General features: G+C 60.1%; 65 protein-coding genes, 1 tRNA gene and 1 pseudogene (2 of these 67 cut by a window edge). 51 read left to right on the top strand and 16 right to left on the bottom strand.

The window, feature by feature from the left end; genetic code table 11:
- The 8 genes from rplD to rplP all read left to right on the top strand — a co-directional run.
- A protein-coding gene (rplD, locus tag VWZ81_RS13045; protein ID WP_340546591.1) for a 50S ribosomal protein L4 crosses the window boundary here: on the top strand, positions 1–262 show its 3' end. Its footprint begins 356 nt before the window's first position; the window shows 262 of its 618 coding nt (coding positions 357–618); its start codon lies off the left edge, out of view; the stop codon is at positions 260–262.
- Entirely contained in the window at positions 259–555 is a 297-nt protein-coding gene (locus tag VWZ81_RS13040) for a 50S ribosomal protein L23 (protein WP_102849743.1), read from the top strand. Before rplD ends, VWZ81_RS13040 begins: the two co-directional genes overlap by 4 nt.
- A gap of 403 nt (positions 556–958) precedes the next feature.
- Positions 959–2161: a hypothetical protein gene (locus VWZ81_RS13035; RefSeq protein WP_416542822.1), complete on the top strand. Its 1203-nt coding sequence runs from the start codon at positions 959–961 to the stop codon at positions 2159–2161.
- Positions 2162–2406: 245 nt separating this feature from the next.
- Positions 2407–3249: a 50S ribosomal protein L2 gene (rplB, locus tag VWZ81_RS13030; protein WP_008561157.1), complete on the top strand. Its 843-nt coding sequence runs from the start codon at positions 2407–2409 to the stop codon at positions 3247–3249.
- Positions 3250–3252: 3 nt separating this feature from the next.
- Entirely contained in the window at positions 3253–3531 is a 279-nt protein-coding gene (gene rpsS / locus VWZ81_RS13025) for a 30S ribosomal protein S19 (protein ID WP_005980699.1), read from the top strand.
- 3 nt (positions 3532–3534) lie between these two features.
- Complete coding sequence (rplV, locus tag VWZ81_RS13020) at positions 3535–3915, top strand: 50S ribosomal protein L22 (protein WP_340546592.1); 381 nt, start codon at positions 3535–3537, stop codon at positions 3913–3915.
- A complete protein-coding gene (gene rpsC / locus VWZ81_RS13015; RefSeq protein WP_024095828.1) occupies positions 3915–4622 on the top strand; it encodes a 30S ribosomal protein S3 in 708 nt (235 codons plus the stop codon). Before rplV ends, rpsC begins: the two co-directional genes overlap by 1 nt.
- A 12-nt stretch (positions 4623–4634) precedes the next feature.
- Positions 4635–5048, top strand: a complete 414-nt coding sequence (gene rplP / locus VWZ81_RS13010) for a 50S ribosomal protein L16 (RefSeq protein ID WP_008559969.1) — start codon at positions 4635–4637, stop codon at positions 5046–5048.
- Positions 5049–5169: 121 nt separating this feature from the next.
- Here rplP and VWZ81_RS13005 read toward each other — a convergent pair whose 3' ends face one another.
- Positions 5170–5637, bottom strand: coding sequence for a DM13 domain-containing protein (locus tag VWZ81_RS13005; RefSeq protein ID WP_416542821.1), 468 nt, complete (start codon positions 5635–5637; stop codon positions 5170–5172).
- A 124-nt stretch (positions 5638–5761) separates the two neighbouring features.
- On the opposite strand from VWZ81_RS13005, the gene VWZ81_RS13000 reads away from it, so the two are divergent.
- The 13 genes from VWZ81_RS13000 (at position 5762) to rpmD (ending at position 11607) form a co-directional block, all read left to right on the top strand.
- A complete protein-coding gene (locus VWZ81_RS13000; protein ID WP_416535606.1) occupies positions 5762–6382 on the top strand; it encodes a TIGR02466 family protein in 621 nt (206 codons plus the stop codon).
- 287 nt (positions 6383–6669) lie between these two features.
- A complete protein-coding gene (locus VWZ81_RS12995) occupies positions 6670–7029 on the top strand; it encodes a type II toxin-antitoxin system death-on-curing family toxin (protein ID WP_416535605.1) in 360 nt (119 codons plus the stop codon).
- A gap of 209 nt (positions 7030–7238) precedes the next feature.
- Entirely contained in the window at positions 7239–7439 is a 201-nt protein-coding gene (rpmC, locus tag VWZ81_RS12990; RefSeq protein WP_014876000.1) for a 50S ribosomal protein L29, read from the top strand.
- A 12-nt stretch (positions 7440–7451) separates the two neighbouring features.
- A complete protein-coding gene (rpsQ, locus tag VWZ81_RS12985; protein ID WP_005621877.1) occupies positions 7452–7682 on the top strand; it encodes a 30S ribosomal protein S17 in 231 nt (76 codons plus the stop codon).
- A 100-nt stretch (positions 7683–7782) separates the two neighbouring features.
- Complete coding sequence (gene rplN / locus VWZ81_RS12980) at positions 7783–8151, top strand: 50S ribosomal protein L14 (RefSeq protein WP_005621870.1); 369 nt, start codon at positions 7783–7785, stop codon at positions 8149–8151.
- A 2-nt stretch (positions 8152–8153) separates the two neighbouring features.
- On the top strand, positions 8154–8465 hold the full coding sequence (gene rplX, locus VWZ81_RS12975) for a 50S ribosomal protein L24 (protein ID WP_014875998.1): 312 nt from the start codon (positions 8154–8156) through the stop codon (positions 8463–8465).
- Positions 8458–9021 carry a 50S ribosomal protein L5 gene (gene rplE, locus VWZ81_RS12970; RefSeq protein WP_340546596.1) on the top strand — a complete coding sequence of 188 codons (564 nt, stop codon included), beginning with the start codon at positions 8458–8460 and terminating at the stop codon, positions 9019–9021. Before rplX ends, rplE begins: the two co-directional genes overlap by 8 nt.
- Before the next feature lie 18 nt (positions 9022–9039).
- Positions 9040–9345 carry a 30S ribosomal protein S14 gene (rpsN, locus tag VWZ81_RS12965; RefSeq protein ID WP_008561382.1) on the top strand — a complete coding sequence of 102 codons (306 nt, stop codon included), beginning with the start codon at positions 9040–9042 and terminating at the stop codon, positions 9343–9345.
- Positions 9346–9358: 13 nt separating this feature from the next.
- Positions 9359–9751, top strand: coding sequence for a 30S ribosomal protein S8 (rpsH, locus tag VWZ81_RS12960; protein ID WP_014875996.1), 393 nt, complete (start codon positions 9359–9361; stop codon positions 9749–9751).
- 12 nt (positions 9752–9763) lie between these two features.
- Positions 9764–10297: a 50S ribosomal protein L6 gene (gene rplF, locus VWZ81_RS12955; protein ID WP_340546597.1), complete on the top strand. Its 534-nt coding sequence runs from the start codon at positions 9764–9766 to the stop codon at positions 10295–10297.
- Positions 10298–10308: 11 nt separating this feature from the next.
- Entirely contained in the window at positions 10309–10668 is a 360-nt protein-coding gene (gene rplR, locus VWZ81_RS12950) for a 50S ribosomal protein L18 (RefSeq protein ID WP_340546598.1), read from the top strand.
- A 171-nt stretch (positions 10669–10839) separates the two neighbouring features.
- Positions 10840–11406 (top strand): 30S ribosomal protein S5, encoded by a 567-nt coding sequence (rpsE, locus tag VWZ81_RS12945; RefSeq protein WP_340546599.1) that lies wholly within the window; start codon positions 10840–10842, stop codon positions 11404–11406.
- Positions 11407–11418: 12 nt separating this feature from the next.
- Complete coding sequence (gene rpmD / locus VWZ81_RS12940; RefSeq protein ID WP_008559881.1) at positions 11419–11607, top strand: 50S ribosomal protein L30; 189 nt, start codon at positions 11419–11421, stop codon at positions 11605–11607.
- A 207-nt stretch (positions 11608–11814) separates the two neighbouring features.
- Here the strand turns inward: rpmD and VWZ81_RS12935 are convergent, their stop codons facing one another.
- A complete protein-coding gene (locus VWZ81_RS12935) occupies positions 11815–12033 on the bottom strand; it encodes a hypothetical protein (protein ID WP_061049066.1) in 219 nt (72 codons plus the stop codon).
- Positions 12034–12481: 448 nt separating this feature from the next.
- Between VWZ81_RS12935 and VWZ81_RS12930 the strand changes: the two genes are divergently transcribed.
- The 18 genes from VWZ81_RS12930 (at position 12482) to VWZ81_RS12845 (ending at position 29348) form a co-directional block, all read left to right on the top strand.
- Positions 12482–12697 (top strand): DUF1127 domain-containing protein, encoded by a 216-nt coding sequence (locus tag VWZ81_RS12930; protein ID WP_340546600.1) that lies wholly within the window; start codon positions 12482–12484, stop codon positions 12695–12697.
- Positions 12698–13359: 662 nt separating this feature from the next.
- Entirely contained in the window at positions 13360–13830 is a 471-nt protein-coding gene (gene rplO / locus VWZ81_RS12925; protein WP_260089702.1) for a 50S ribosomal protein L15, read from the top strand.
- A 110-nt stretch (positions 13831–13940) separates the two neighbouring features.
- A complete protein-coding gene (secY, locus tag VWZ81_RS12920) occupies positions 13941–15305 on the top strand; it encodes a preprotein translocase subunit SecY (protein ID WP_340546601.1) in 1365 nt (454 codons plus the stop codon).
- On the top strand, positions 15302–15949 hold the full coding sequence (locus VWZ81_RS12915) for an adenylate kinase (protein WP_416542820.1): 648 nt from the start codon (positions 15302–15304) through the stop codon (positions 15947–15949). The genes secY and VWZ81_RS12915 overlap by 4 nt, the downstream gene beginning before the upstream one ends.
- A gap of 339 nt (positions 15950–16288) precedes the next feature.
- Positions 16289–16657 carry a 30S ribosomal protein S13 gene (rpsM, locus tag VWZ81_RS12910; RefSeq protein ID WP_340546603.1) on the top strand — a complete coding sequence of 123 codons (369 nt, stop codon included), beginning with the start codon at positions 16289–16291 and terminating at the stop codon, positions 16655–16657.
- 15 nt (positions 16658–16672) lie between these two features.
- The gene (rpsK, locus tag VWZ81_RS12905; protein ID WP_014875982.1) at positions 16673–17062 is read left to right on the top strand and encodes a 30S ribosomal protein S11; all 390 of its coding nucleotides are present in this window, start codon (positions 16673–16675) and stop codon (positions 17060–17062) included.
- Positions 17063–17179: 117 nt separating this feature from the next.
- A complete protein-coding gene (locus tag VWZ81_RS12900) occupies positions 17180–18196 on the top strand; it encodes a DNA-directed RNA polymerase subunit alpha (protein WP_014875981.1) in 1017 nt (338 codons plus the stop codon).
- Between the two features lie 133 nt (positions 18197–18329).
- The gene (rplQ, locus tag VWZ81_RS12895; RefSeq protein ID WP_340546604.1) at positions 18330–18752 is read left to right on the top strand and encodes a 50S ribosomal protein L17; all 423 of its coding nucleotides are present in this window, start codon (positions 18330–18332) and stop codon (positions 18750–18752) included.
- 194 nt (positions 18753–18946) lie between these two features.
- A complete protein-coding gene (locus VWZ81_RS12890) occupies positions 18947–20344 on the top strand; it encodes a trypsin-like peptidase domain-containing protein (RefSeq protein WP_416542819.1) in 1398 nt (465 codons plus the stop codon).
- Between the two features lie 2 nt (positions 20345–20346).
- A complete protein-coding gene (locus tag VWZ81_RS12885) occupies positions 20347–21669 on the top strand; it encodes a replication-associated recombination protein A (RefSeq protein ID WP_416538159.1) in 1323 nt (440 codons plus the stop codon).
- 135 nt (positions 21670–21804) lie between these two features.
- Positions 21805–22185, top strand: a complete 381-nt coding sequence (gene crcB / locus VWZ81_RS12880; RefSeq protein ID WP_416542818.1) for a fluoride efflux transporter CrcB — start codon at positions 21805–21807, stop codon at positions 22183–22185.
- A complete protein-coding gene (locus tag VWZ81_RS12875; RefSeq protein WP_416542817.1) occupies positions 22182–23228 on the top strand; it encodes an RluA family pseudouridine synthase in 1047 nt (348 codons plus the stop codon). Before crcB ends, VWZ81_RS12875 begins: the two co-directional genes overlap by 4 nt.
- Before the next feature lie 14 nt (positions 23229–23242).
- Positions 23243–23908, top strand: a complete 666-nt coding sequence (locus VWZ81_RS12870; RefSeq protein WP_416542816.1) for an HAD-IA family hydrolase — start codon at positions 23243–23245, stop codon at positions 23906–23908.
- 4 nt (positions 23909–23912) lie between these two features.
- Positions 23913–24620, top strand: a complete 708-nt coding sequence (locus VWZ81_RS12865; RefSeq protein WP_416542815.1) for an ATP12 family chaperone protein — start codon at positions 23913–23915, stop codon at positions 24618–24620.
- Positions 24621–24849: 229 nt separating this feature from the next.
- Complete coding sequence (locus tag VWZ81_RS12860; RefSeq protein WP_340546609.1) at positions 24850–25866, top strand: amino acid ABC transporter substrate-binding protein; 1017 nt, start codon at positions 24850–24852, stop codon at positions 25864–25866.
- Positions 25867–26009: 143 nt separating this feature from the next.
- Positions 26010–27242 (top strand): amino acid ABC transporter permease, encoded by a 1233-nt coding sequence (locus tag VWZ81_RS12855; protein WP_340546610.1) that lies wholly within the window; start codon positions 26010–26012, stop codon positions 27240–27242.
- Between the two features lie 3 nt (positions 27243–27245).
- Positions 27246–28544, top strand: a complete 1299-nt coding sequence (locus VWZ81_RS12850) for an amino acid ABC transporter permease (RefSeq protein WP_416535598.1) — start codon at positions 27246–27248, stop codon at positions 28542–28544.
- A 12-nt stretch (positions 28545–28556) separates the two neighbouring features.
- Positions 28557–29348, top strand: coding sequence for an amino acid ABC transporter ATP-binding protein (locus VWZ81_RS12845; protein ID WP_340546612.1), 792 nt, complete (start codon positions 28557–28559; stop codon positions 29346–29348).
- A 149-nt stretch (positions 29349–29497) separates the two neighbouring features.
- Here VWZ81_RS12845 and VWZ81_RS12840 read toward each other — a convergent pair whose 3' ends face one another.
- The 4 genes from VWZ81_RS12840 to argB all read right to left on the bottom strand — a co-directional run bounded on the left by VWZ81_RS12840 (position 29498) and on the right by argB (position 32502).
- Positions 29498–29959: a DUF411 domain-containing protein gene (locus VWZ81_RS12840; protein WP_416542814.1), complete on the bottom strand. Its 462-nt coding sequence runs from the start codon at positions 29957–29959 to the stop codon at positions 29498–29500.
- A gap of 272 nt (positions 29960–30231) precedes the next feature.
- Entirely contained in the window at positions 30232–30729 is a 498-nt protein-coding gene (locus VWZ81_RS12835) for a SixA phosphatase family protein (RefSeq protein ID WP_416535596.1), read from the bottom strand.
- Positions 30726–31517: a ferredoxin gene (locus tag VWZ81_RS12830; protein ID WP_416542813.1), complete on the bottom strand. Its 792-nt coding sequence runs from the start codon at positions 31515–31517 to the stop codon at positions 30726–30728. Before VWZ81_RS12830 ends, VWZ81_RS12835 begins: the two co-directional genes overlap by 4 nt.
- A gap of 124 nt (positions 31518–31641) precedes the next feature.
- The gene (argB, locus tag VWZ81_RS12825) at positions 31642–32502 is read right to left on the bottom strand and encodes an acetylglutamate kinase (protein ID WP_416542812.1); all 861 of its coding nucleotides are present in this window, start codon (positions 32500–32502) and stop codon (positions 31642–31644) included.
- A gap of 229 nt (positions 32503–32731) precedes the next feature.
- Between argB and VWZ81_RS12820 the strand changes: the two genes are divergently transcribed.
- Positions 32732–33460 (top strand): SDR family NAD(P)-dependent oxidoreductase, encoded by a 729-nt coding sequence (locus tag VWZ81_RS12820; RefSeq protein WP_340546617.1) that lies wholly within the window; start codon positions 32732–32734, stop codon positions 33458–33460.
- A 94-nt stretch (positions 33461–33554) separates the two neighbouring features.
- Here VWZ81_RS12820 and yihA read toward each other — a convergent pair whose 3' ends face one another.
- The 9 genes from yihA to rpmH form a co-directional block, all read right to left on the bottom strand.
- Positions 33555–34205, bottom strand: a complete 651-nt coding sequence (gene yihA / locus VWZ81_RS12815; RefSeq protein ID WP_340546618.1) for a ribosome biogenesis GTP-binding protein YihA/YsxC — start codon at positions 34203–34205, stop codon at positions 33555–33557.
- The gene (locus VWZ81_RS12810; RefSeq protein ID WP_416538168.1) at positions 34205–34957 is read right to left on the bottom strand and encodes an MOSC domain-containing protein; all 753 of its coding nucleotides are present in this window, start codon (positions 34955–34957) and stop codon (positions 34205–34207) included. Before VWZ81_RS12810 ends, yihA begins: the two co-directional genes overlap by 1 nt.
- Positions 34954–36771 (bottom strand): membrane protein insertase YidC, encoded by a 1818-nt coding sequence (gene yidC / locus VWZ81_RS12805; protein WP_416542811.1) that lies wholly within the window; start codon positions 36769–36771, stop codon positions 34954–34956. Before yidC ends, VWZ81_RS12810 begins: the two co-directional genes overlap by 4 nt.
- Before the next feature lie 646 nt (positions 36772–37417).
- Entirely contained in the window at positions 37418–38962 is a 1545-nt protein-coding gene (locus VWZ81_RS12800; RefSeq protein WP_416542810.1) for a putative bifunctional diguanylate cyclase/phosphodiesterase, read from the bottom strand.
- A gap of 66 nt (positions 38963–39028) precedes the next feature.
- Complete coding sequence (ttcA, locus tag VWZ81_RS12795; protein ID WP_340546622.1) at positions 39029–39916, bottom strand: tRNA 2-thiocytidine(32) synthetase TtcA; 888 nt, start codon at positions 39914–39916, stop codon at positions 39029–39031.
- Positions 39917–40023: 107 nt separating this feature from the next.
- Positions 40024–40257 (bottom strand): hypothetical protein, encoded by a 234-nt coding sequence (locus VWZ81_RS12790; RefSeq protein ID WP_340546623.1) that lies wholly within the window; start codon positions 40255–40257, stop codon positions 40024–40026.
- A 387-nt stretch (positions 40258–40644) separates the two neighbouring features.
- A complete protein-coding gene (gene yidD, locus VWZ81_RS12785; protein WP_340546624.1) occupies positions 40645–40902 on the bottom strand; it encodes a membrane protein insertion efficiency factor YidD in 258 nt (85 codons plus the stop codon).
- 141 nt (positions 40903–41043) lie between these two features.
- Positions 41044–41493 carry a ribonuclease P protein component gene (gene rnpA / locus VWZ81_RS12780; protein WP_416538171.1) on the bottom strand — a complete coding sequence of 150 codons (450 nt, stop codon included), beginning with the start codon at positions 41491–41493 and terminating at the stop codon, positions 41044–41046.
- A gap of 26 nt (positions 41494–41519) precedes the next feature.
- On the bottom strand, positions 41520–41654 hold the full coding sequence (gene rpmH, locus VWZ81_RS12775; protein WP_005980833.1) for a 50S ribosomal protein L34: 135 nt from the start codon (positions 41652–41654) through the stop codon (positions 41520–41522).
- Positions 41655–42028: 374 nt separating this feature from the next.
- Between rpmH and VWZ81_RS12770 the strand changes: the two genes are divergently transcribed.
- From VWZ81_RS12770 to VWZ81_RS12750, 5 genes are all read left to right on the top strand, one after another.
- A complete protein-coding gene (locus VWZ81_RS12770; RefSeq protein ID WP_416542809.1) occupies positions 42029–42832 on the top strand; it encodes a TVP38/TMEM64 family protein in 804 nt (267 codons plus the stop codon).
- Positions 42833–42834: 2 nt separating this feature from the next.
- A complete protein-coding gene (locus VWZ81_RS12765) occupies positions 42835–44256 on the top strand; it encodes a dihydrolipoyl dehydrogenase family protein (protein ID WP_416535589.1) in 1422 nt (473 codons plus the stop codon).
- A gap of 16 nt (positions 44257–44272) precedes the next feature.
- Positions 44273–45661, top strand: coding sequence for a sensor histidine kinase (locus VWZ81_RS12760; RefSeq protein ID WP_416542808.1), 1389 nt, complete (start codon positions 44273–44275; stop codon positions 45659–45661).
- Between the two features lie 120 nt (positions 45662–45781).
- Positions 45782–45858, top strand: a tRNA-Arg gene (locus tag VWZ81_RS12755).
- A gap of 629 nt (positions 45859–46487) precedes the next feature.
- Complete coding sequence (locus VWZ81_RS12750; protein WP_416542807.1) at positions 46488–47675, top strand: multidrug effflux MFS transporter; 1188 nt, start codon at positions 46488–46490, stop codon at positions 47673–47675.
- Between the two features lie 230 nt (positions 47676–47905).
- Here VWZ81_RS12750 and VWZ81_RS12745 read toward each other — a convergent pair.
- A pseudogene (locus VWZ81_RS12745) lies at positions 47906–48308 on the bottom strand (IS5/IS1182 family transposase); the annotation flags it as partial.
- Positions 48309–48640: 332 nt separating this feature from the next.
- On the opposite strand from VWZ81_RS12745, the gene VWZ81_RS12740 reads away from it, so the two are divergent.
- The 6 genes from VWZ81_RS12740 to VWZ81_RS12715 form a co-directional block, all read left to right on the top strand.
- A complete protein-coding gene (locus VWZ81_RS12740) occupies positions 48641–49456 on the top strand; it encodes a class I fructose-bisphosphate aldolase (protein WP_416549231.1) in 816 nt (271 codons plus the stop codon).
- Positions 49453–50604, top strand: a complete 1152-nt coding sequence (locus tag VWZ81_RS12735; protein WP_416542805.1) for a Gfo/Idh/MocA family protein — start codon at positions 49453–49455, stop codon at positions 50602–50604. Before VWZ81_RS12740 ends, VWZ81_RS12735 begins: the two co-directional genes overlap by 4 nt.
- A 44-nt stretch (positions 50605–50648) precedes the next feature.
- Complete coding sequence (locus VWZ81_RS12730) at positions 50649–51266, top strand: D-lyxose/D-mannose family sugar isomerase (protein ID WP_416542804.1); 618 nt, start codon at positions 50649–50651, stop codon at positions 51264–51266.
- Entirely contained in the window at positions 51263–52291 is a 1029-nt protein-coding gene (locus VWZ81_RS12725) for a carbohydrate kinase family protein (RefSeq protein WP_416542803.1), read from the top strand. The genes VWZ81_RS12730 and VWZ81_RS12725 overlap by 4 nt, the downstream gene beginning before the upstream one ends.
- A gap of 47 nt (positions 52292–52338) precedes the next feature.
- Complete coding sequence (locus VWZ81_RS12720) at positions 52339–53304, top strand: substrate-binding domain-containing protein (RefSeq protein WP_340546634.1); 966 nt, start codon at positions 52339–52341, stop codon at positions 53302–53304.
- 67 nt (positions 53305–53371) lie between these two features.
- On the top strand, positions 53372–54107 hold the beginning of the coding sequence (locus VWZ81_RS12715; protein ID WP_416542802.1) for a sugar ABC transporter ATP-binding protein. The gene runs 776 nt beyond the window's last position; the window shows 736 of its 1512 coding nt (coding positions 1–736); it begins with the start codon at positions 53372–53374; its stop codon lies beyond the right edge, outside the window.

The following is a 54107-nucleotide window of genomic DNA, read 5'->3' as shown; positions in this document are numbered from 1 at the left end:
GGGTGAACTGGTCGTTATCGAAAACGCCGATTCCGAAGGCAAGACCGCCGCTCTGGCCAAACAGGTCAAGGACCTGGGCTGGAAGCGCGCGCTGGTCATCGATGGTGCATCCGTGAACGAGGGCTTCGCCCGCGCCGCGCGCAACATCGAAGGTCTGGATATCCTGCCGACAATGGGCGCAAACGTCTATGACATCCTGAAGCGTGACACCCTGGTGCTCACCAAAGCAGGTGTCGAAGCACTGGAGGCTCGCCTGAAATGAGCGCGAAGGCAGAACACTACGACGTGATCCGCAAGCCGATCATCACCGAAAAAGCAACCATGGCATCCGAAACCGGTGCGGTGGTCTTCGAAGTGGCGATCGACTCCAACAAACCCCAGATCAAAGAAGCCGTTGAGGCGCTCTTTGGTGTGAAGGTCAAAGCGGTCAACACCACCATCACCAAGGGTAAGGTCAAGCGTTTCCGCGGCCAGCTGGGCAAGCGTAAAGACGTGAAAAAAGCCTACGTCACCCTGGAAGAAGGCAACACCATCGACGTGTCCACCGGACTCTGAGATCTGCCTTTTTACAAGATTGAGAGGCCCTCGCGGAAGCGGGGGCCTTTTTCGTTGGGGAATACTACGAAGGTCTGGGCCTGACCCAGGTTGGGCGTGATGCGCCCTCCCGTTTCGCCGAAGTCAAGTCCGTGCTGTGCCGGGGAGGGGCGGGCCACCGCGCCAGCGTCATGCCGAAGGCATGCCTCCGGCATGACCCGCCCCCATGGGGCGGCGCTTTGACTGGTGGTGTGCCTGTCGGTGAGCTTCTACGGATTTGGCGGGATAAACTGCCGAACGCGGGTGTTGAGAGCGCCACCCCGCGGGACGGCGCTGGCGGAGGGAAGTATAGTATCTGTTTGGCTTTGTGAGCTACTGTGAAGTTTCGGCGCAGTACGCGTCGAGTAGTTATTTTGAGGCGAAGATGATTTTTGAAACAGAAAATTGGAAGGCTGCCACGCCGAGCGACTTGGTGGGCTTTTTAGACCGCAAGAGCAAATCGGAAAGCTCAAAATTTGGAGCGCTACTGGCCTTTCGGAGCAAACTGTCTCCCTTGACAGTTTACAAGTACTTAGTGGCGAGATTTGGAGAGCCTAATGGGTTTATGACGCTTTCCAAAAGGAGCAATGATAGCGACAATCTAGTTCACTGGGATTTCCTCTTGTTGGCTGGCGAGCATCGTATTTGGATCCAGGGAGGAAGTCGCGATGTTCAGGTAGGGATTAGCGGGCGTAAAATGAGCCCCTTGGACTGGGTCAAGTTTGTTAATGCACTCAAGAGGGATTTCGGCAACCAAGGCAAGAAGATGAGTGCGATCGGTCATAGGCTGCAGAAATGGAAGCTAGTCTCTAACAGGTATGCTTTGATCGCAGAAGTATGTGCCGGGTATCACGAAGTGCTGAACGAAAATAGTGCTTCACCTGATTTTTCTGTTCCTCGTCGAACATCCAGCAAAGGCATCAAACAATACCAGCGCAAGATACGCGGAATGGGAGCAAGATCTAGCAAGCTTTTCGGCGCTGCGATTTCTTTGGAACTTCTGACGCCAATCTTAGCCGAAAGTTTCATCAACCTTTTAATTTTTGCTCTGCGTCGAGAGGAGCTGCGCCAGAATGTACGTCAGTACGAGACATTTGTTCGCCAGCCAATTGACACCAGAGTTTTCGATTTACACCTGAAGTGTGTGGGTTTTATCGGTGGCGTAGATGCTACGCGTAGCGAGTACGAAAACTTCAAGAAGGTAATGGATCGTAGAAATCTACGTGTTCACGGGAATGTAGATGTCTCGGTGGACGAGATTGAGGAAGTTTTCTTTGACGACTACATTCCGCTCTATAGGGAAGGCGGGGATCCAATCTTGACGTTCTTTGAGAACCAAGAAAAGGTCTTTGACATTGACGGTGTTCTTGAGAGGTACCATCACGCACATGAGTTCATGGCCTATGTTCGTAGTCTCGTTAAACCGAAATATATGGAAGGCCTCAACCTCATGATGGAGGACACTTCGTTTGGATTCGATGAAAGCCGCAAGATCATGGGACGCCTATTTCCGTCCCACGAAGCTACGATGGTAGTGCCAGTGCAATACGATGATGAACTGAAGGTGGATTGGGGTAAGTGGGATTGATTAGTTTGATCCACACTAGACTCCCCGAAACACCTCTGCTAAGCCGCACCAATCCTGACGACCCCGGATTCGCTCCGGGGTTATTACGTTTGTCAGGATGTTCGAACCTGGGGACCTTCGGGGCCCTATAATCTGGCCACCCTAGTAGGGCGTCTCATTGTGGGACAACCGGGCGGGGGGCTTACACATAGCGGGCCCAAAGACAAAAACCTAAGGGTCTGCACGCTAAACGGAAGACAGAAAGCATGGCACTCAAGTCGTATAAGCCGACGACGCCGGGCCAGCGTGGGCTGGTTCTGATCGACCGTTCGGAGCTTTGGAAAGGGCGTCCGGTCAAATCTCTCACTGAGGGTCTGACCAAATCGGGCGGCCGGAACAACACCGGACGGATCACTTCACGTCGTCGTGGCGGCGGCGCAAAGCGTCTCTACCGGATCGTTGACTTCAAACGGAACAAATTTGATGTCGCGGCAACCGTTGAACGGATCGAATATGACCCGAACCGGACCGCATTCATCGCGCTGATCAAATACGAAGACGGCGAGCAGGCCTATATCCTCGCTCCGCAGCGTCTGGCAGTTGGTGACAAGGTGATCGCATCCGCGAAGGCCGACATCAAGCCGGGCAACGCAATGCCGTTCTCGGGTATGCCGATCGGTACCATCGTTCACAACATCGAAATGAAGCCCGGCAAAGGCGGCCAGATCGCCCGTGCAGCCGGTACTTACGCTCAGTTCGTTGGTCGTGATGGTGGCTACGCTCAGATCCGCCTGTCCTCGGGCGAACTGCGCCTGGTTCGTCAGGAATGCATGGCCACCGTTGGTGCCGTCAGCAACCCCGACAACTCGAACCAGAACTTTGGTAAAGCCGGCCGTATGCGCCACAAGGGCAAGCGTCCTTCTGTGCGTGGTGTGGTTATGAACCCGATCGACCACCCGCACGGTGGTGGTGAAGGTCGTACCTCCGGTGGCCGTCACCCCGTGACACCCTGGGGTAAGCCGACCAAAGGCAAGCGTACCCGCAACAAAAACAAAGCGTCGCAAAAGCTTATCATCCGCTCGCGCCACGCCAAGAAGAAGGGACGTTAACATATGTCTCGCTCTGTATGGAAAGGCCCCTTTGTCGATGCTTACGTGCTGAAAAAAGCCGAAGCAGCGCGCGAGTCGGGCCGCAATGAAGTCATCAAGATCTGGTCGCGCCGCTCGACGATCCTGCCCCAGTTCGTGGGCCTGACGTTTGGCGTTTACAACGGTCAGAAGCACATCCCCGTCAACGTCTCGGAAGACATGATCGGTCAGAAGTTCGGTGAATATTCGCCGACACGGACCTACTACGGTCATGCTGCGGACAAAAAAGCGAAGCGGAAGTAAGTCATGGGCAAGGCAAAAAATCCCCGCCGCGTGGCAGACAACGAAGCAATGGCAAAACTGCGCATGCTCCGTACCTCCCCGCAGAAACTGAACCTCGTCGCCGCTATGATCCGTGGCAAGAAAGTTGAGAAGGCTCTGACCGACCTGACTTTCTCCAACAAGCGGGTCGCACAGGACGTGAAGAAATGCCTTCAGTCCGCCATCGCGAACGCCGAGAACAACCATAACCTGGACGTCGATGAACTGATCGTTGCCGAGGCTTATGTGGGTAAGAACCTGACCATGAAACGCGGCCGTCCTCGTGCCCGTGGCCGGTTTGGCAAAATCCTCAAGCCGTTTTCGGAGATCACCATCAAGGTGCGTCAAGTTGAGGAGCAAGCCTAATGGGACATAAAGTCAATCCGGTCGGCATGCGCCTTCAGGTCAACCGCACCTGGGACAGCCGTTGGTACGCCGACACCAAAGACTATGGTGATCTGCTGCTGGAAGACCTGCGCATCCGTGATTTCATCAAGGAAGAGTGCAAGCAGGCAGGCATCGCCCGCGTGATCATCGAACGCCCCCACAAGAAGTGCCGTGTGACCATTCACACCGCACGTCCGGGCGTGATCATCGGTAAAAAAGGTGCTGACATCGAAGTGCTGCGCAAGAAGCTCGCCTCGATGACAGACTCGGAACTGCACCTCAACATCGTTGAAGTCCGCAAGCCCGAGCTCGACGCACAGCTGGTTGGCGAGTCCATCGCTCAGCAGCTGGAACGTCGTGTGTCCTTCCGTCGCGCGATGAAGCGTGCCGTGCAGAACGCCATGCGTATGGGCGCCCTGGGTATCCGGGTGAACGTTGCAGGTCGTCTGGGTGGTGCTGAAATCGCACGGACCGAATGGTACCGTGAAGGTCGTGTGCCGCTGCACACGCTGCGCGCCGACATCGATTACGCTCACTCCGAAGCCATGACCCCTTACGGGATCATCGGGATCAAAGTCTGGATCTTCAAAGGCGAGATCATGGAACACGATCCTCAGGCGCGTGACCGTAAAGCACAGGAACTCCAGGACGGTCCGGCACCTCGCGGTGCAGGCGGTCGTCGCTAAGGAGGAGATGACATGCTTCAACCAAAGCGTACTAAATTCCGCAAAATGCACAAAGGCCGGATTTCCGGCGAAGCAAAAGGCGGTTCGGACCTGAACTTCGGCACCTATGGCCTGAAGGCAACCACTCCTGAGCGTGTTACCGCGCGTCAGATCGAGGCTGCCCGTCGTGCCATGACCCGCCACATGAAGCGTCAGGGTCGTGTCTGGATCCGCATCTTCCCGGATACCCCGGTAACCTCCAAGCCCGTCGAAGTTCGTATGGGTAAAGGTAAGGGCTCCGTGGATTACTGGGCTTGCAAAGTGAAGCCCGGTCGCGTGATGTTCGAGATCGACGGCGTCAATGACGACATCGCACGCGAGGCCCTGCGCCTGGCCGCGATGAAGCTGCCGGTCAAGACCCGCGTCGTGGTTCGCGAAGACTGGTAAGCGGCGGCGCTCTTGCGCATCCGATGAGAAAACAAAAAGCCCCCGCCGAGCAATCGGTGGGGGTTTTCTTATGTGCCTTCGGCGTAGAATGATTTGTCCGCCCCGGCGGCGGGCGGTCAGGCTAGCGATATTTTGCGGCGGTGATGAACTCTCCGAAGGCCTCACACCAGATCACCACGGTGGTGTAATCCTCGATGTTGATCCCTTCGGGGATGGGCAGGATCAGCCCGTCGAACATCTTCACATCGCCAATCCGCGCCGACGCGGCCTTGATCGCCTCGAACCCGGCCTCATCCTCAACAAACTCTGGCGTCAGGTAGAGTTTGTAGTCCGGTCCCGGTGCCAGCTCGCCCATATGGGTGATCTGCTGCGGCGACAGGCTGATGCTGCCGGTGCCCCAATGCAGGAAATCGCTGCCGACCAGATCGCGGCTGAAACTGCCGGTAAAGCGTGCTCCTTTGGCGCTTTCGCTCAGGGTTGCGGCATCCGGGCTTTGCGGCGCGGTCAGGATTGGCAACATATAGATACCCAACGCAAATCCGAACGCCAGCGCGATCCCATGGCTCAGCAGTCTCAATATCCAGCGCATGTTCCGCTCCTCATCCTGGGTGAGGCCAGCTTATGGGCGGGCGCGGTGAAAAGGGAAGGGGGCAGACCTATCTTGTCCGGCAAAGCATCTCGTACTCACCCTGATGTTGCGCTAAAGGACAGATATGGCACAGATAGATTCCCTCTTTGTAACCCGTCTCTACCGCGCAGCCCTGTCCGAACACGGACCAAAGGTTGATGCCGGTGAACTTGAAAACTCCTGCTTCGTGATCGCTCAGGATGATGAAGCCGGTCAGGATTGGTGCGAGGAGAACGGCTATCCCGGCTATACCTCCTATGCCTCGCTGACCGATCTGCCGTGGCGCTTCCCGATTTTTGCCGATCTGGTGAAGTCGCTCGATCTTCATGTCGCGGCCTTTGCCAAGGATCTGGAGCTGGATCTGGACGGGCGTGCGTTGGTTCTGGAGGATCTCTGGATCAACATCCTGCCCGAGGGCGGCACCCACGCCAGTCACATCCACCCTCATTCGGTGATCTCCGGCACGACCTATGTGTCGATGCCCGAAGGCGCGAGCGCGCTGAAGCTGGAGGACCCGCGCCACGCCATGATGATGGCGCATCCCCCGCGCATGAAGGACTGCCGTCAGGAGCTGAAGACATTTGTCTACCAGTCGCCCGCCGTCGGGGATGTGCTGCTGTGGGAAAGCTTCATCCGCCACGAGGTGCCGATGAACATGGCCGAAGACGAGCGCGTTTCGGTGAGCTTTAATTACCGCTGGGAGTGAGGCTCCGCAGAGATTTCGGTCTCTGCTAGCAGAGCTATGATGGTTCTCGAACTTGCGGTGAGGCGCGGTTTTGTGAGAGTGTTTGGATATGGCGAAATCTACTAACTCTGAAACTGTAAAAGGTGGGAAGATTGCTCGAAGCGCGAATACAGGGCGCTTCGTCGAGGTTCGCACGGCTAAGGGTACCAGTAAGGCGACGGAGAAAACGTTGGCTGTGGTCAAGGAGGCTTCATCGAAACGTAAGGACGCGATGAAGAGGCTGGTCAATCGGTAGGCGTCATTATGTCGTGACGCTGGCGGATGCTATCACTGCGCACGACGAGGCGCTGACATATGGTGGTCGATCGGGAATAAGTAGCCTTGATCTGATCGAATCTGCCATAGGGCGGCCATACTCTGGATACCATCGTCCAATTTACCGCAAAGCGGCCGCGCTGCTCGAAAGCTTGGTCGGAAATCACGGCTTTATCGATGGCAACAAGCGAACGGCGTGGCTTGTGACTGAAATTTTGATTGAGCGGAGCGGGTATTTCCTGGCCATACCGGACGACGCGCGGGTAGATGATTTGGTTGTCGGTATCGCAGACGGCTCGCTTTCATTTGGTGACCTCTGTAAGTGGTTCAAAGACCACTTGCAGCCTGCGTAGGAGCGATGGCGGCTAAAGCCCTCCAACCTTTCCCTTGCCCCCACCCTCTATCTCCTCTATAGGGACCCATCGCCTGACCCCTGTCCCGCGTGGATCTGGGGCTGGTGATTCTTTTTGCCGCGTCTTTCGGTGCGGTGTGACATAACCCACCAGGTTCAAAGGTGACCCATCTCGGGGCCTTCTGGTGCTTAGGACAAGGAACAAAGGCGATGAACGCCAATGATCTGCGCGAGAAAACCGTGGATGAACTCCGCGATACCCTCGCATCCCTGAAAAAAGAGAGCTTCAACCTGCGTTTTCAGCAGGCAACCGGTCAGCTGGAATCGACCGCAGGCATCAAGGCGGCCCGCCGCAATGCTGCACGCGTCAAAACCATCCTGAACGAAAAAGCTGCTGCTGCAGCTGAATAAGGAGCTTCTCGAATGCCCAAACGTATCCTGCAAGGCGTTGTGACCTCCGACGCTAACGCACAGACCGTCACCGTTTCCGTTGAGCGCCGCTTTACGCATCCGGTTCTGAAGAAAACCATCCGTAAGTCCAAGAAGTACCGGGCTCACGATGAAAAGAACGCTTTCAAGGTCGGCGATTCCGTACGCATCATCGAGTGCGCGCCGAAATCGAAAACGAAACGCTGGGAAGTTCTGGAAGCCTAAGAGTCTCATCTCGAGACTCCTGGCGACTAGACTTAACAGTTAGTCGAAACCCTGGGGGATTACGCCACGCATCGGCGCCCCAAAGGTCGGGAGAAACCACATGATCCAGATGCAAACAAACCTGGATGTTGCTGACAACTCCGGCGCTCGCCGAGTTCAGTGCATCAAGGTTCTGGGTGGTTCCAAGCGTAAGTACGCATCCGTTGGCGACATCATTGTCGTCTCGGTCAAGGAAGCCATCCCGCGCGGCCGCGTGAAAAAAGGGGACGTCCGCAAGGCCGTCGTCGTACGCACCGCCAAAGAGGTCCGTCGTGAAGACGGTACCGCAATCCGTTTTGACCGCAATGCAGCTGTCATCCTGAACAACAACAACGAGCCCGTAGGTACCCGTATCTTTGGCCCGGTTGTTCGTGAGCTGCGCGCGAAAAACTTCATGAAGATCATCTCGCTCGCTCCGGAGGTGCTGTAATCATGGCTGCGAAACTCCGCAAAGGCGACAAGGTCGTCGTGCTGGCCGGCAAGGACAAGGGCAAAGAAGGCACCATCGCCTCCGTTGACCCCAAAGCCGGCAAAGCCATCGTTGACGGTGTGAACATGGCAATCCGCCACACACGTCAGACCCAGTCTGACCAGGGTGGCCGTCTGCCCAAGGCACTGCCCATCCAGCTGTCGAACCTGGCCCTGCTGGACGCAAACGGCAAAGCAACCCGCGTTGGCTTCCGTATGGAAGGTGACAAGAAAGTGCGCTTCGCCAAAACCACGGGGGACGTGATTGATGCTTGATAACGCAACCTATACCCCGCGTCTGAAGGCTCTCTACAAGGAAACCATCCGTGGCGCCCTGAAAGAAGAGTTCGGCTACAAGAACGACATGATGATCCCCAAGCTGGACAAAATCGTTCTGAACATCGGCTGCGGCCGTGCTGCCGTCAAAGACAGCAAGAAAGCCAAGTCTGCTCAGGCTGATCTGACCGCAATCGCGGGCCAGAAGGCACTGACCACAGTGGCAAAGAACTCCATCGCCGGCTTCCGCGTTCGCGAAGGCATGCCGATGGGCGCAAAGGTGACTCTGCGCGGCGACCGGATGTACGAATTCCTCGACCGTCTGACCACCATCGCGATGCCCCGTATCCGCGACTTCCGCGGCGTGTCGGGCACGTCTTTTGACGGCCGTGGCAACTATGCCATGGGTCTGAAAGAGCACATGGTCTTCCCTGAGATCGACTTCGACAAGATCGACGAAGCTTGGGGTATGGACATCGTGATTGCCACCACCGCGAATACCGACGCGGAAGCAAAGGCGCTGTTGAAAGCTTTCAACATGCCCTTCAATAGCTAAGCGCGGGAAGGAAGAGACATGGCTAAGAAAAGCATGATCGAACGCGAGAAGAAGCGCGAACGCCTGGTGGCAAAATACGCCGCAAAGCGTGCCGAGCTGAAAGAAATCGCAAACGACGAATCTCGCCCGATGGAAGAGCGCTTCAAGGCGCGCCTCGACCTGGCGAAACTGCCGCGTAACTCGTCGGCAACCCGTCTGCACAACCGCTGCCAGCTGACCGGCCGTCCTCACGCTTACTACCGTAAGCTGAAGATCAGCCGTATCGCACTGCGGGAACTGGGCTCGAATGGCCAGATCCCCGGCATGGTGAAATCGAGCTGGTAAGGGAGAGACTGATATGAACGATCCTATCGGCGATATGCTCACCCGTATCCGTAACTCGCAAATGCGCGGCAAATCCACTGTCATGACACCGGCTTCCAAGCTGCGTGCATGGGTTCTGGATGTGCTGAAGCAAGAGGGTTACATCCGCGGTTATGAGTCTGCGACTGATGCAAAGGGCCACCCGGCTCTGGAAATCAGCCTGAAATACTTCGATGGCGAACCTGTCATTCGTGAACTGAAGCGGGTCTCCAAACCCGGTCGTCGCGTTTACATGGGCGTCAATGACATCCCGTCGGTCCGTCAGGGCCTGGGTGTGTCGATTGTCTCCACCCCCAAGGGTGTGATGTCGGACGCAAGCGCACGCGCAGCCAACGTTGGCGGCGAAGTGCTCTGCACCGTCTTCTAAGGAGGCCCCACGATGTCCCGTATTGGTAAAAAACCGGTCGAACTTCCCAGCGGCGTAACTGCTTCTGTGTCCGGCCAGACCATCGAAGTCAAAGGCCCGAAAGGCGCCCGCAGCTTCACCGCGACCGACGACGTCACCCTGACTGTTGATGACAATGTCATCAAAGTGGATCCCCGCGGCAAATCCAAGCGCGCGCGCCAGCAGTGGGGCATGTCCCGCACCATGGTCGCGAACCTGGTTGCAGGCGTGACCACCGGCTTCAAAAAAGAGCTGGAGATCCAGGGTGTGGGTTACCGGGCTCAGATGCAGGGCAACACCCTGAAGCTGAACCTGGGCTACAGCCACGACGTTGATTTCACTGCCCCGGAAGGTGTCACCATCACCGCACCGAAGCAGACCGAAATCGTTGTCGAAGGTAATGATCAACAACTCGTTGGCGAAGTTGCGGCCAAAATCCGCGACTGGCGTCGTCCCGAGCCCTACAAGGGCAAAGGCATTCGCTACAAAGGCGAGTTTATCTTCCGCAAGGAAGGCAAGAAGAAGTAAGGACCAGCAAAATGGCAAACAGCAAACGTACCCTGTTTCTGAAGCGCCGGCTGCGCGTCCGGAACAAGCTTCGCAAGGTCAACGCAGGCCGTCCGCGCCTGTCCGTACACCGTTCGAACAAGAACATCTCTGTTCAGCTGATCGACGACGTACGCGGTGTGACCCTCGCTTCGGCATCGACCCTGGAAAAAGACCTGGGTCACGTTGGCAAGAACAACGTCGAAGCAGCTACCAAAGTGGGTTCGGTTATCGCCGAGCGCGCCAAGGCGGCTGGCGTCACCGAGGCCTATTTCGATCGTGGCGGCTTCCTGTTTCACGGCAAGGTGAAGGCTCTGGCCGACGCTGCGCGTGAAGGCGGCCTGAAGATCTAAGGATCTGTGCGCCTCGGTTCCGGCAGTCGTCGGGTCCGGGGCACACACCCAAAGTCAAAGTGGGTGGCGTTCGCGCCATCCCGATGATCCGGGGGCGGGCCGATCCGGTCCTAACCCACCTGGATTGAGTTCAAGTCAGGCGCTTGTCGTCAGAATGAAAAGGATTGCCTCATGGCAGAACGTGAAAATCGCCGTGGCCGTGGCCGCCGCGAAGAAGAAACCCCGGAATTCGCCGACCGTCTGGTCGCGATCAACCGGGTGTCGAAAACCGTAAAAGGTGGTAAGCGCTTCGGCTTCGCCGCTCTGGTGGTTGTTGGCGATCAGAAAGGCCGCGTCGGCTTTGGTAAAGGTAAAGCGAAAGAGGTCCCCGAGGCCATTCGTAAAGCCACCGAGCAGGCCAAGCGTCAGATGATCCGCGTGCAGCTGAAAGAAGGCCGCACCCTGCATCACGACATGCACGGCCGTCACGGCGCAGGCAAAGTTGTCATGCGCACCGCACCGGAAGGTACCGGTATCATCGCAGGTGGTCCGATGCGTGCCGTCTTCGAAATGCTCGGCGTCAAAGACGTTGTTTCGAAGTCGATCGGTTCGCAGAACCCCTACAACATGATCCGCGCCACCATCGACGGTCTGAAAAAAGAGCAGTCGCCCCGTTCGGTTGCTCAGCGTCGTGGCAAAAAAGTCGCCGACATCCTGCCCAAGCGGGATGAAGCCCCTGCTGCTGAAGCAGAAGCGTAAGGAGACGGACACATGGCAAAAACCATCGTCGTTAAGCAGATCGGTTCCCCGATCCGCCGCCCCGCAGACCAGCGCGCAACCCTCGTTGGCCTGGGCCTGAACAAGATGCACAAGACCCGCGAACTGGAAGATACCCCTTCCGTACGTGGTATGGTCAACAAGATCCCGCATCTGGTTGAGATCATCGAAGAGCGCGACTAAGCGCTCTCTCGTATGAGCCAAACAAAAGAAAGCGCCCCGGTTTCGGGGCGCTTTTTTGTTGCAGAGATCAATTTGGGAGGAGGGGGTATCTATCTGATCCGCCGGGAGAGAGGCCCCCGGCCATCTGGACTGTCGGTTTTCAACATCAGCGATGATCACCGGATCCGCGATGGCACAGACTAGGGGCGGCCAGCGGTGGTCGGTAGATCAGCCGAAGTAGGTGCGGGCGTCGTAGTAGGGCAGATCAGGGGCGGTTTCAGCCGCGTCCCGGCGGTCGATGATGGCCTGCAGCAGGCGGGTCGCCAGCTCGGCAGTCAGAGGGTAGAGAACCAGCAGCGCCACAACGGTGGTGGAGAGGCCGATAAAACCGGTTGCGATTGCGGTGACGGTTGCGCTTGCGCCGATGAGAGTGCTGAAGAGTGCCATGATCGTGTTCCTTGATGCTGATGATTTCCTTGTCCTCAATGTGCCATTTGCCTCAAATTGCATCAATCACACGAAAGGATAGTTCGCGGCTCCGGAGGCTAGCCCAGGCATCCCTAGGGTGACGGAAAACGCCGTTGGAGCGCGGAAATACCGGTATCTGCGGTGGTGGGGCGCAATCGCGCCAGCATCCGGCGTGCCGCGCCCCCTCCAGATCGGCCTTGCGCCGAACCTCCACGATTCCCACGGCCGCAAAGGCTGCGCGCCATCCGGCCCAGACCGGACGCCGGAGATTAATATCTCAGTCATCTCCTATGCTTGGCGTGCATAGCGGGCAGTCCGACCTGTCAGTTGTTTGCGCAAACATTTCCACCTATCTCTCGGGTGTCACTGAAACAGACATAACTGAGACCACCCGGAAATTCGTCCGGTCAGATAAAGGACCAACATTATGGCACATGTCATCAACACCACCGACACCGGCTTTAACCTCGCAGCGCGCCTGCGTGGCTTCGCAGAAGAGGTCAAGGACAGCTGGGCCCGTCGCGCCGAGTACAAACGCACCTTCGCCGAGCTGGACGGCCTGTCCAACCGCGACCTGGCGGACATCGGCGTGCGCCGCTGCGACATTCCGCAAATCGCCCACGCGCAGGCCTACGGCCAGTAAGGCGAGAGCCGCAACAGATTGTCATCCGGCGGGGACCGCAACGACGGCTCCCCCCGGATCGACCCAAGCTCCAGACCGTCTCTTTCTCCTCCCTCAGGGGTCGGACTGGACACGCCTCCGCCCTGCGGGGGCGTTTTTGGTTTCTGCCGCGACGATGCCGATGGCCAGCCCGTTGCCAGCCAGTCGCTGGCCGTTGCCACCCCGGCGCGCGCCCGCTCCATGATCCGTTTACGCGCCCGTGGCATTCTGCACAGGATCGCGATCCCCGCCGGGCCTGACACCCCCGGCACCCATGACCAGGGCCCCGGTGTGGCAACCGGGGAGCTTGATAATATTATTTCGCACGGGAGAGATCCCGTCCCACATCCCCCCGGCGGCGCCGCCACCCTTTATCGGTCGGCCACAGACGCAACGGACACCGCAACAGACCTGCAATAGCAGCCACCGACAGGGCCGACGCCCTGGCGGTCCTTGGTGCTTGGCAGCTGCCCTGATCCGCTTTGGAACCTGGTGTCCGCCGCATATGGACTGAACCCTTGATCCGGCGCGGTATCGGGTCTATACGCCCCCGGTGGTCCTCTGGACGACAGAATCAGAAAACCAAGAAACGCCGTGTTTGCCCTAATCCGCTTCGGGGGCAGTTCCGGCAAAGGAGAAGCGATATGAAACTCAATGAACTGCGCGACAATCCAGGCGCCGCCAAGAAACGCACCCGCGTTGCACGTGGTCCGGGTTCCGGCAAAGGTAAAATGGGTGGCCGTGGTATCAAAGGTCAGAAATCCCGTTCGGGTGTTTCGATCAATGGCTACGAAGGCGGCCAGATGCCCCTCTACCAGCGTCTGCCCAAGCGCGGCTTCAACAAGCCGAACCGCAAGTCCTACGCTGTTGTGAACCTGGGCCTGATCCAGAAATTCATCGACGAAGGCAAGCTGGAAGCTGGTTCCATCACCGAAGACACCCTGATCTCGTCGGGTCTGGTACGTCGCAAGCTGGACGGTATCCGCGTTCTGGCAAAGGGTGACTTCACCGCCAAGGCAACCATCGCTGTGACCGGCGCCTCCAAGGCCGCCGTAGACGCAGTCGCAAAGGCCGGTGGCGCCCTGACCGTGGCAAACACTGCCGCAGCTGAGTAACAGCTTGTGAGCGGCGCCGATGCCGCTTACATAGACTTCAGTTTTCCATTAACGCCGCCCGAGCCGGAAAACGGCCCTGGGCGGCGTTTTCGCAAGAAGAGACCTTTTTTATGGTATCAGCAGCAGAACAAATGGCGGCGAACACCAGCTGGGCCGCTCTTGGCAAAGCCACGGATCTGCGCAACCGTATCCTGTTTACGCTCGGGCTTTTGATTGTCTATCGCCTGGGCACCTATATTCCCGTTCCGGGGATTGATGCGGATGCACTGCGCCAGTTCATGACCTCGGCAGGGCAGGGCATCGGGGGCATGGTGTCCATGTTCACCGGCGGCGCGCTTGGCCGTATGGGCATCTTTGCACTTGGCATCATGCCCTATATTTCGGCGTCGATCATTGTGCAGCTGCTGACCTCGATGGTCCCGGCGCTCGAACAGCTCAAGAAAGAGGGCGAGCAGGGCCGCAAGAAAATCAACCAATACACTCGCTACGGCACCGTGCTTCTGGCGACAGCGCAGGCCTATGGTCTGGCGGTCTCGCTCGAATCGGGGGATCTGGCGACCGATCCGGGGCTCTATTTCCGCCTCGCCTGCATGATCACCCTGGTGGGTGGCACCATGTTCCTGATGTGGCTGGGCGAGCAGATCACCCAGCGCGGCATCGGCAATGGTATCTCCCTGATCATCTTCGTTGGCATCATCGCCGAAGTGCCCGCCGCGATTGCCCAGTTCCTGGCCTCCGGCCGCTCCGGTGCGATCAGCCCGGCGGTGATCATCGCGGTGATCGTGATGATGATCGCCATCATCATGTTCGTGGTGTTCATGGAGCGCGCCCTGCGCAAGATCCATATCCAGTACCCGCGCCGTCAGGTCGGCATGAAGGTCTATGACGGTGGCTCCAGCCACCTGCCGGTCAAGGTGAACCCCGCAGGCGTGATCCCGGCGATCTTTGCGTCCTCGCTGCTGCTGCTGCCGGTGACCATCTCGACCTTCTCCGCAGGCAGCACCTCCGGCCCGATCATGTCCTGGCTGCTGGCCAACTTCGGCCCCGGTCAGCCGCTCTACCTGCTGTTCTTTGTCGGTATGATCGTGTTCTTCGCCTATTTCTACACCTTCAACGTGTCCTTCAAACCCGATGAGGTCGCGACCAACCTGAAGAATCAGAACGGCTTTGTTCCCGGTATCCGTCCCGGCAAGAAAACCGCCGAATACCTCGAATATGTGGTCAATCGCGTGCTGGTTCTGGGTTCGGCCTATCTCGCGGCTGTCTGTCTGCTGCCGGAAATCCTGCGTGGTCAGCTTGCAATCCCGGTTTACTTTGGCGGCACCTCCGTGTTGATTGTGGTTTCTGTTGTGATGGACACCATTCAACAGGCACAAAGCCACCTGCTTGCGCACCAATACGAAGGTCTCATTGAAAAGAGCCAGCTGCGCGGCCGCAATAAGAAACGGACACGACGGGGACCTGCACGCCGATGAGCAATATTATCCTTCTGGGCCCGCCCGGCGCGGGCAAGGGAACACAAGCACGCTACCTGGTTGAATCGCGCAATATGGTTCAGCTCAGCACCGGCGACATGCTGCGCGATGCGCAGGCGTCGGGCAGCGAAATGGGCAAGCGGGTTGCCGCTGTGATTGCCCGCGGCGAGCTGGTGACTGACCGTATCGTGATTGGGCTCATTCGCGAAAAGATCGAAGAAGGAGCCGAGGGCGGCTTTATCTTCGACGGTTTCCCGCGGACGCTGGCGCAGGCGGATGCGCTGGCCGAACTGCTGAGCGAAACCGGCCAGAAGCTGGACGCGGTGATCGAGATGCAGGTGGATGACGCCGCGCTGGTTGCCCGCATCACCGGTCGTTCGACCTGTGGCGATTGCGGTGAAGTCTATCACGACGAGACCAAGCCCTGGCCTGCCGATGGCAAATGCGCCAACTGCGGCGGTACCTCGCAGAAACGTCGACCCGACGACAACGAGGAAAGCCTGCGCACCCGGCTGATGGAATACTACAAGAAGACCTCGCCGCTGATCGGCTACTACTACGCCAGGGGCAACCTTCAGCGTCTCGACGGTCTGGCCTCCATCGAAGAGGTTCGCAAGAATCTCGGCTGGATCATGGGCGACTGAGCCGCAGCCTCTCCAGCACTGATAGATCATCGCCCCGCGCCATTCTGGCCGGGGCGTTTTTGTTGCGGGGGAGGGCAATATGCAGATAAAACGTCACAAATGCTGCCGTTGACGGTTGACCTTGCGGGAAACTTCGGCCCCAGTCTTGTCGATGGGTTGACCATAGCACGATTTCCACATACGGAAGCCCATCCCTTCTGGGAATCATCACAGGTGCGCGCAATTTTTGCCTGCCCTGACCACCTCGAAATGCTGGACCCACGGGCGACACTGCCAAGGTCAAGCGTTGTGAAAAAAGGTTCCGGCGCTACGGAACCGCAACGAAAAGGAAAGTGACACGTGGCACGTATTGCCGGCGTAAACATCCCGACTGCAAAGCGGGTACCTATCGCCCTTACCTATATCACCGGCATTGGCACGACCTCTGCTCAAGCCATCTGCGAAGCCGTAGGCATCGACGCAACCCGTCGTGTGAACGAGCTGTCCGACGCTGAAGTTCTGGCCGTGCGTGAGCACATCGACGCCAACTACACCGTCGAAGGCGACCTGCGCCGTGAAGTTCAGATGAACATCAAGCGTCTGATGGACTTGGGCTGCTACCGCGGTCTGCGCCATCGTCGTAACCTGCCCGTTCGCGGTCAGCGTACCCACACCAACGCTCGTACTCGCAAAGGCCCCGCAAAGGCCATTGCTGGTAAGAAGAAATAAGGGAGGGTTTGATCAATGGCACGCGATAAGACTCGTACCAAGCGCAAAGAGCGCAAGAACATCGCCTCCGGCGTTGCACATGTGAACTCCTCGTTCAACAACACCAAGATCCTGATCTCGGACGTGCAAGGCAATGCGATTTCCTGGTCCTCCGCAGGCACCATGGGCTTCAAAGGGTCGCGTAAATCGACTCCTTATGCCGCTCAGATGGCTGCTGAAGATGCAGGCAAAAAAGCGCAGGAACACGGCGTTAAAACTCTGGAAGTCGAAGTTCAGGGCCCCGGTTCGGGCCGTGAATCCGCGCTGCGCGCCCTGGCCGCAGTGGGCTTCAACATCACCTCGATCCGTGATGTGACCCCGATCGCGCACAACGGCTGCCGCCCGCCGAAGCGCCGCCGCGTCTAAGCGACACTGATTTTTTGCTGGGGCTTTGCGATTTCTGCAAGGCCCCAGTACGCCATTTGAAACCTCGGGCGTCTGTACCTTTCGGACATGAGGTACGGACAGGAATGGAGGGACCGCATGATCCACAAGAATTGGGCTGAACTGATCAAGCCGACTCAGCTTGACGTGAAGCCGGGCAATGATCCCGCACGCCAGGCCACCGTTGTGGCTGAACCGCTGGAACGCGGCTTTGGCCTGACACTGGGCAACGCGCTGCGCCGCGTTCTGATGAGCTCGCTGCAAGGCGCCGCCATCACCTCCGTGCAGATCGACAATGTTCTGCATGAATTCTCCAGCGTCGCCGGCGTTCGCGAAGATGTCACCGACATCATCCTGAACCTCAAAGGCGTATCGCTGCGCATGGAAGTCGAAGGCCCCAAGCGCCTGTCGATCAATGCCAAAGGCCCCGCAGTTGTCACCGCCGGTGACATCTCCGAATCCGCTGGCATCGAAGTGCTGAACCGTGAGCACGTGATCTGCCACCTTGACGATGGTGCCGATCTGTTCATGGAACTGACCGTCAACACCGGCAAGGGCTATGTCTCTGCTGACAAGAACAAGCCCGAAGATGCGCCCATCGGTCTGATCCCGATCGACGCCATCTACTCGCCGGTCAAGAAGGTCTCCTATGACGTTCAGCCGACCCGTGAAGGTCAGGTTCTGGACTATGACAAGCTGACCATGAAGATCGAAACCGATGGCTCCATCACGCCCGACGACGCGGTCGCCTATGCGGCCCGTATCGTGCAGGATCAGCTGTCGATCTTCGTAAACTTCGACGAGCCGGAATCGGCAAACCGTCAGGACGACGACGACGGTCTCGAGTTCAACCCGCTTCTGCTGAAGAAAGTGGACGAACTGGAACTGTCTGTCCGGTCTGCAAACTGCCTGAAGAACGACAACATCGTCTACATCGGCGATCTCATCCAGAAGACCGAAGCAGAAATGCTGCGCACGCCGAACTTTGGCCGCAAGTCGCTGAACGAGATCAAAGAAGTGCTGTCGGGCATGGGTCTGCACCTTGGCATGGATGTCGAGGACTGGCCGCCGGACAACATCGAAGATCTGGCCAAGAAGTTCGAAGACAGCTTCTAAGAGATTGGGCGGCCTCTAGGGCCGCCCGAAATGCCCCGGTTGCGGGGGAAGACCCGGGCATCTGCCCCAAGGTGAGCGGCTGACACGCATCAGCCGCCTGACAAAGCAAAACGCGAAGTAAAGGATTGAAAAAATGCGTCACGCACGTGGTTACCGCCGCCTGAACCGTACTCATGAGCACCGTAAGGCCCTGTTCTCCAACATGGCCGGCTCGCTGATCGAGCACGAGCAGATCAAGACAACCCTTCCCAAAGCAAAAGAACTGCGCCCGATCATCGAAAAGATGATCACCCTGGCAAAGCGCGGCGACCTGCACGCCCGCCGTCAGGCCGCGTCCAAGCTGAAGGAAGACAAGGACGTTGCAAAACTGTTCGACGTTCTGGGCCCGCGCTACAAAGACCGTCAGGGCGGCTATGTCCGTATCCTGAAAGCCGGTTTCCGCTATGGCGACATGGCACCGATGGCGATCATCGAATTCGTTGATCGTGATCGCGATGCCAAAGGCGCCGCCGACAAGGCACGCCTGGCCGAAGCAGAAGCTGCTGCTGACGAATAAGAACTCCCGGTTTCGACCGGACCTGACCCCCGCTCTGGCAACAGGGCGGGGGTTTTTCGTTCTGCGCCCCCGTTTCGCGGGAGGCCCCCGGTTGGGGATAGGGGCCAAAGTCGCGGATTTTCCCCGGTGAATCCTACCTTGTAAAAGACGGCAGCGGTCCGCATATCCTGTTCACAAGAACAATCGGAGTCGTCATGTTTCGTGCCATCCTGACCGCAGCGGGCCTGTTTCTGGCCACTCAGATCCCCTTCACACAGGCCTTTGCCGAAACCCGCGTGCCCCAGTCGCAGGCAGAAATCTCGCTTGGTTTTGCGCCTCTGGTGAAACAGGCGGCGCCTGCGGTGGTGAACATCTATGCCAAGATCGTGCAGGAACAGCGCCGCACGCCTTTTATGAACGATCCCTTCTTCGACGATTTCTTTCGCGGCCTGTCAAAGCCGCAGCCACGGGTGCAGAACTCGCTTGGCTCCGGGGTGATCCTGTCGGCTGATGGCATCGTGGTGTCGAACTACCATGTGGTTGGTATGGCGACGGATATCCGGGTGGTGACCACCGACCGGCGCGAATATGCCGCTCAGGTGGTGCTGGCGGATGAGGCCAGCGATCTGGCCATTCTCCAGCTACAGGACGCCAAGGACCTCCCCTTTCTGGAGCTGCGTGACAGTGACCGGGTAGAGGTGGGCGAACTGGCACTGGCGATCGGCAACCCCTTTGGGGTGGGCCAGACCGTCAGCAGCGGCATCGTCTCCGGGCTGGCGCGCTCCGGCGCGGCGACGGGCGAGGGGATCGGCTATTTCATTCAGACCGACGCGCCGATTAACCCCGGCAACTCTGGTGGGGCGCTGATTGATGTGAATGGCAATCTGATTGGCATCAACACCCGCATCGTCACCCGCTCCGGCGGCTCCAACGGGATCGGTTTTGCGATCCCGGCCAATCTGGTGCGGGCCTTCATGCGGCAGGCCCATGATGGTGCCGAGGAATTCCAGCGCCCCTGGGCAGGCATGATGGGCCAGCCGGTCGATGCCGATCTGGCGGCGTCGCTTGGGATGGAGCTGCCAGAAGGCATGGTGATCTCGGAACTGCATCCCGCCAGCCCCTTTGCCAAGGCCGGTTTCGAGGTGGGGGATGTCGTGCTCGACGTGGCGGGGGAGGCGGTGAATTCGCCCTCCGAAATGGTCTTCCGCATGTCGGTGGCCGGTCTGGGCGACAGCGCCGAGGTGACCCGGCTGCGCGGCACCGAGCGCAGCACGGTGATGGTCGAGATGATGCTGGCCCCCGATGATCCGCCCGCCGATCCGCTTACCCTGCCCGAAGGGACGCCGCTGCCGGGGCTGACCCTTGCGCGGATCAACCCGCAGTCGATTGTTCGTTTGCAGCTGCCGATGACCGCCACAGGTGTGGTGATCACCGATCCCGGCGCCTATGGCGGCCGTGTCGGTCTGCGTGCCGGTGACATTATCCTTGGCATCAACAATGAGGCCATCGAGACCCCCTCCGATGTCTCTGCCGTGCTGGCGGCGATTGGCCGCTGGATGAAGATTGATCTGAACCGTCAGGGCCAGCGCGTGTCGCTGCGTTACCGGCTCTGATCATGGCTGATCTCTTTGACAGCGGTGATGCCGCGCCCCGGCCAGATCCGACCGCCGAGCTGAACCGCCCGCTGGCGGATCGGCTGCGGCCTAAGACGCTGGCAGAGGTGATCGGCCAGACGCAGGTTCTGGGCGAGGACGCCCCTCTGGGGGTGATGCTGGCATCGGGCTCGCTGTCATCGCTGATCTTCTGGGGACCACCGGGCGTGGGCAAGACCACCATCGCCCGGCTGCTGGCCCGTGAAACCGATCTCCATTTCGTGCAGATCTCGGCCATTTTCACCGGCGTGCCGGATCTGAAAAAGGTGTTCGAAGCCGCAAGGATCCGCCGTCAGAACGGGCAGGGGACATTGCTGTTCGTGGATGAGATCCACCGGTTCAACAAGGCGCAGCAGGACGGCTTCCTGCCGCATATGGAGGATGGCACCATCCTGCTGGTGGGGGCGACCACTGAAAACCCGTCGTTTGAACTGAACGCCGCTGTGCTGAGCCGGGCGCAGGTGCTGGTGCTGGAACGCCTGTCTCTGGTCGATCTGGAGCGGCTGACCCAACGCGCCGAGCAGGAGCTTGGCCGCGCCCTGCCGCTGACGCCCGACGCCCGCGACGCGCTTCAGGGGATGGCCGATGGCGACGGGCGGGCGCTGCTGAACCTCATCGAACAGATCGCCGCGTGGACCGTGGACAGCCCGCTGGGCCGCGAGGCGCTGGCCACCCGGCTGATGCGGCGGGCGGCGAAATACGACAAATCCGGCGATGAGCATTACAACCTGATTTCTGCCCTGCATAAATCCGTGCGCGGCTCCGACCCGGATGCAGCCCTCTACTGGTTTGCCCGGATGCTGGAGGGTGGCGAGGATCCGCGCTATCTGGCGCGTCGGCTCACCCGCATGGCGGTGGAGGATATCGCGCTGGCCGATCCGCAGGCGCAGGGCATCTGCATCGAGGCCTGGGAGACCTATGAGCGCCTTGGCAGCCCCGAGGGCGAGCTGGCGCTGGCCCAGGCGGTGATCTACCTGGCCCTCGCCCCCAAGACCAACGCGGGCTACATGGCCTATAAGGCGGCGCGACGGCTCGCGAAACAGACCGGCAGCGCGCCGCCGCCCAAACATATCCTGAACGCGCCGACCAAGCTGATGAAATCGCAAGGCTACGGTGAGGGCTATGATTACGATCACAACGCCGCCGACGGGTTTTCGGGGCAGAACTATTTTCCCGACGACGTGCCGCGCCCGGTGCTTTATCAGCCGGTCGAGCGGGGCTTTGAGCGCGAGTTGAAGCGCCGGACCGAGTATTTTGCCAATCTGCGCGCCAAGCGGAACAGCTGATCCGGCTTTGCCGGGCAAAGCCGGGCCTGCGGCGCGAGTATTTCTGGAAAGATGACGGGCCTGCGCCGTGGCTGCAATGCTGCCATGCAGCGCGCAAAACTTGACATCACCGCGCCAGCCGGCGACAGACCGCAGATGGTTTTTTCGGTTCTATATGTGGCTCTGGGCGGCGCGATCGGCGCGGCCTGCCGCTATCTGGCCGGTTTGGGGATCCACCGCCTGTTCGGGGTGGGGGATTTTCCGGTGGCGATCCTTGCGGTGAATGTGATCGGCTCCTTTGTTATGGGGCTGTTTGTAGTTGCTGCCGCCCATAAGGGGCTGACCCATCTCAGCCCGTTTGTGATGACCGGCCTGCTGGGCGGCTTCACGACGTTTTCAGCCTTCTCGCTTGAGACGGCCACCCTGATCGAGCGCGGCGCCCTGGGGCAGGCTGCGCTATATGTGCTGTTGTCCGTTGGCCTTTCGGTCGGCGGGCTGTTTTTGGGCCTGATGGCCGCCAGAGGAGTGTTCGCATGAGCGGCGTACAGATGATTACTGTCACTGAAGACGACGCAGGCCAGCGCATCGACCGCTGGTTGCGCCGCCTGTTTCCCCATGTGAGCCAGGGCCGCATCGAGAAGATGTGCCGCAAGGGCGAGCTGCGTCTGGATGGGGGCCGGGTCAAGGCCAGTTCCCGCGTCGAGGCCGGGCAGGTGGTGCGGGTGCCGCCGCTTGGCGCCAGCGATCTGAAACCGGCAGAGGCGCCGAGCTACCGGATTTCCGAGGCCGACGCCAAGATGATCCGGGGCTGCGTGATCTACAAGGATGATGCCGTCATCGTGCTGAACAAACCTGCGGGTCTGGCAGTGCAGGGCGGCAGCGGCACCACCAAACATGTCGACGGGCTGAGTGCCGCCTTGCAGTTCGACGCCGAGGAGAAGCCGCGTCTGGTGCACCGGCTGGACAAGGATACCTCCGGTGTTCTGGTGCTGGCGCGCACCCGTATGGCGGCGCAGTCGCTGACGGCGGCGTTCCGGCATCGTGCTACGCGCAAGATCTACTGGGCGCTGGTGGCGGGCGTGCCGACTCCCTATCTGGGCGAGATCAAATGCGGGCTGGTCAAGGCTCCGGGCCATGGCAAAAGCGGCGAAGGCGAGAAGATGATCGCCATCCATTCCAACGAGGTGGACAGCACACCCGGCGCCAAACGCTCGCATACCCAATATGCCACGCTCTACCGGGTTGCCAGCCGGGCGGCCTGGGTGGCGATGGAGCCGATCACCGGTCGCACCCATCAGCTGCGCGCGCATATGGCCGAGATCGGTCATCCGATTGCGGGCGACGGCAAATACGGCGGCTCGGGGCAGGAGAACCTTGGCGATGGTTGGGGCGCGCAGCTGGGCGGCATCATCTCCAAGAAGCTGCATCTGCACTGCCGCCGCATGGCGTTTGAGCATCCGGTGACGCGCAAGACGCTGTCGATCACAGCGCCCTTGCCCGATCACATGAAGGACAGCTGGGACACCTTTGGCTGGTCCGAAGGTCTGGCGTCAGAAGATCCGTTTGAGAGCCTGCAGTAACGAGGTTCATGACGATGAGCGGTGATCTGCGTTTGATCCTGTTTGATGTGGATGGCACCCTGGCGGATAGCCAGGGCACCATTGTTCAGTGCATGCAGGAAGCTTTCGAGTTGTATGAAAGAAAGCCTGCGAAACAGGATATTCTTTCGATAGTTGGCCTTTCATTGCCGGAGGCTGTCGCGCAGTTGGCCCCTGATCTGCACCCAGAGTCGCGGGATATAGTGGTTGGGCGATACAAGGATGCGTATTACCGGGCGCGCGTTACCAAGGGTGCCGGGCATTCACCGCTCTATCCCGGGGCGGCAGAGGTGCTGGCGGAGCTGAACGCGGTGCCGCACTACCTGCTGGGGGTGGCCACCGGCAAATCTCAACGCGGGTTGGATGCGCTGATCGAGGCGCATGAGCTGCGGTGTTTCGTAACCCGGCAATGTGCCGATCACCACCCGTCGAAACCGCATCCGTCGATGGTGCTGCGGGCGATGGCCGACACCGGGGTGGCACCTGCGCATACGGTGATGATTGGCGATACCAGTTTTGACATCGACATGGGGCGCGCAGCCGGGGTGCATACGATTGCGGTCAACTGGGGCTTTCACCCGGCCGAGCGCCTTGGGGCGGATCATATTATCGACAGTTTCGCCGCGCTGGCGCCGCTGTTGCAGGACATCTGGAAAGACTGACGACATGAGCGAGTGGAAACAGAAACGGTTTTGGAAAGAGGTCGCCGTGGCCGAGGCCGAGAGCGGCTTTGCCATCGAGCTGGACAGCCGCCGCGTTAAGACGCCGGCCAAGGCGCCGCTGATCGTTCCGACCCGTGAGATGGGCGATGCAATTGCCGCGGAATGGGACGCGCAGACCGAATCAGTTGACCCTTTGTCGATGCCTATGACGCGTTCTGCGAATGCTGCAATCGACAAGGTGTCGCATCAATATGGCGAAGTGTCGGATATGCTGGCGGATTACGCAGATTCCGATCTTTTGTGCTATCGCGCCGAAATGCCGGTCGAATTGGTGCAGCGTCAGGCCGAGATCTGGGACCCGGCGCTGGACTGGGCTGCGGAAGCGCTGGCGGCCCGGCTGCAGCCGCGCACGGGCATCCTGCATGTGCCCCAGGACCCTGAGGCGCTGCACCGTCTGCGCGGCTTAGTCCATGAAATGACACCCTTTCAGCTGGCGGCCTTCCATGATCTGGTGGCGATGTCGGGCTCTCTGGTGCTGGGGTTTGCGGCCGCACAGGGCTGGCGGCCGGCCGATGAAATCTGGGAAATGTCGCGGTTGGACGAGCTGTGGCAGGAGCAGCAATGGGGCCGGGACGACGAGGCTCAGGCCACCGCAGACCTGAAACGCACAGCGTTTTTGCACGCTAAGCGGTTCTACGATTTTTCCTGTTAGCGCAATATATTACCCAGATCGGGGCGCTGCCGCAAAAATCGTTCGCGACCGCAAAAATGTTCGCTATGCGCCCATCGAATTTCCTGATCCCACCCTTGACGTTTGTTGATGAATGCGCCCACACTCGGTCGCGAAATGGGGTCACCCTTGTTTCACCACCTATCTCCGGCATGGCTGGTGCCGGGCAAAAAGAGCCGCCAAATAGGCGGACAATCAGGAAGAGGTAAACATGAAGAATAAGGTAATTTTGGGTGCGCTGACTGTTGCTGGTCTGGCCGCCGGTGCCGCTGCGGCGGGCACGCTGGACGACGTCAAGGCCCGCGGCAAGCTGAACTGCGGTGTGACCACCGGTCTGGTCGGTTTTGCGGCGCCCAATGCCAACGGCGAATGGGAAGGTTTTGACGTTGCTGTCTGCCGCGCGGTTGCTGCGGCTGTTCTGGGCGACTCGACCGCTGTTGAATTCGTGCCGACCACCGGCAAAACCCGCTTCACCGCTCTGGCCTCCGGCGAGATCGACATGCTGGCCCGTAACACCACCTGGACCTTCAGCCGCGACGTCGACCTGAAGTTCGAATTCGTTGGTGTGAACTACTACGACGGTCAGGGCTTCATGGTTCCCAAGGAACTGGGCGTGTCCTCCGCGAAGGAACTGGACGGCGCGACCGTCTGCATCCAGACCGGTACCACCACCGAGCTGAACCTGGCGGATTTCTTCCGTTCCAACAACATCAGCTACGAGCCGGTTCCGATCGAAACCAACGCCGAAGCGCAGCAGCAGTATCTGGCTGGTGCCTGTGACGTTTACACCACCGACGCCTCCGGTCTGGCGGCAACCCGCGCGACCTTCGATGATCCTTCGGCACATGTTCTGCTGCCCGAAATCATCTCCAAAGAGCCGCTCGGCCCGCTGGTTCGCCACGGCGACCACGAGTGGGGCGATGTTGTTCGCTGGAGCCTGATGGCGCTGATCGCAGCTGAAGAGCTGGGCGTGACCTCCGCCAACATCGGTGAAATGGCCGCTGGCACCGAGAACCCGGAAATCAACCGTCTGCTGGGCGCCGAAGGCACCCTGGGCGAGATGCTGGGCCTGTCTGCTGACTGGGCGAAGAACGCAATTGCCGCTGGTGGCAACTACGGCGAAGTCTTTGCAAAGAACATCGGCGAAGACACTCCGATTGGTCTGGCACGTGGTCTGAACGCACAGTGGACCGAAGGTGGCCTGCTCTACGCACCGCCTTTCCGCTAAGATCTACTGAGGAAAGGGCGCAGGACCAACCTGCGCCCTTTTACCTCCCGACCTATCCTAACAAAAACGCTTAAGGTCTGGACGCGAGCAGGGACCCAACCCCGCCGAACAGTCGACCTATAAGCCACGGGGATCACACATTCATGTCAACTCTCACTGACCCTCCAAAGGCACAGTTTCAGCTGTCCATGTTGGTCAACGATACCCGCTATCGTTCGTTGACCTTCCAGGCGATTGCTGCGCTGGTTCTGGCCTTGGCCATCTGGTATCTGGGGAACAACCTTATTCAGAACCTGCGCGCCGCGGGTCTGAATATTTCATACGGGTTCCTCGGGGATCCATCCGGTTACGACATCAACCAGCGTCTGATCGAATACGACAGCCAGTCCAGCCATGCGCGTGCTGCTGTGGTCGGCATTTTGAACACGCTGCTGGTGGCCTTTCTCTCCTGTATCACGGCCACCGTCTTTGGTGTGATCGCGGGTGTTCTGCGCCTGTCGAACAACTGGCTCGTCTCCAAATTGATGGCCGTTTATGTGGAAATCTTCCGCAATATTCCGGTGCTGATCTGGATCATCATCATTTTCACGATCATGACAGCCGTGATGCCCGGCCCGCGGGAATTCCGCGGTGACGATGCCACGTCGAGCATGGTGTTTGACCTCTTTGCCTTCACCAACCGCGGTGTCTACATCCCGATGCCCTGGTTCGAGAGCGGTCTGTTTGCCTCCACCACGATGAACTGGCTGGTGGTTCTGGCGGCACTGGCACTGTCCTTCTTCGTGATGCGCAAGGTCGAGACCAACGCGACCAAGACGCAGGAAGAAACAGGCGTGCGCCCCAATACCACATGGATTGGCCTGGGCGTCTGGCTGGTGCCGGTGCTCCTGGTGCTGTTCCTGATGGGTCTGTCCTGGGAAGTGCCGGAGCTGAAAGGCTTCAACTTCACCGGCGGTATCAAAATCGGTGGTCCGCTGATCGCGCTGTGGTTCGCTCTGTCGATCTACACCGGTGCCTTCATCGCGGAAAACGTGCGTGCGGGTATTCAGGCGATCAACAAGGGTCAGACCGAAGCCGCAGCGGCACTGGGTCTGCGTCCCGGCCGGATCATGAATCTGGTGGTGCTGCCGCAGGCGCTGCGCGTCATCATTCCGCCGCTGATCTCCAACTTCCTCAACATCACCAAAAACTCCTCGCTGGCGATTGCCGTTGGTTACGCCGATATCACCGCGACCCTGGGCGGCATCACGCTGAACCAGACCGGCCGTGCAATCGAATGTGTTCTGCTGCTGATGCTGTTCTATCTCACCGCATCGCTGCTGATTTCGATGGTGATGAACGTCTACAACGCATCTGTGAAACTGAAGGAGCGCTGAGACATGAGCGATACACACTCTCAAACTATCGCCTTTGTCCGCGATACGGAAATCCCGCCGGCCCCGCCGCCGGCGCGTGAAACCGGTGCCTATAAATGGATGCGAGAGAACCTGTTCTCCAGCATTCCCAATTCGATCCTGACGCTGGCGGCGCTGGTGTTGATCTATCTGCTGCTGAGCACCACGGTTCCGTGGCTGCTGAACGGTGTATGGACCACCAACTCGCTTGCCGAATGTCGCGAGGTTCTGGATGGCAAGGTTGGTGCCTGTTTCTCGGTCCTGACCGAGCGCTGGAACCAGCTGCTCTATGGGTTCAAATATCCGGCCAGTGAATACTGGCGCCCGAATCTGGCCCTTGTGCTGCTGTTGATTGCGCTGGCACCGGTTCTGTTCTTTGACCTGCCGCGCAAGCTCTTGGCCTTCACCGCGATCTACCCCTTCCTGGCCTTCTGGCTGATCTGGGGTGGTTCCATTCTGGTGCCGATCGTTGCCTTGCTTGGCTTTGTTGCCGCCGGGTTCGTGTTCCAGAAATACGGCAAGGGCAGTTTTGCTCTGGGGTTCTTCGGCGCGATTGTTGCAGCGGTCGTGGTCTGGAATGTCGGTGGCTATCTGATCCCGGAAGGGGCGTCTGACACCGCGATGCTGTCAGCTGTACCCTCGCGCGATCTGGGTGGCTTCATGCTGAACATGATGCTGGGTGTGACCTGCGTGTCGCTGTCGGTGCCGCTGGGTATCGCGCTGGCACTGGGCCGTCAGTCCAACATGCCGCTGATCAAGTGGATCTGCGTCGTCTTCATCGAATTCGTGCGTGGCGTGCCGCTGATCACCCTGTTGTTCGTGGCATCGGTGATGCTGTCCTACTTCTTCCCGCCAGATGCCACCGTGGACCTGTTCCTGCGCGTGGTTATCATGATCACCCTGTTCTCCGCGGCCTATATCGCCGAAGTGATCCGGGGCGGTCTGGCCGCGCTGCCCAAGGGGCAGTATGAAGCAGCAGACAGTCTGGGTCTCGACTACCCGCAGGCCATGCGTCTGATCATCCTGCCGCAGGCACTGAAGATCTCGATCCCCGGTATCGTGAACGTGGCCGTTGGCCTGTTCAAGGATACCACACTGGTGTCGGTCATCTCGATGTTCGACCTGGTGGGCATGATCCGGGGCCCAATCCTCGCCTCCACCGAGTGGAACGGCGTCTATTGGGAACTCCTCGGCTTTGCCGCCTTCCTGTTCTTCATCGTCTGCTACGGCATCTCTCAGTACTCACAGTGGCTCGAGCGCCGTCTCGCCACCGATCACCGTTAAGGAGTTCAACATATGTCTGAACTTATGTCTGACCGCGCAATCGACCGCTCGAAAATGCAAGTGAGCGACGAGGTTGCTATTGAAATCAACAATATGAACAAGTGGTACGGCTCGTTCCACGTGCTGCGCGACATCAATCTGACCGTCAATCAGGGCGAGCGGATTGTTATCGCAGGCCCCTCGGGGTCCGGCAAATCCACCCTGATCCGCTGCCTCAATGCGCTGGAAGAGCACCAGCAGGGCAAGATCGTGGTGGATGGCACCGAACTGTCGAATGATCTCAAAAACATCGACAAGATCCGGTCCGAGGTTGGCATGGTGTTCCAGCACTTCAACCTGTTCCCGCATCTGACCATTCTGGAAAACTGCACCCTGGCGCCGATCTGGGTCCGCAAGACCCCCAAGAAGGAAGCCGAAGAGCGGGCGATGCACTTCCTTGAGAAGGTGAAGATCCCCGAGCAGGCCAATAAATATCCGGGCATGCTCTCCGGTGGTCAGCAGCAGCGTGTGGCGATTGCGCGCAGCCTCTGCATGATGCCGCGCATCATGCTGTTCGATGAACCGACATCGGCGCTGGACCCGGAGATGATCAAGGAGGTCTTGGACACCATGATCGAACTGGCCGAGGAAGGTATGACCATGCTCTGCGTCACCCACGAGATGGGCTTTGCCCGTCAGGTGGCGAACCGTGTGATCTTCATGGATGCGGGTCAGATCGTGGAGCAGAACGAGCCGGAAGAGTTCTTCAACAACCCGCAGAGTGAGCGGACAAAGCTGTTCCTGAGCCAGATTCTCGGCCACTGAGCGCCGCACTAGTGTAAGACGGCCAAGGCCGGGCAGATTTGCCCGGCCTTGGTCATTCTGGGTCGATGCAGGGGGCGCTGCCCCCTGACCCCCGGAGTATTTATCGGAAAGATGACAGGGGCAGAGATGCCAGAGCGCTGTGCCGCGCGTCAGCCGTGCTGGGCAAAGGCCTCGGTGCTGCCGTCTGCCCGGATCAGGAGCGTGGAGAAAGGCTCTTTGCTGTCGCCCATTTCCATCCCCGGTGAGCCAATTGGCATGCCCGGAACCGTGAGGCCCAGGGCATCAGGCCGCTCTGTCAGCAGGCGTTTGATATCGCTGGCGGGGACATGGCCTTCGATCACATAGGGGCCGAGGGTGGCGGTGTGGCAGGAGGCAAGATCATCTGAGATGCCAAGCCGGGATTTCATCTCCCAGAGCTGATCGTCAGGGATATTGCGGACCTCGGTCTTCAGGCCGGCGGCGGTGAGATGCTCCACCCATCCGGTGCAGCAGCCGCAGCTGGGGGATTTCATCACCTTAATCACCGGGTCGTTGGTGGCCGTCGCAGCCACCAGCGGTGTGGTGGCCAGCGGCAGGGTTGCAGCGGCGAGGAGGAAGGCGCGGCGGTTCATCTCAAAGGCTCCATTGCTGAGAATGCGGATCTTGGGATCATAGCGGATCTGCGGATGTTCGGCGGCATGGCTTCCCGCGTGGGAGCGACAGCATGTCACAGGATCATATCGCGGCCGCTTTTGTTGTCCTGTCACCTGCGGAGCGACCGCGCCGCGCCAGCGGCGCCATGCCCAACGGGAGCGGTTGCATATTCATGCGACCGGGACGGGCGGGAGCGCTTATGGTCTCCCCTGGTTGACGGGCCGCAGGAGGGCGCGCAGGCTGGCCACTGTCACGCGCCAAGCAATTCGCGGGGGACGGTGAATTCCGCCACCTTGCCGCTGCTCCACGTGAGATCGGCCCAGCTGTCGATATCAAAGCTTGCGATCAGTGTCGCGCCGGTTGGGAAATCGTCAAACCGTGAATGATCCGGTGGGTGGCGGACGATGGAATGGGCAAAGGCGGCAAGGCCGGGATTATGGCCCAGGATCAGCACCCGCTTGTGTTCGGCCTCGCGCAGCACCTGAAACAGGATGTCGGCGCTGGCGTGATAGAGCCGTTCGATGAACACCGCAGGGGCACCCAGTTCCATCAGCTCGCAGGTTTCACGGGTCCGCTGGGCGGAGGAGGAGATCACCTGATCCGGGATCATTCCGAGCTCGCGCAGCCAGGTGCCAACCGCCGCGGCGGAATGGCGGCCGCGGGTGTTCAGCGGGCGGGCGTGGTCACTGGGGGAGGAGGTGTCCCAGGCGGATTTGGCGTGGCGGGTCAGGATCAGCGTGCAGGTCATTTTATGTGAAAATACCTCATATGATGGGCGGATTGCGCCGGGATACGGTCAGCGCCTGTGCTCAGCGGGCAGGCGCGGCGGGCAAGGCAGCCGGTGGAGAGGCAGGGGGTTCCCTCGGTGCTCTCCAGGTGCCTGTGGCAGGCTGCCAGATCATAGGGGCCGCCCTCTTTCAACGCCGTGACGGGGCAGCGGTTCAGGCAGGGGCGATCCTCACAGCCAAGGCAGGGGGCCAGGGCCAGCGGGGGGGGCGGAAGATCAAAGTGGTGCGCGAAATAGAGGGCGCCGCGAAAGGAAATCATCATGCCATAGCGATCATGCACCAGCATTTGCGACGGCGATGTGAAACTGCGGCCCGAGGCCAGCGCCCAGTCGACGAAGGGCGCATAGGGGGGGCCGGTGAAGGGGTAGGCCGGGATTGCGCCCCAGCTCTGCGCCAGATCACCGATGACCCGGCTGGACCAGCGGTCGACTGGGTCTGCCCTGCCATCGCGATATTCCGGGCTGGTGACAAACCCCGGCCAGAAGGAGGGGGCGGTGCCCAGCAGGATCAGCGTTCCCTGTGGGCCGCTGTCGGTTTCGCTGCCTGTTGCGATGTCCGGTGCCGCCGCTGCGATAAAGCCCCGAAGCTGTCCGGCTGTTGGGTGAAATCCGCCATAGATATCCAGCCCAAGTGCCGCAACAGACCGTTGCAGCCTGTCATAGGTCAGTGGGGGTTCGACAGGGGTGGAGACAGGCACCGATGCAGAGCGGTCTGCAAGGTCCCTGTCCGGGTTTAGGGGGCGGATCATAGGGACAGTCTAGCGCAGGTTGGCGCGTTTCCCTATGGGGATTTCGCAGCCGTAAACCCGTCGCAAAGCGAGACAGCTGGCCCGCGACGGGTGAGATCCGGCTGGTTGGCTGATGTCTGCCGCCTCAGGGACGGATCATCGAACCGGCGCCGTGATCGGTGAAGAGTTCCAGCAGCACGGCATTGGGTACCCGGCCATCAACGATGGTACAGGCCCGCACACCGCTGCGCACGGCGGAGAGCGCGGTTTCCGTCTTCGGGATCATGCCGCCGAGGATCACGCCGTCGCGGGTCATCTCTTCGACATCGGCGGCCTTCAGCTCGGTCACGACATCGCCGTCGCTGTTCTTTACGCCCGACACATCCGTGAGCAGCAGCAGCCGGTCGGCCTTGAGCGATGCGGCGATGGCGCCGGCGGCGGTGTCGCCGTTGATATTGAACGTCTCGCCGTTGGGGCCTGCGCCGATGGGGGCGATCACCGGGATCATATCCTGTTCAAAGAGATGGTTCAGCACGCTTGGATCCATTTCAGACGGGGTGCCGACATAGCCCAGATCCGGGTCGGTCTGGGTGCAGGTGATCAGATTGGCATCCTTGCCGGACAGACCGACAGCAGCGCCGCCCTGGCGGTTGATGGCCTGCACGATACGTTTGTTCACCACGCCGGAGAGCACCATCTCCACCACTTCCATCGTGGCGGCATCGGTGACCCGCTTGCCGTTCACGAAATCGGATTTGATCTGCAGCTTGTCGAGCATGGCATTGATCATCGGGCCGCCGCCATGGACGATCACCGGGTTCACCCCGACCTGACGCATCAGCACGATGTCGCGGGCAAAGGTATCCATGGCCTCGTCGCTGCCCATGGCGTGACCGCCCAGCTTGATCACGACGATGGCGCCGTCATAGCGCTGCAGATAGGGCAGGGCGCTTGAAAGGGTCTCGGCTGTGGCAATCCAATCGCGGTTCATGTCTTGTTTCTTCATCGTTGCAATCCCTGGGACGGGCCGTCCGTCGCAGACGGCGCAGGCGGCTGTGCCATGGGGATTGTGTTACGCGGTTCTGGGCGCGGTGCCAAGCGCCGGCCCTGCATTCGCGGCATTGCAGCTGTCGCAAAGGCTGCTAGGGTCGCCGCGACAGATACCGAAACGGGGCCTGCGGGCTGTGAGGTCAGAGCGGCCTCCGACACGGGCCTGAGGCCAAGGAATGGTAGCCATGCGTAAGAAAACCCTGTTGCTGACCGGTGCAAGCCGCGGCATTGGCCATGCGACGGTGCAGCGGTTCAATGCCGAAGGCTGGCGGGTGATCACCTGTTCGCGCCAGCCGTTTCCGGCGGAATGCCCCTGGGGCGGAGGTGCGGAGAATCACATACAGGTGGACCTGTCCGATCCGACCGACACGATAAACAAGGTGGGTGAAATTCAGGACCTCTTGGGTGGACAGTTGGATGCGCTGGTCAACAATGCGGGCGTGTCCCCCAAGGGTCCGGATGGCGCGCGGCTGAACACGCTGGACACAGATCTGATGACCTGGGGCAAGGTGTTCCACGTGAATTTCTTCTCCTCCGTTGTGCTGGCGCGGGGGTTGAAGGACGAATTGGCGGCGGCCAAGGGCTCGGTTGTCAATGTGACCTCGATCGCGGGCAGCCGGGTGCATCCGTTTGCGGGCGCGGCCTATGCCACCTCGAAGGCGGCGCTGGCGGCGCTGACCCGCGAGATGGCGCATGATTTCGGCCCGCTTGGGGTGCGCGTCAATGCGATTGCGCCGGGCGAGGTGGAGACCGCGATCCTGTCGCCGGGCACCGACAAGATCGTCGAGAAACTGCCGCTGCAACGGCTCGGTCAGCCGGAGGAGGTGGCGGCCGCGATCTATTTCCTGTGTTCGGGCGAAAGCTCCTATATCTCCGGTGCGGAGATTGAAGTGAATGGCGCGCAGCACGTCTGATAGCGGCTCTAATGCAGCTATCAGAGACGAAAACGCCCCCGGGATCGGCTGATCGCGGGGGCGGTTCCATGTGGCGGGCTGCGCAACAGCTGCGTTATTCCAGACCCGCGATGATCGAGCGCAGCGTGGCGATGCCGTCGCCTTTCTCCGAGGAGGTCAGCACGATCTCCGGGTAGGCTGCCGGGTGTTTGGACAGCGCCTTGCGGACCTGCTCCATGATTGCGGCGCGGTCCTTGTCCTTGACCTTGTCGGCTTTGGTCATCACGCATTGAAAGGTGACCGCAGAGCTGTCGAGCCGGGTCATGATCTCGTCATCGACGGCTTTGATGCCGTGACGGCTGTCGATCAGCACAAAGGCACGGCGCAGGGTCTGGCGACCGGAGAGATATTGTTTCAGCAGGCGCTGCCATTTCTCGACAATCGGCAGCGGCGCATTGGCGTAACCATAGCCCGGAAGGTCGACCAGATAGAGATCGGGGCCTTGGGTGAAGTAGTTGATTTCCTGCGTGCGCCCCGGCGTGTTGGAGGCCCGCGCCAGACCTTTGGTCCCGGTCAGCGCGTTGATCAGGCTGGATTTGCCCACGTTGGAGCGGCCCGCGAAACAGACCTCGATCCGGTCGGCGGGGGGCAGGCCGGACATGGCGACCACGCCTTTGACAAATTCCGACTGGCCGGCAAACAGCTTGCGGCCTTTTTCGGTCATGATTTCATCTGGCGATTCGGCCAGGGGGAACGGCATCTGCATCAGAGCACCTTTATACTATCGCCGACGCGGATCGCGCCGTCTTTGATGACCTCTGCATAGACAGCGAAGTCCTGGTGACCCCAGGTGTCGCGCAGCGTCTTGAGCGTATCTGCGTCACGCTCGCCGGTCTCGGGGTTGGTTGTGGTGGCCAGACAGCGCACGGTGCGTTCACGGACGGTCAGCACCGCCTCGCCGATCTGCACGTCGCGCCCGATCCAGGTGTTTTCTTCCCAGGCGGTGCCGGTGTCAAACCAGATGTTGCCGCGCCAGCGCTGCGGCGACAGCCCATGGCCAATGGCGGTTTCCACCGCGCGGTGAGACGCCCAGTTGCACAGGCTGATCGACGGGAAATCGCTGTCGGTCATGCCACGGCCCGGAACCCGCAGAATGCGGGCCGAGGCGGCGCGGTCCTCTGGCATCAGGGGGCGCACCCAGTCCAGAAACCGCGGCAGATCCGCCGCGTCATCGGGGCTGAAGCTGAGGTTGTCCAGCTGCGGGTGGCTCAGGGTGACCTGGCCCGTGGCCTCGTCATAGCGGGCTTCAAGCGCCATCAGCTGCGGTGCCTTGGCGACACGGCTGAAATTGGCGCAGGGCGCCCAGGCGCTGCCGTCAGCCTTGGAGGCCTCATGTGCAACCGCCCAAACGCGATCGCCGGGCAGACACTGCCCGGCGACCAAAGAGGCGCTCTCCAGCGGCTCCCGACCATGTGATTTGATCGGATGCCGCCAGATATGAGTTATGCCTTCGCTCATTTCTTTTCAGCCTTTGGCGTCTTCTTGAAGCCGGATTTGATGTTGCCGAAGACATCCGGCTTGTAGCCGTGGCTGCGCATGATCAAATACTGCTGCGTGAAGGTGATGGTGTTGTTCGCGATCCAGTAGACCACCAGACCGGAGGCAAAGCCGCCCAGCATGAACATGAAGACCCACGGCATCCAGGCAAAGATCATCTGCTGGGTCGGATCGGTGGGTGCCGGGTTCAGTTTCTGCTGCAACCACATCGAGATACCGAGAAGGATCGGCAGAATCCCGATGAAGATCGTCGCCATCAGGGTGCCCTCGACCGGAGCGGCAAACGGCAGCAGGCCAAAGAGGTTCATGATCGAGGTCGGATCCGGCGCGCTCAGATCCTGGAACGGACCAAAGAAGGGCGCGTGACGCAGTTCCAGCGTCACAAAGATCACCTTGTAGAGCGAGAAGAAGATCGGGATCTGGATCAGGATCGGCAGACAGCCGGCGGCCGGGTTGACCTTTTCCTTCTTGTAGAGCGCCATCATCTCCTGCTGGAGTTTCTGACGGTCGTCGCCCGCCTTCTCCTTGATCTCCTCCATCCGCGGCTGCAGCTCTTTCATCTTCGCCATAGAGGCGTAGGATTTATAAGCCAGCGGGAAAACGAGGAGCTTGATCAGCACGGTCAGGCCGATGATCGCCCAGCCCATGTTGCCAATCAACGCATTCAGCCAGTGCAGAACCGCAAAGATCGGCTTGGTCAGGAAGAAGAACCAGCCCCAGTCGATGCTGTCGAGGAAGCCCTCGATGCCGTCTTTCTGATAGCCGCGAATGGTCGCCCATTCCTTGGCACCGGCAAACAGCATGGTGGTGGCTGCGCTGGTTTCGCCATCGGCGACGGTGACGGTCGGCAGCACGATATCGGTCTGGTAGATGTCGCGGCGCTCATCGAATTTGGCGATGGAGCGGAACGGCTGGCCGGGATCCGGCACCAGGGTCGACATCCAGTAATGATCGGTGAAGCCGATCCAGCCGTTGGTCTCGACTGCGGTCACAGCGGCGCGGGCGCCGGTGCGGGGGTCGATCTCGAAATCGGTCATGTCGTCATAGTCGATTTCGGCCAGGGTGCCGTCGGCCATGCCGATCACGCCTTCATGCAGGATGAAGAAATTCTTCAGGTCCTGCGGCTCACCATGGCGCGCCAGGGTGCCATAAGGCGCCAGCGCCACGGTCGCGCCGGAGGCGTTGGTGACCGACTGGGTGATGGTAAAGAGGTAATCCTCATCCACCGCGATGGTGCGGGTGAAGGTGAGACCCTTGCCATTATCCCAGCTGAGCGTGACCGGGGTGACCGGGGTCAGGGTTGCCTCGGTATCGGCCTGCCACAGGGTGTTGGCCCCGGGCACGTCGTCGGGACCCAGCCCGGCACCGGGCGCCCAGCCGTAAAGGGCGTAATAGGCATTGGGATCACCGGCGGGGGACAGCATCTTGACGATGGCGGCACCCTCTTCCAGCGAGACGCGGTAATCCTTGAGAGACAGATCGTCGAGACGCCCGCCTTTCAGGGAAATGCTGCCGGAGACGCGCGGCGTGTCGATGGTGAGACGCGGCGCATCCGCAGCGGCCTCAGCTTCGGCGCTGACATCAGCGCCATCGGTTCCGGCCGCAGGATTGGCCGCAGCAGGCGCGGTCACGACATCGCCTGTGGCGGTTGTCTCCGCGACCACGGCGTCCGGCTGGATCTGCGGCTCTGGTGGGGGGAAAAAGATATACCACCCCAGAATCACCAGGAAGCTAAGCGCGGTTGCGAGAAGAAGGTTCTTGTTCTGATCGTCCATTGGGGACTGCCACCTCGTGTATGGAATGACAGGGTGTGGTTCAACAGAGATGCCCCCCAAAGGTCAAGCGGAATCGCCCCCATCGTGTCCTTGCGACGCGGTTGAAGGGGGATTTCGTCCGATCCCTGGCGCAATTGCCGGATCAGGGCGGCATGTCGCGACCCGTCGGGCGCGGCGCGCGGCCTACGACAGCAGATCCATGTCGTGGTGGATCAACCGGCGGTGCAGACCGCCCCGGGTGGGAGCGAGGGCGCGGCAAGGCTGCGGGAGGGCCGGACTGGGAACGGGGAGCTGGGAACGGGGAGCTGGGAACGGGCGGGGCTTGGAGCGGGCGGGATTGAGACCGGGCGGGACTGGGCAGCGCGCGTGACTGGACCGCAAGAGACCGCGCGCCAATGATGCCCGCACGCATAAGGCACAAGACCCTCAGCGGCCGAGGGCGCCCGTTTTGCTGTGCCGAACCTGCCGGGGCCGAGCCGGTCGCCGGGAGTTCCTGCGCAGAACCGCCGGATCGCTGCGCCAGGCCGAAGCAGAACCCGTGACTGGGCGGCGCGCGCAGACAGGGGGCAACCGAAACCAACCGGAACCAACCGGGGCCGATTGCATAGGTGGTCGCCGAAGGGCGGGGGAATGGGATGTCAGCGGATCAGCTGCTGTGGCGCCCGATACTGGGGGCCTCCTGCAGCTTTGCCTCATGGGCGGCGATCCAGTCGAGAGTCTGATCAAAGGGCATCGGACGGCCAATGCCAAAGCCCTGCACGTGATCGCAGCCCAGCTGGGACAGGAGGGCATGTTCGCCAACGGTCTCCACCCCTTCGGCGAGGGTTTCCAGCTCCAGCCGTTCGGCCATGGTCAGGATGGCGGCAATCAGCTTTTGCTGTTCGGGGTCGCGGTCGGCTTTCATGACGAAGGAGCGGTCGATCTTGATCCGGGATACGCGGAACCGCTGGACCGCCGCGATGGAGGCATGGCCGGTGCCGAAATCATCCAGATCAATGCCGCAGCCCAATTCGCCAAGGGCGGCGATATTGCGGACGATCATGTCATCCGGGCGGTCGGTCATCACGGTTTCGAGGATCTCGACGCAGAGCCGGTCCGGGGTGAGGCCAAAACGCTCAAGCTCCCATTGAATGCGCTCCACCAGATTGGCGTTGCGCAACTCGTCGGTGGCGAAATTCACACCGACCGAGGGGACATGCAGGCCGGCGGCATCCCAGGCTTTGAGCGCGGTGAGCGCGTTGTAGAGCATGATTTCGCTCAATCGTTCCATCAGCCCGGCGCTCTCCAGATAGGGCAGGAAGGACATGGGCGCGATCATCCCGCGTACCGGATGGGACCAGCGGGCCAGCGCCTCAAACCCGGAGACACGGCCGGTGTCGGTGCAGATCTGCGGCTGGAACCAGGCCTGGATCTGACCGTTTTCCAGTGCCTCGGTCACCTCGTCGATCATGTCTCCGCGCGCCTTGCTGCGCTGATCCATTTCGGGGGAGAAGGCGCGAATGCCGGAGGGGCCATTGTTCTGCGCGTCCAGCAGGGCCGTGCAGGCGGCGCCCATCCAGTCGCTGCCTGCCGGTTTCGGGCTGCGGCTATGGAGGCAGAATCCGATGGAACAGGAAATATAGAGAGAGGCACCATCAACCGAAATCGGCTCTTCGATGGCGGCCTGAAGCCGTCCGGCCATCTGGATCGAGAGTTCCAGATCCATTTGCAACACCGGTGTGAGGCAGATGGCAAACCGAGAATCGCCAATCCGGGCGACATAGTCCTGCGGGCGCAGGATGGAGATGATGCGGTCGCCACAGCGGTTGACCAGCTGATCGGCGGTTTCCTGGCCGTGGCGCTGCGCCAGCTCCTTGAAGTCATCAAGCTCAAGCACAAACACGGCCGAGCGCAGGCCGGTATCCGCGGCGCTGTCATAAACTTCCGAGATGATTTCGCTGAACCCGTCGCGCATCATCATGCCGGTCAGGCTGTCGCGTGGCATGGTGGGGCGGCGGAAATAGGAAAAGCCACCGGAGGCGACAAGAACCAGCGGCAGGCCAAGAGCAACGGCCAGCAGCGCCACCTCGCCACCCATCCAGAAAGTTGCCAGTGTCAGGGCCGGCAAAAACGCAAGCAGCGGCGGCCCCAGCAGCACCGGGGCAATCCGTTTCCTGACCTGTGTCAGCGTCTGCGACAGCATTTTTGTCATCTGTAGACCTTTCACCTACGGCATGTGGTGCTGGCTACAGATTAAGGTCGCGGTCTGACCGGCAAGTTAACGCAAATCGGGAATTTCGTCCGAATCCGTCCCCAAATCAGGTTTTTTCAACATAAGAGCGGAAAAATCGAACAGCTTGGGGTCCAGAAGATGCGAGGGACGGGCATTCATCAACGCCCGGAACATCACCTGACGGCGTCCGGGGCTGTTTGATTCCCACTGATCGAGGATCTGTTTCACCTGCTGGCGCTGCAACCCGTCCTGGCTGCCGCAGAGATCGCAGGGAATGATCGGATAATTCAGAGCCTTGGCGAATTTTTCGCAGTCCACCTCGGCGACATGGGCGAGGGGGCGAAACACGAACAGATCGCCCTCTTCGTTGACCAGTTTCGGCGGCATGGTTGCCAGACGACCCCCGTGGAACAGGTTCATGAAGAAGGTTTCCAGAATGTCGTCGCGATGATGGCCGAGCACCACCGCAGAGCAGCCTTCCTCGCGCGCGATGCGGTAGAGGTTGCCCCGGCGCAGGCGCGAGCAGAGGGCGCAGAAGGTGCGGCCCTGCGGGACCTTATCCATCACGATACTATAGGTGTCCTGATATTCGATGCGGTGCGGCACGCCCATCTTTTCCAGAAACTCCGGCAGCACGGTGGCCGGAAAACCGGGCTGGCCCTGATCGAGGTTGCAGGCCAGGAGATCCACGGGCAGCAATCCCCGCCACTTCAGCTCGTAAAGCACCGCCAGCAGGGTATAGCTGTCCTTGCCGCCCGACAGGCAGACCAGCCATTTCGGCGTGCTGCCGTCCTCGCGCCGCTCGACCATGCCATATTGGTCAATCGCCTCACGGGCGTAGCGCACGATCCGTTTGCGGAGTTTCTTGAACTCCGTCGTCGAGGGGGCGCCGGCAAACAGCGGGTGGATATCGTCCAGATCATCATCAAGCATGGGCGCGCCCTAGCCGAGGATCGGCGTTTTGCCAAGGAAAAAAGGTGATCCCGGCGGGTAGCAGGCTTCTGCCCGCCGGGATCGTCAACCGGGATCGTCGGCCGGGATCAGAAATAGGGGCGCGACGATGGCAGCCTGTCGGCGAGCGGTGGCAGGCCAATATCCCGGCGCAGATGGTTGCAGATCGGCAGCGTGCTGGCGCGTCTGCGCGGCGGGCTTTGTGCGGCAATCATCTGACGCAGGATCGCCGTCAAGGTCCGGCGCAGACCAAGATCGGCCAGAATCTGCGCCAATGCGGCATGGGGGTCGCGGAGCGGGGTGGGAAATTGTGTAGATGTCATGCGTGTTTCCGGCTGCATGCAGACGGGTCCTTTGTTGTGAAAGATGACAGATGTGCCCAGACCGTGCAGCAAAGACGGGGTCGAAGACCGGATCAAAGACAGGCGTCGACGATGGCTTCGCTAGGGGTGGTCTGGGATGGTACGATCAGATCGGGCGCACATCAGTGCTGAGCCGCGATCAAAGGCAGACTGGATCAGGCGCGTGCCTGTCCCGTATAGCCCCCAGGAGCACGTCGCCATTGAACAAACTTATTCATAAACAGCCCTCCTGCATCTATAGGTTGATCGTTTCAGAGCCTTAGCACGGCCCGACTGCCCCGGTTATACCGGTATTCCATACTGTGGCAGAAATGGCGCGCAACTTTGGCGGGCATCGGCCCGGACTGGTTATCGTCGATCTGCGGTCTTGTCATGGCTGTGGTCACAGCCCGGCACCGGGTCGTAGCCATCGCCGCCAAACGGGTGGCAGCGGCCGATCCGGCGCAACGTCAGCCATGCCCCACGGAGGGCGCCGTGTTTCTCCAGTGCCTCAAGCGCATAGGCCGAGCAGGTGGGCTGATAGCGGCAGTTGAAGCCGACCCAGGGGCTGAACAGCAGCCGATAGGCGCGCACGGGCAGGGCAAGGAGATGGGCCAGCGGGGTCATGGGAGTTAGATAGGCAGAGTTGAGCGGTATGGCAATCAGGACCGCGCCTGAGTGCGGGGGGAGAGCGGAGCCGCCTTCCCGTGGGGAGAGGAGCCGTGTGCTGCGCCAGCTGCCTGCCGGGCAAATCGCCTTCGGAAACGATTACTTGCCGTGGATTTTCTTCAGCGCGTAGATGAGATCGTTTTGCAGATCTTCAAAGGGGCGCTCGGCGGTCTCTGTCGCGCGCCCGATCAGGACATAGTCCCAGCCGGACCGGCCATGCAGGGGCAGAATCAGCCGGGCGACTTCGCGCAGCCGGCGTTTGGCGCGGTTGCGGGCCACGGCATTGCCGACCTTCTTTGAGCAGGTAAAGCCCATGCGGATGGTATCGCCGCCGGCTTCGCCGTCCTGGCGGCGTTTGCGACCCTGCACCATCATTCCCTTGGTGCCCTGACGGCGGGCGCGTGCCGCTGCGAGAAAGTCGCGGCGTTTGGCGATCACCTCCGGGCGGGGCAGTGGGCGGTCCAAGGTATCAGATACGCAAACGGACACCGCCGGAGACCTGGTCCCTTGGGCAGCTGAGCCGTCCTTGGGGGTCTCCGGCGGTGTCATGTCCGTCTGAACAGTGCTGGGCGCGATTACGCGCTCAGCGACTTGCGACCGCGTGCGCGGCGTGCGTTCAGGATCTTGCGGCCTGCCTTGGTGGCCATGCGCGCACGGAAGCCGTGGCGGCGTTTGCGAACCAGGTTCGAAGGCTGATAGGTGCGTTTCATCGCTCCGGTCTCCAACTGTTTACATCGGGACGGCGCGGAATCGGCCACCCGGGGGTCTATCTCGAAGCCCGGTCTCTAGAAGGGAATGACCGGCGAGTCAAACCCCAAGGCGGTTGTTTTCTGCACGAAATGCAACATTTCCATGAAAACCGGGCGCTGGAGCCCCTATAGCAGAAGATATTTGTAACAGACAGAGGGGCGCGCGCTGTTTGGCTCACTTTTTTGCAGGCAATGATCAAGCGGGCGTGAAGATATCGCCCGTGGTCTCGTACCGGGGCCATTTAGCAGGTAGCCAGAGACACAGACCCGCCGCGTCTGCGGTGCCGACCATGACCGGCCAGCCAATGGCCCAAGACAGCAGGATTTGACCACCGATGCCAGATCATCCCGAGCAGACCGATATCGCGGAGCATTCTCCGGCCCAGCCCACCGCATCCGAATCGCGTGACAGGGCAGAGAAGAAACCGGCGCTGACGCGGTTCCTGCCGCTGACCGTGGTGCTGGTTGTTGCGGTGATCGGGGCGATGACGCTGGGCGATTACCTGACGTTTGAGACCCTGCGCGACAATCGGGTGGCGCTGATGGCGTTTCGCGATGAGAATTATCTGGGCCTCGTTGGCCTGTTTGTGCTGGCCTATGTGACAATTGTTGTCTTCTCGTTGCCGGGCGCCGCTGTGGCCTCCGTCACTGGCGGGTTCCTGTTTGGTCTGGTGGCGGGCACGCTGTTCAACGTGCTGGCAGCCACCATTGGTGCGGTTGGCATCTTTCTGGCGGCGCGCTGGGGGCTTGGAGCGATGCTGACCCACCGGCTGGAAGCGGCGGAGGGCCGCGTGCGCATCCTCAAACAGGCCCTGCGGGAAAATGAGATCGAGGTGCTGCTGCTGCTGCGGCTGGTGCCTGCGGTGCCGTTTTTTGTCGCCAATCTGCTGCCCGCGCTAGTCGGGGTGAAGCTGGTGAATTTCCTGTGGACCACGGCGGTGGGGATCATCCCCGGCGCAATCGTCTTTACTTGGATTGGCGTGGGCCTTGGTGCGGTGTTTGACCGGGGCGGGACACCTGATCTGTCGCTGTTGTGGGAGCCGTTTGTGATCGGGCCGATCCTTGGTCTGTGCGTGTTGGCGGCGCTGCCCATGCTGCTGAAGAAACGCCGTCCCGCGGCCTCCGGAAAGGACCAGTGACCATGCAAGAGCTAACCTGCGATCTTCTTGTGATCGGCGCCGGGTCGGGCGGTCTCTCTGTTGCGGCAGGGGCAAGTCAGATGGGCGCGGATGTCGTGCTGCTGGAAGGGCACAAGATGGGCGGCGACTGTCTGAACTATGGCTGCGTGCCGTCGAAATCGCTGCTGGCCAGCGCCAAGGTGGCCTATGGGCAGGCCCATGCCAGCGCCTATGGTGTGGCCGATCAGCTGCCGGTCGTGGATTACGCCGCCGCCAAGGACCACGTGCAGGACGTGATCGCGACCATCGCCCCGGTCGACAGCCAGGAGCGGTTCGAAGGGTTTGGTGTGCGGGTGATCCGCGCCTATGGACGGTTTGTCGATGATCGCGTGGTCGAGGCCGGGGAGCACCGCATCACCGCCCGGCGCATCGTGATTGCCACCGGATCCTCGCCCCTGGTGCCCCCAATCGACGGGCTGGCCGATGTGCCCTATTATACCAATGAGACGCTGTTTGACCTGCGCGAGCGGCCCGATCACCTGCTGATCATCGGCGGTGGTCCGATTGGCATGGAGATGGCGCAGGCGCACATCCGGCTGGGCAGTCAGGTCACGGTGATCGAGGGCGACAAGGCGCTGGGCAAGGACGACCCGGAGCTGGCGGCCATCGTTCTGGAGCAGCTGCGCGAGGAGGGCGTCGAGATTGCCGAAGGCGCGCAGGCAGAAACCGTCGCCTCCACCGAGGAGGGCGGCATTCGCGTCACCGCGAAGGATGGCCGGGTGTTCGACGGCAGCCACCTCCTGATGGCGGTGGGGCGCAAGGCCAATATCGACCGGCTGAATCTGGAGGCCGCCGGTGTCGAGACCAACCGCGCGGGCGTGGTGGTGGACGACAGCCTGCGCAGCAGCAACCGCCGGGTCTATGCCATTGGCGATGTCGCGGGCGGGATGCAGTTCACCCATGTGGCGGGCTATCATGCCAGTGTGATCATCCGGTCGATCCTGTTCGGCCTGCCGTCGAAGGCCAAGACCAGCCATATTCCCTGGGCCACCTATACCGCGCCCGAGCTGGCGCAGGTCGGGCTCACAGAGGCACAGGCGCGCGAGAAACATGGCGACCGGATGGAGGTGGCGCGGTTCGACTATCACCACAACGACCGCGCGCTGGCCGAACGTCACAGCACCGGCCTGATCAAGGTCATGGTGGTCAAGGGGCGCCCGGTCGGCGCCTCTGTCGTGGGGCATCAGGCGGGGGAGCTGGTGGCGCTGTGGTCGATGGCCATCGCCAATAACCTGAAGATGAGTGAGGTCGCGGCCATGGTGGCGCCCTATCCCACCATTTCAGAAGTGAATAAACGCGTCGCAGGGGCCTATTTCTCGCCACGGCTTTTTGATAGTCCAATGGTGAAACGAGTGGTGCAATTTGTGCAGCGCTGGCTCCCGTAACGCCGGAAGGGGCTGAATGCTCAATACGCTTTCAGGCAGATTCCTGATCCTGACCACGGTCTTCGTGATGTTGGCCGAGATCCTGATCTTTGTGCCCTCCGTATCCCGGTTCCGTCTCGATTATCTGGCCGACCGTCTGGAGCGGGCGCAGATCGCGTCGCTGGCGCTATTGGCGGATGACATGCTGGACACCGAGCTGGAGGCGGAGCTTTTGGAGAATGCCGGTGTCTTCAACGTGGTTCTGCGGCGGGACGAAGTGCGCCAGCTGGTGCTGTCCTCACCGATCCCGGCGCCGATTTCGGGCACTTATGATCTGCGGATGAGCAGCCCGTTTGCACTGATCGGCCATGCCATGCAGCGGCTGGTCACGCCGGATAACCAGATCATCCGGGTGATTGGGGCGCCGGTGCGCGACGCTGGTCTTCTGATTGAAATCACGATTGAAACCAAGGGTCTGCGCGATGCGATGATTGATTACGGGCTGCGTATTCTGCTGCTCTCTGCGGTGATCTCAATCTTTACTGCCGTTCTGCTGTTTGCTGCGGTGCGCCGGTTCATGGTGAAGCCGATCAAGGGGGTCATCGGCTATATGCAGCGCTATGCGGCGGCGCCGGAGGATGCCCGTGGGATCATCCACCCCAGCGCCGGTGTGCGTGAGCTGCGCGAGGCCGAAGAGGCGCTGATGCAGTTGCAGACCGAGCTGACCCATGCGCTGAAACAGCGCGAACGGCTGGCCCAGCTGGGCGGCGCTGTTGCCAAGGTCAGCCATGATCTGCGCAATATCCTGACCTCGGCGCAGCTGTTCACCGACCGTATCGAGATGAGCGAAGACCCCCTGGTGCGGCGCCTCGCGCCGAAGCTGGTGAATTCGATCACCCGCGCGGTCTCGCTCTGTGAGGGGACATTGGCCTTTGGCCGGGCAGAGGAGCCGGCGCCGACCTTTGGCCGGGTTGCACTACACGGTCAGGTGGAGGACATCCTGGAAAGCGAAAGTCTGGCCGGCGGAGCGGAGGGGCGTGTCACCTTCCGCAATGAGGTGCCCGTCGATCTGAGCCTGCGGGCGGATCCCGAGCAGCTGTTCCGCATCGTGATGAACCTGGTGCGCAATGCCCGTCAGGCGATCGAGGCCAGCGGTCAGCCGGGGCAGATCACCCTGTCGGCGCGCGAAGATCACGAGGCCTGGTGGATCTCCGTCACCGATACCGGCCCCGGCCTGCCGGTGAAAGCGCGGGAGAATCTCTTTACCCCGTTTCAGGGCGGCATCCGCAAGGGCGGCACCGGCCTTGGCCTTGCCATCGCCGACGAACTGGCCCGTGGCCATGGCGGCATGGTGGTCCTGCGCGACACCGGTCCTGAGGGCACGGTATTCGATATCTGTCTGCCCAAGGGCGACGGCACTCTTTGACGCCGCCGTGCCCGCAATCCGTGCGTCGGAACGCCCCAATCGCAAAAAGAAGAAAACCTGCGGCAATCTGACATTTTGGACTTGCACCCCCGCGCCGCTACGCTTAAACCCCGCCGCAGTGGACCGATAGCTCAGCTGGATAGAGTACTTGACTACGAATCAAGGGGTCGGGGGTTCGAATCCTCCTCGGTCCGCCACTTCCCTCCTTTGATACGTCAGATTTCGAGCGTCAGATGTGTTTGACTTTTCCGTCACATCATTGACCTGACGTGCGATAACTGCCTGCGTTCCATGCTGGTGCAAAATATGCGCTGCAGCATTGTGCCAACATGCGGCAGGCCACAAAACAGCAGCTCAATCGGCATCAACGCCTCTGGGCCGATCTGCGCGTTCGGGGAGGTTCCTGGGACAAGACGCCCGCGAATTCGGCCTTGCAGGCTCTGCTGTCACCTTGGCAGGTATGGCGTAGCGCCGATCTGGAAGGACCGAGCAAGCTCGGGCCGCCGCTTTGCAATACCACGCCAGAGCAGCTTTTCCCTGATCTTTGCTTAGAGACCTAGGGCGGCCGTCCATGGGCGACGCAGCGAAAGCGGGCAGTTAGTCCGGATTGACCGATGCTGCGCTGTGTATGGGTGGCAGCTTTGCGTGTTGCCAGGGTCAACGATCCTTACTACGCTTGATCCCAAAGGAGTGAGATCATGACCTTCAAATTCGTCAGCGATGTAGCAAGCAAGAGGCGCATGGTCCGATAGGGTTCTCCATATCCGTTTCCATGCGCCCCCGACATTCTCGGGGGCTTTTTTGTTTTTATTGCTCAGAGCATCAGATGAACCGCGCAAGAACACCTCCGAATTTGATCACATTGATCCTGTTGACTGGGTTTTCGCCCATGTCGCTCAACATGTTTCTACCCGCTCTGGCTAACATCGCTGTCGATCTCAATACCGACTACGGTACCGTGAGCTGGGCGGTGTCCGGATATCTGGCAATAACGGCAGTTATTCAGTTGATCGTTGGGCCCTTGTCAGACCGGATCGGCAGACGACCGGTCCTTCTGGTGGTTTTGTTTGTTTTCGCTTTCGCCTCTGTGGGGTGCGCTTTTGCTCCAAACATCGTGGCTTTTCTGTTCTGCCGGATGCTCCAAGGCGGCATCGTCGGCGGTTACGCGCTTTCTCTCGCGATCGTTAGGGATACGAGAACGGCGCGGGAGGCTGTAAGCCTGATCGGCTATATCGGAATGGCGATGGCGATTGCTCCAATGGTCGGCCCCATGCTGGGAGGGGTGTTGGACACCTTATTTGGGTGGCGGTCCGTCTTTGGTTTCTATGCTGTAGCGGGCTTCGGATTACTGCTGCTTTGCTGGTTCGACCTCGGAGAAACGAGGCCTCAAAGGGCAACAGATGCCAGCACTCCGGCACCTGGCACGATGATGCTTATCCGTGAGCCCCTGTTCTGGGCTTATGCACTCTGTGGTGCGCTTTCTGTCGGCGCATTCTACATCTTTCTGACAGGCGCACCTCTTGTTGCGCAGTCCGCTTTCAATGTCACAACCGCTGGACTTGGATTCTATATCGGGACCATCACAGTTGGCTTCATGATCGGCGGGTTCTTAGCCGGTCGGGTTGGAAAACACTTCGAACCAACAACCATGATGATTGCTGGCCGGGTCATGGCGTGTAGTGGTATTGTGGGCGGTTTGCTGTTGCTCGCATCGGAGATCATGTCAGCGGAGATTTTCTTTGCGAGCACGATCTTCGTTGGTTTAGGGAACGGCATGACCATGCCGGGATGCAATGCCGGTGCGATGTCGGTTCGACCAGATCTCGCCGGAAGCGCTGCCGGGCTGAGCGGCGCTCTCATAGTTGCAGGCGGTGCGGTTGTTACCACAGTGACGGGCAACCTCGTATCACAGACGAACGGGGCGCAAACGTTGCTTATGCTTATGCTAGCTTCAACGGGACTGGCGTTGGCATTTGCCATTTGGGCAGCATGGTTGAGTAAGAATAGGGTCTAGTCTCAAAACAATAACGGCCGTCGGGCCAGGTGCAGACAAAGCGATCCTTGAAAACGGGCGCTATTGGCGGAGCTCGAGAATGTCAGAGTTTCCCTATCCGGAGTGCGGCGCGGTACAGGATTTTAGTCATTGATGGCGTCGCCGCTTTGGACCGATTCTGAAAATAGACCGGTTCTCTGGTGCAGAATATCGCCCCCTGGTAAGGGTCGAGAGTGCCTTTCTTGTCTGGCTTATTGCGGTTGCTGCGGCGCAGGATAGTTTGTGGCCAGTTTCTGGAGATTGTGGGCGGTTGCGGCGAGGAGAAATTCGTCATTTGCGCCGCATGACCCATGTAATAGGAGCCGGTTCAGGTTCCTCGCCGGTTGATCGACTGGAAATCCATATTCTGGCGGCAGCGCGCCTGTGATGGGCGGCCTGACACGTGTGCTTCAAACACTGCTATATGGCGATGCCCCTGCCGGTCGGCCTGCGGTTCGGATCGGAACAGTTCCGGGGGAATTGCTTCACCTCGTGCCCTTCAGGGCAGATGTGTTGATTGTTCTCGGCGTCGCACTCGAAGTCGGCTCGGGTCCGGGTCCAGTCACTGCGCTCAGATTTGTCGAAGCACGAGATGTGCGGGGCGATCTGTCGATCGCCTGCCAGCATTTGGCTGACGATTTTTTGCTCGCGGCGGCGGCACTTTCGAAAAGCGATGAAGACAGGCCGATCACGGGCCAACACCCTTTCGAGCGTGCTAACGCGCTGGGCGAACTGCCCTGCATTTCGCAGTCATGAACCGAAGATCTAGTACGAGGATCTCGGAGGGCTCCACTCCGTGCGCCTATAACCGTATGTTTTAGAACATAAAAAATTCGCGAAGAAATTTGTTGACAAGATGTTGATGAAGAAAGAACCTTTTATTTGGAAACGTTTCCATAATCTTTTAGGGAAATTCCACAGGAGGGACGCAGGTGAAATCCGCACGTATGAACAGACTGTTCGGTGTTTCGGGAAATTGCTTTGACGTGGCAATCGACCACGGCATGTTCAATGAAAGCGCCTTCCTTGGCGGGATTGAGAACATGCAGGCCGCGATCACGATTGTGGCGAGCGCGGCACCGGATGCCATTCAGCTGCCACCGGGGACGGCGCCGATCCTGCAGGCAATCCCCGGCAAGGACCGTCCGGCGCTAGTGTTGCGGACCGACATTGCCAATGTTTATGGCAATCCGTTGCCACGGTCGCTGTTTTCAGAAGTGATAGCCGACCCGGTTGAGCAAGCTGTGGCCCTCGATGCGGCCTGTGTGGTGGTGAATCTGCTCATGCTGCCCGGTCAGCCCGAAGTGCATCAGGCCTGCATTCAGAATATCAACCGGTTGAAGCGCGCTTGCGATCTGGCAGGGATGCCGCTGATGGTGGAGCCGCTGGTGATGCAGGACAACGCCAAGGCCGGTGGTGGTTACATGGTGGATGGCGATCTGGCAAAGATCCTGCCTTTGGTGCGTCAGGCCGTGGAACTGGGCGCGGACATCATCAAGGCGGATCCTTGCGACGATGTTTCCCAGTATCACCGTGTGATTGAGATTGCCCAGGACGTACCCGTGTTGGTGCGCGGTGGTGGAAAGGTCTCGGACAACGAGATTTTGACCCGGACCGAAGCTTTGATGAAACAGGGCGCCCGCGGTATCGTTTATGGCCGCAATGTGATCCATCACGACGACCCGGCAGGCATGACCAAAGCGCTGATGGCGGTGGTGCATGACGGCGCCTCCGTGGCTGATGCCCTGGGGATGATCGCGTGAGCCGCGTCGTCAAATTCGGCGTCATTGGCTGCGGGCTTATGGGGCGCGAGTTTGCCTCGACTGCCGCCCGCTGGCTGCATCTGACCGAAACAAAAGCGCGGCCAGAGATTGTCGCGGTGTGCGACACGAACACGGACCTGATGGATTGGTTTTCGCACAATCTGTCCAGCGTGACGCAAAAGACAACCGACTACCGAGAGATGCTCGACAATCCAGAGGTCGAGGCCATCTATTGCGCGCTGCCGCATGTGCTGCATGATCAGGTTTATCCGCAGATCATGGCTGCCGGGAAACACCTGTTCGGCGAAAAACCGTTTGGTATGGATGGGGCCGCAAACGCCCGTATTCAGGCGGCGATTGATGCGCATCCGGATGTGATGGTGCGGTGTTCATCCGAGATGCCGTTCTATCCCGGTGCGCAAAAGGTCATCAATCTTGTGCGATCCGGTGATCTGGGAGAAATCATCGAGGTTGAGGTCGCATTCCTGCATTCCTCGGACCTTGACCCGGACAAGCCGATCAACTGGAAACGCATGGTTGAGGTAAATGGCGCCTACGGCTGCATGGGCGATCTTGGCATGCATGTGCTGCATGTGCCCTTGCGACTGGGGTGGCGCCCGACCCATGTATCGGCGTCTTTGGTCAACCGGTTTCGGACCCGTCCGGATGGCAAGGGGGGGACCGTACCCTGCGAGACATGGGACAATGCCACCATCACTGGCCATGTCGAGGATGCCGGGGGCGGCTTTCCTCTGGTGCTGAAAACCTGGCGTATATCGCCCGGAGATTCCAACAGCTGGAGCCTGCGTGTGCTTGGAACCAAAAAAAGCGCCTTCTTCACCACCAAGAACCCGCGCCAGTGGCAGTGGATGGACTATAGCGGCGGGGATCAGGTCTGGCAGGTGCAGGACATCGGGTTTCAAACCCTGTTCCCGGCCATAACGGGGGCCATTTTCGAATTTGGTTTCCCGGACGCCCTGCAACAGATGTGGGCCGCCTTTCTGGATGAGCTGGCCGGAGGCGATGCGCGTGGATTTCATTGCGCAACACCCGCAGAAGCGGCGGACCACCACGCCGTGCTGACCGCAGCCCTTAGGGCAGGCACCGAACACAGGGTCGTCTCTGTCGATTACGGGAGGGCGTCGTGAAACGCTCCGAGATCAATCAGGCCATTCGCGCCGCCAAGGACCTATTGCAGGCGTTTCGCTGGTCGTTGCCGGCATGGGCAGATTGGGATGTCGCAGAATTTGCAGCCAATCCCGACTTGGGCGACTGGTTGCAGCTTCATCAGATGGGCTGGGATGTGACGGATTTCGGCTCGGGCGATTTTGCGCGGCGCGGTCTGGTGTTGTTCTGCCTGCGCAACGGTATCCAGTCTGACGCGACAAGTCTGCCCTACGCTGAAAAGCTGTTGTTCGTCGGGGAAGGGCAGGAAACTCCGTTTCATACCCACAAGATTAAGCTGGAGGACATCATCAACCGTGGCGGCGGGGATTTGATGATCGAGTTCCGCCAGCCTGACGGTGTCGATGATCCAATTGTTCTGCGCTGTGATGGCTTTGTCCACCGGCTGGACCCGGACGAACCACTGTGCCTGAAACCCGGATCAAGTGTCACGATTCCATGTGGTCTTTATCACCGCTTCTATGCGCGCCCAGGCAGCGGCATGGTGCTGGGCGGTGAAGTGTCTCAGGTCAATGATGACGGATCGGACAACTATTTTCTGGAGCCTCTGGGGCGGTTTTCTTCCATAACGGAAGATGCCCAACCCGTGCATCCCTTGTGGAATGAAGTGGGGTCGACCCCGTGACCACGCGCGAAGGCATAATTTGTGCGGGCAACTGGATCGTGGATCTCGTACACGAGATTGCGCATTGGCCCGCTGAGAGCGATCTGGTTCGCATCGACGGGCAAGACAAGGGCGTGGGTGGCGGTGCGGCCAATGTTGTGACGGCGCTGAGCAAGCTTGAAACCGGGCTACCGCTTTGGCCGATGGGCGCCATCGGTCAGGATGACTTCGGGAAATTTATCAAGGCGCACTGTCATGAATTGGGTCTTCCAACGCATCTGATCACGGAAAAACCAGACACCGCGACGGCACATACCCATGTCATGTCTGTTACCGGAAGATCGCGCACGTTCTTCTATCAGGGCGGCTCCAATGACGTGCTGTCTGATCAAGATTTCCAGACGGGCGTTTTTGAAAGCCATAAAGCACGCATTTTCTATCTGGGCTACCTGACCCTGTTGGCCGATCTGGATCGGATCACGGATGATGGCAGCACGCCTGCGGCGAGGGTGCTCTCCCGTGCCCGCGCCGCAGGTATGACCACCTGCGTTGATCTTGCTTCGGTTGATCGCCCTGATTTCTCGAAGATCGTCGCGGCGACAATTCGACAAATCGACTATCTGATATTGAACGAAATCGAATTGGCCCGCGCGAGTGGCCAGACTCCACCTGTCGCCAGTCAGACGCCGAACATGCAGGACATGATCGACATGGCAAAGGCGCTGATCAAAGACGGGGTCCGGCGGGCCGTGGTCGTTCACTGCCAGCAAATGGCGCTCTGGATTGGGGTTGATGGGCAGGTCGCACACGTCCCGGTCGTGCCCTTGCCGCGTGAACTGGTCGCAAGCCCCTTGGGCGCAGGCGATGCCTTTTGTGCCGGAATTTTGTATGCGCTTCATGAAGGCTGGACACCACAGCGCGCCCTGGAACTGGGCCATGCCATCGCAAGGGCCTCCTTGCGCGGGGTCACAGCCACCGAAGCCATCCCGAATCTGAACCAACTGACCGATCAACTGGATCGGCAGACAAAAGGCATCACGACATGAACCAGCTTCATGTGATGTCAAAACTGTCTTTAGAGGAGGAAAAGACAATGACTATCATCCCCAGACGTAGCTTTTTGGCACTGACGACCGCAGCAATGACGGCAATGCTGCCGCTCGGTGCGACCGCACAGGACGCCCCGGTAATTGCCAGCATCGTGTTCCAGGGCGACCAGTTCATGCAGTTCCTGCAAACGGGTGTGCGCGAAACCGCCGAAGCGGCGGGCGCAGAAGTACTGGAAATTAATATCGACGGCGATCAGGCGCGTGAAATTCAGGCCATTGATACCTACATTTCGCGCGGCGTCGATGCGATCGTGATTGCGCCACTTTCGGCCGCGAATTCGGGCCCTGCTTTGCAGCGCGCACGTGACGGCGGTATTGTTGTGGTTGCCCTGAACGGCGGCCTTGAGGATGCCAGCATTGCACATGCGACCTTCTCAACGGCCAACCGTGATCTTGGGGCATCCACCGGCGCTGCCGCCGCCAGCTTTGTAAGTGATAGCCTTGGTGGCAAAGCAAATGTCGCCATTCTGGCGTTCTCGTCGCTCTTGCCGGAACAGTCTGGCGACCGGACAGGCGGTTTCAAGGATGCTGTCGCTGAAGGCAATTCCATCGAGATCGTGGCCGAGCAGGACGCCTGGATGCCAGAAGCCGCAGTTACTGTGGCCACCGATATTCTGACCGCCCACCCTGAGGTCAATGTCATCTACGCGGCAAACGAAGGCGGCACCGTGGGGGCGATGCAGGCGGTGCGCAACGCGGGTCGTGCCGGTGAGGTCTTTGTCTTTGGCATCGACGGATCGGAACAGCTGGGTCGGGGTCTTTTGGCGGGCGACAATGTTCTGCAGGCGGTGACTGCTCAGGCGCCGCTCCAGATGGGTGCCATGGGTGCCGAAGCCGCCCTTGCCATTCTTGCAGGCGAAGAAGTCGAGGCACAAACCACTGTGCCGGCAATGCTTCTGAGCAGGACCGACGCGGATGGCGTCACCGCGTTCCTGGAAAGCATTCAGTAGAATCAATGGCAGGGGGCCGTGTTGGCCCCCTGTTTCACTGATCATCACAGGCAAAGGCAGGTAACCCGTGTCAAATCTGATCCTTGATCAGCTCACCAAGCACTACGGATCGGTCAAGGCACTTGACGGATTTGTACACGAGTTCACAGCCGGGCAGGTCCACGCACTGATTGGCAAGAACGGTTCTGGCAAGAGCACCTTCGTCAAGATGATGTCAGGAGCGATCCAGCCGACGTCAGGGTCGATCCGTATTGGAACTGTCGAGACACGGTTTTCCAATCCGCGTGAGGCGCAGAGGGCCGGCATCGCCACCGTTTATCAGGAACTCAGTCTTGTCCCGGAATTATCGGTCGAAGAGAATATCTTCCTTGGTCGGCTACCGCGCAAACGCTCTGGCCTGATTGATTGGGCGCGGTTGCGTCGTGATGCCAGTGACCTGTTCAAAGAGATCGGTGGGCTGGACATCGCGCCGCAAACCCGGGTTGCGGATCTTTCGGTTGGCCAGCAGCAAATGGTCGAAATCGTCAAAGCGATGAGTTTCCGACCAAAAGTCCTGCAACTGGATGAACCCACCTCTGCGCTGGCCCAGGCCGAAGTCCGGCAACTTTTCACCTTGGTGCGTCGGCTGCGCGACCTTGGCGTCACCGTTATCTATATTACCCATCGTCTGTCCGAACTGGATCAGATCGCGGATACCGTCACCGCGATCCGGGACGGAAAATTCGTGGATTCGGTGCCGATCAAGGAGGCCACCCCGGCCGTCATCCTGGATATGATGTTTGGCGATCTTCCGCCTCTCCAGC

The sequence above is a fragment of the Phaeobacter sp. JH20_34 genome (assembly GCF_048056095.1).
GTDB classification, from domain to species: domain Bacteria; phylum Pseudomonadota; class Alphaproteobacteria; order Rhodobacterales; family Rhodobacteraceae; genus Phaeobacter; species Phaeobacter bryozoorum.
This window is presented reverse-complemented; position numbering and strand designations above follow the sequence as displayed.

Bases quoted from the DNA above. Each gene is read 5' to 3' on its own strand.
- VWZ81_RS12860 (WP_340546609.1), top strand. From the start codon at position 24,850: ATGAAGAATAAGGTAATTTTGGGTGCGCTGACTGTTGCTGGTCTGGCC.
- VWZ81_RS12760 (WP_416542808.1), top strand. From the start codon at position 44,273: ATGCTCAATACGCTTTCAGGCAGATTCCTGATCCTGACCACGGTCTTC.
- rplB (WP_008561157.1), top strand. From the start codon at position 2,407: ATGGCACTCAAGTCGTATAAGCCGACGACGCCGGGCCAGCGTGGGCTG.
- rplO (WP_260089702.1), top strand. From the start codon at position 13,360: ATGAAACTCAATGAACTGCGCGACAATCCAGGCGCCGCCAAGAAACGC.
- rpsH (WP_014875996.1), top strand. From the start codon at position 9,359: ATGAACGATCCTATCGGCGATATGCTCACCCGTATCCGTAACTCGCAA.
- VWZ81_RS13040 (WP_102849743.1), top strand. From the start codon at position 259: ATGAGCGCGAAGGCAGAACACTACGACGTGATCCGCAAGCCGATCATC.
- rpsN (WP_008561382.1), top strand. From the start codon at position 9,040: ATGGCTAAGAAAAGCATGATCGAACGCGAGAAGAAGCGCGAACGCCTG.
- rplV (WP_340546592.1), top strand. From the start codon at position 3,535: ATGGGCAAGGCAAAAAATCCCCGCCGCGTGGCAGACAACGAAGCAATG.
- VWZ81_RS12835 (WP_416535596.1), bottom strand. From the start codon at position 30,729: ATGACCTGCACGCTGATCCTGACCCGCCACGCCAAATCCGCCTGGGAC.
- yidC (WP_416542811.1), bottom strand. From the start codon at position 36,771: ATGGACGATCAGAACAAGAACCTTCTTCTCGCAACCGCGCTTAGCTTC.
- VWZ81_RS12935 (WP_061049066.1), bottom strand. From the start codon at position 12,033: ATGGCACTCTTCAGCACTCTCATCGGCGCAAGCGCAACCGTCACCGCA.
- VWZ81_RS12870 (WP_416542816.1), top strand. From the start codon at position 23,243: ATGAGCGGTGATCTGCGTTTGATCCTGTTTGATGTGGATGGCACCCTG.
- VWZ81_RS13035 (WP_416542822.1), top strand. From the start codon at position 959: ATGATTTTTGAAACAGAAAATTGGAAGGCTGCCACGCCGAGCGACTTG.
- VWZ81_RS12930 (WP_340546600.1), top strand. From the start codon at position 12,482: ATGGCACATGTCATCAACACCACCGACACCGGCTTTAACCTCGCAGCG.
- rpsQ (WP_005621877.1), top strand. From the start codon at position 7,452: ATGCCCAAACGTATCCTGCAAGGCGTTGTGACCTCCGACGCTAACGCA.
- rnpA (WP_416538171.1), bottom strand. From the start codon at position 41,493: ATGACACCGCCGGAGACCCCCAAGGACGGCTCAGCTGCCCAAGGGACC.
- rpsK (WP_014875982.1), top strand. From the start codon at position 16,673: ATGGCACGCGATAAGACTCGTACCAAGCGCAAAGAGCGCAAGAACATC.
- VWZ81_RS12875 (WP_416542817.1), top strand. From the start codon at position 22,182: ATGAGCGGCGTACAGATGATTACTGTCACTGAAGACGACGCAGGCCAG.
- yidD (WP_340546624.1), bottom strand. From the start codon at position 40,902: ATGACCCCGCTGGCCCATCTCCTTGCCCTGCCCGTGCGCGCCTATCGG.
- VWZ81_RS12840 (WP_416542814.1), bottom strand. From the start codon at position 29,959: ATGAACCGCCGCGCCTTCCTCCTCGCCGCTGCAACCCTGCCGCTGGCC.
- ttcA (WP_340546622.1), bottom strand. From the start codon at position 39,916: ATGCTTGATGATGATCTGGACGATATCCACCCGCTGTTTGCCGGCGCC.
- VWZ81_RS12855 (WP_340546610.1), top strand. From the start codon at position 26,010: ATGTCAACTCTCACTGACCCTCCAAAGGCACAGTTTCAGCTGTCCATG.
- VWZ81_RS12915 (WP_416542820.1), top strand. From the start codon at position 15,302: ATGAGCAATATTATCCTTCTGGGCCCGCCCGGCGCGGGCAAGGGAACA.
- VWZ81_RS12885 (WP_416538159.1), top strand. From the start codon at position 20,347: ATGGCTGATCTCTTTGACAGCGGTGATGCCGCGCCCCGGCCAGATCCG.
- VWZ81_RS12740 (WP_416549231.1), top strand. From the start codon at position 48,641: ATGAACAGACTGTTCGGTGTTTCGGGAAATTGCTTTGACGTGGCAATC.
- rplF (WP_340546597.1), top strand. From the start codon at position 9,764: ATGTCCCGTATTGGTAAAAAACCGGTCGAACTTCCCAGCGGCGTAACT.
- rpmH (WP_005980833.1), bottom strand. From the start codon at position 41,654: ATGAAACGCACCTATCAGCCTTCGAACCTGGTTCGCAAACGCCGCCAC.
- VWZ81_RS12790 (WP_340546623.1), bottom strand. From the start codon at position 40,257: ATGACATCTACACAATTTCCCACCCCGCTCCGCGACCCCCATGCCGCA.
- VWZ81_RS12890 (WP_416542819.1), top strand. From the start codon at position 18,947: ATGTTTCGTGCCATCCTGACCGCAGCGGGCCTGTTTCTGGCCACTCAG.
- rpmC (WP_014876000.1), top strand. From the start codon at position 7,239: ATGAACGCCAATGATCTGCGCGAGAAAACCGTGGATGAACTCCGCGAT.
- VWZ81_RS12810 (WP_416538168.1), bottom strand. From the start codon at position 34,957: ATGAGCGAAGGCATAACTCATATCTGGCGGCATCCGATCAAATCACAT.
- VWZ81_RS13005 (WP_416542821.1), bottom strand. From the start codon at position 5,637: ATGCGCTGGATATTGAGACTGCTGAGCCATGGGATCGCGCTGGCGTTC.
- VWZ81_RS12865 (WP_416542815.1), top strand. From the start codon at position 23,913: ATGAGCGAGTGGAAACAGAAACGGTTTTGGAAAGAGGTCGCCGTGGCC.
- rpsE (WP_340546599.1), top strand. From the start codon at position 10,840: ATGGCAGAACGTGAAAATCGCCGTGGCCGTGGCCGCCGCGAAGAAGAA.
- VWZ81_RS12770 (WP_416542809.1), top strand. From the start codon at position 42,029: ATGCCAGATCATCCCGAGCAGACCGATATCGCGGAGCATTCTCCGGCC.
- VWZ81_RS12765 (WP_416535589.1), top strand. From the start codon at position 42,835: ATGCAAGAGCTAACCTGCGATCTTCTTGTGATCGGCGCCGGGTCGGGC.
- rplE (WP_340546596.1), top strand. From the start codon at position 8,458: ATGCTTGATAACGCAACCTATACCCCGCGTCTGAAGGCTCTCTACAAG.
- rplP (WP_008559969.1), top strand. From the start codon at position 4,635: ATGCTTCAACCAAAGCGTACTAAATTCCGCAAAATGCACAAAGGCCGG.
- VWZ81_RS13000 (WP_416535606.1), top strand. From the start codon at position 5,762: ATGGCACAGATAGATTCCCTCTTTGTAACCCGTCTCTACCGCGCAGCC.
- argB (WP_416542812.1), bottom strand. From the start codon at position 32,502: ATGAAGAAACAAGACATGAACCGCGATTGGATTGCCACAGCCGAGACC.
- rpsS (WP_005980699.1), top strand. From the start codon at position 3,253: ATGTCTCGCTCTGTATGGAAAGGCCCCTTTGTCGATGCTTACGTGCTG.
- VWZ81_RS12720 (WP_340546634.1), top strand. From the start codon at position 52,339: ATGACTATCATCCCCAGACGTAGCTTTTTGGCACTGACGACCGCAGCA.
- rpsC (WP_024095828.1), top strand. From the start codon at position 3,915: ATGGGACATAAAGTCAATCCGGTCGGCATGCGCCTTCAGGTCAACCGC.
- rpmD (WP_008559881.1), top strand. From the start codon at position 11,419: ATGGCAAAAACCATCGTCGTTAAGCAGATCGGTTCCCCGATCCGCCGC.
- rplX (WP_014875998.1), top strand. From the start codon at position 8,154: ATGGCTGCGAAACTCCGCAAAGGCGACAAGGTCGTCGTGCTGGCCGGC.
- crcB (WP_416542818.1), top strand. From the start codon at position 21,805: ATGGTTTTTTCGGTTCTATATGTGGCTCTGGGCGGCGCGATCGGCGCG.
- secY (WP_340546601.1), top strand. From the start codon at position 13,941: ATGGTATCAGCAGCAGAACAAATGGCGGCGAACACCAGCTGGGCCGCT.
- VWZ81_RS12830 (WP_416542813.1), bottom strand. From the start codon at position 31,517: ATGATCCGCCCCCTAAACCCGGACAGGGACCTTGCAGACCGCTCTGCA.
- VWZ81_RS12900 (WP_014875981.1), top strand. From the start codon at position 17,180: ATGATCCACAAGAATTGGGCTGAACTGATCAAGCCGACTCAGCTTGAC.
- yihA (WP_340546618.1), bottom strand. From the start codon at position 34,205: ATGCAGATGCCGTTCCCCCTGGCCGAATCGCCAGATGAAATCATGACC.
- VWZ81_RS12750 (WP_416542807.1), top strand. From the start codon at position 46,488: ATGAACCGCGCAAGAACACCTCCGAATTTGATCACATTGATCCTGTTG.
- rplN (WP_005621870.1), top strand. From the start codon at position 7,783: ATGATCCAGATGCAAACAAACCTGGATGTTGCTGACAACTCCGGCGCT.
- VWZ81_RS12850 (WP_416535598.1), top strand. From the start codon at position 27,246: ATGAGCGATACACACTCTCAAACTATCGCCTTTGTCCGCGATACGGAA.
- rplQ (WP_340546604.1), top strand. From the start codon at position 18,330: ATGCGTCACGCACGTGGTTACCGCCGCCTGAACCGTACTCATGAGCAC.
- VWZ81_RS12820 (WP_340546617.1), top strand. From the start codon at position 32,732: ATGCGTAAGAAAACCCTGTTGCTGACCGGTGCAAGCCGCGGCATTGGC.
- VWZ81_RS12800 (WP_416542810.1), bottom strand. From the start codon at position 38,962: ATGACAAAAATGCTGTCGCAGACGCTGACACAGGTCAGGAAACGGATT.
- rplR (WP_340546598.1), top strand. From the start codon at position 10,309: ATGGCAAACAGCAAACGTACCCTGTTTCTGAAGCGCCGGCTGCGCGTC.
- VWZ81_RS12845 (WP_340546612.1), top strand. From the start codon at position 28,557: ATGTCTGAACTTATGTCTGACCGCGCAATCGACCGCTCGAAAATGCAA.